Source organism: Lutibacter agarilyticus (assembly GCF_900188235.1).
GTDB classification, from domain to species: Bacteria; Bacteroidota; Bacteroidia; order Flavobacteriales; family Flavobacteriaceae; genus Lutibacter; species Lutibacter agarilyticus.
Genome location: NZ_FZNT01000006.1, coordinates 230,687 through 277,930 on the forward strand (window position 1 = coordinate 230,687; position 47,244 = coordinate 277,930).

A 47,244-nucleotide genomic window follows, 5' to 3' on the forward strand; every position below is an offset into this window, starting at 1 on the left:
TGCATCACTCCAAGTTCTAAATCTCGCTTGCCATCTCGTTAAATGAGGTCTTAAACCTTCATTTAGAGTTTGTGTTGATATTCTAACTATTTCTTGAGTACTTTTATTATTCCTTATTAAATCCGCTGGAATGTCACTTATAAATTCTCTTACTTTTTGAAACATTTTATACCAAGAATTATAAATTTCTTCAATTACATCGTGTTCTCTATCAATTGGGATTGCGGCTTTTCGAGTAACCAATTCTGTCCAAATTTTGTGAGCAATTTGTAAATCACTTTTATTCGGTCTAAATTCTGCAACTCCAACATTTCCGAGTTTTATATCTACTTTCACTAAATCGTATCTTAATTTGTTCTTTAACCAAAAAAAGTAAATTATAAAAAGTGAAATTAATATTCCAATTAACCATAGTGAAATATGAATAACTAGATTATAATTATCGTCAAAATATATTTTAAAAATATCCATATTTTAATGTGTGGTATTATGTGTTTTACAAGATGAATTGTATTTCATCATTTCTTGGGGATTATCAATTAAATGTTTTCTTGAAGTTCTTGAGTTAAAAGCGTCATCTATCCATTCGCCAAGTTGATTTCCAGACGTTGGATACGACCAATATCTCGCGTAACATTCATTATGCCCACTTTTCCAATTTCTCTCAAACCTTGAAGGTAAATACGCGGAATTATTCTGACTAGGTAAGACAATACCAATCAAACCATTTGGAATATACTCTCCTTGTCTAAGAGATGATTTAATTTCCCAGTCAACATAGCGCCTGCTATGCGTACAACTTCCCATCAGAACTATTGTAACAGTTGAATCTGAAAGGTACTTTTCACGTATGCGTTTCATAACATAATCAGTATCTGTACTATCAATAAATTCATCGTTGTCATTTGCACCTAAAACATAAGGAGTAAATATTCCTAGGTTATTTGCAAAATGATTTATAAAATCATCTACTTCTTTTCTATCTCCTCTGAAATGAGATATAAATACTCTTCTTTTAATTCCTGTCCAAGCCATTTTTATTTATTTTAAATTTTGAAACCGAAAAAATTCATATAATTATTTTCTTGTCGATTTCTTTTGTTACAAATTTTATGAGACAAATTATCTCTTTTCCAATAAGCAAAATTCACTTTACTTTCAAAATCTTTCTCTAAATTTTTCCATCTCATAGATACAGCATAACCAGATTCTATATTGTCTTTTAAACGTTTTGGAACAGAATGATTTTCTACAGGAAGGTAAATTGCTAATAATCCATTAGGCTTAAAAGATTTTTTTCTAATTGATAGATATGAATATGAGCGAAGTGATGCCCAAATTTCCCAATCAATCCATTTTCTATAACCTGTTTTTTCTCCAATTAATACAACTGTTACAGAGCAAGATCTCATCTTATTTCTAATTTTAGAATATATAGTGTCATCAGTTAAATGTCCAATATCATCTTTTAAAGAATAATCTGAAACTTTCATACTTTTTACTACTTTTCTTAATTTTGAAAGATATTTTTGGTCATTATTATGATGATAGCTTATAAAGCAATTTCTTGTCTTTTTCTCAATTTTCATTTTAATAGTTGCCAACGGTCTTGTGTATGGTTAGTTGCGTGTTTAAGCAACTAATTTAGTAAACAAAAACGAACGCGAGAAAATTCCGAAGGAATTTTCCAAATAAGCACTTGCCAAAGCAATTAATTATACACGTTGTTGGGCGCAGTTTTTTATTCGATAAGCTCTGTCAAAGGTTGTAATAGAGTCCTGTAAAAATATTTTATTTCTGTTGAATCAAGAATTAATTTCCTGACTGTATTTTCATATTGTTCTTTAGTAAGTCCCAAGCTAGATGTTATTCTATTTAGAACTTGTGTTTCTCTAATCGGATAGCGTGTTAGTAATTCTAACTGGTTGCTATTTGCAACAAGGCTATCAAAATGACTTTCTTCATCTTGTAGAACTTGGTCTAAATCAAATGTTACATTAAATTGACCTCTTTGTTGTATTTCTCTATGTTTTGGCATTGATAACATTATTTCATTTCGAAGCTTCTTTTCGCAAAGTTTTGAGCAAAGTCTTTCTTTATGTTGAGAGATATCAGAAATTATATTTTCTGTGGCTTTCTGATTTAATGCTGTTGCATTTTGACCTGTTAATTCTGATATTTTTTGAGCAACTTTTTCAATAATGTGCAAATGATAATATAAAGCTTCAACCGAGTAGAAAGGAATTGCGGCTACTCCCTTTTCTAATAGTGCTTGAACCTGTTCTGGTGTTCTATCATCTGTATCAATTAATCCGAAAGCATTAATCCAATGAATATTATCTGTTTTTTTTATTCCGTTAACTGCTTTTTCTACTTCTCTACAATTTCCTTGTGGAATAACGGATACGTTCGGATAAATAAGTTGGTAGATTTGTCTATCCAAACTTGTAGATTGACCTTCTACAAATAGTAATTCTCTTTTTGAACCAAGAATATCAGTTTTTATTGAGATAGGAATAGGCAAATCGGCTGTTATTAAATCGGCATCCCAATCTTTAATATTCTTTCCTTGCCATTGACAACTACGAATTAAAAGGGTACTCGATTCTTGACAATCAATTGGCAAATGAATGTCGTGAGTTGAAATTACAAAAACGCAATCTTCTCTTTTTCTAAACAAGGATGTTAATAATGGTGAAATTATTGACCTATGTAAATGCCTTTCCGGTTCATCAAGTATAATCAAAGAATTTGGTTCAGTTGTCAAAACATCTGCTCCAATTAAAAGTGCATTTCTTTCGCCATCGGATAATTCCGCAATACTATATGGTTCACTGCCATTCTTTGATGCAAATAGTTGCTCGTCTTTTCCAAGAATAATTGTAATAGGAATATTTGATATAGCTAATAATTCATTTATTGCTTGAATTGGTGCTTGGTCTCTTGAATGTTCTTGAGCAAGTTCTATATTATCGCCATCAACAGCGTCAGCAATATTCCTTGCCCTTATATTATGTGAATTTATCAAATCAAAAATTGATAGAGAAGTTCTGGCTTGTGAATAATTATCTTTCCACCGTGAATAAGTTTGAGAATCACTTGATTTTATATTAGTTTCCGTATTCTTCTTTTGAGAAGCGGTCATATTCATAGCATTATCTGTAAACCAAGTTTGTCTATGAGCAAGTATGCGTTTAGCGTGATTCCTATTTTGATTAAATAAATTATGCATTAAAGTTGATTTTCCAACTCCATTTGCTCCTAAAACGAAAACTGTATTTCCTTCGGTCAATGGAATATTAAGCGTTCCATTATTTGACGTAGGTATATTGAACTTATATTTATTTTCAGTCATTTAGTTAATTTGATTACGGTCGTTTTTAAATTGCGCCCAACGGTTTAGTATTAAGATTTGTGCGACTGGAAAATCGGAGATTTTTCGGACGTAGCAAATCGATTGTTGAATGTTTGTCGGTTTGTATTTAGTTTAAATTTTAGCATAAATTTTATACATTGTTATAGGTAGGTTTTAATCATAAATCATTTGGTAATCCTATATCATTAATAATATTCAATTCTCCTTTTTTCCCGTATATTAATAACATTGTATCATTTTTAACTTTTCCATTGTACAATCCGTTAAAAATAAACCTCACAACTTTCAAATCTTTTGGTAGTTTATCAAGTTTCTCAACTTTTAACAAAACAATCTTTTGACTATTGATTGTAATTTCATTATCGATATTTTTTAATTGAATTTCATTTTTTATTATTTCTCTCTTATGATCCTCAATTTTTTCTTTATACTCTTTTTCTTTTTCTTTATCAATTTTCAGTAATTTTTCAAGTCTACTTAAATTATTCTTTTTCAAAGAATCGGATTTGGTCAAATTATAAATTGAATTTTTCCTTATATCTATAAGTTTTTTATATTGAGAAATTTTATATTCATTGAAATAATTATAACTAACATAAAAACTTTCAATAACCTGAATTTTATTTAACACGATTGAATCATCTTGCGTCTCAGACAAGTTTTCATATGCAGAATAAATATCCTTTTTCAACAATTCTTTTTCTCTATTTATCGAACAACTGATAAAAGTTAAAATCGTAATTAAAAATATTGTTAGTTTTTTCATTTTATGACTTACCTATAACGGGTTAGAATATGAAAAGTAGCGGGTTTGAAAACGCACTTTTCAGATGTTTAAAATTAATGTATTTTTGTGTTATAAATATCATATTTACAATAATTTAGCTATTTTTTATATGCATTGTTAGCTGTAGGCATTAAATTGTCATTGAATCAAATAAATCAATTTTATCCATCAAATAGTCTAAACCTAAATCTCCACCACTTCTATAACTAATACCCTCTAAAACTCCCAAAAAGTCTTGGTCATTACCTACTACAGATTTAACAAGTAATTTGTTTTCTCCATTTGTATCTTTTTCAAAAAGTTTTTCTCTGTAGTAGTGATTTTCAATTAGGTAATTTTTATAATGATTTAATAAATACCCTTCTAGCCACATTAGTTCTCTCTGAATATTTTCATCTTTTTCAATTTTAACTATTTTCTTGAATTCATCTTGGACTTGAGAAAGTGTAAGTTTTTTTAGTTTTAAATTTTCATAAAACTCTGGATATAAAATTTTTATAAAATTTAAGAATATGAATAAAACTGGAAATACAAAGTTGTTAGGATTAAATGATTTTATTGATAATTTTGCTAAATTGAATATTTTCTCTTGTTGTCTTAGTGTAATTGGTTTATTTGAAAATAATAGTTTACATATCTTTAAAAACTCTGTTTTATCATATCTAAACTCGCTATATTTTAAACGTTCAGTTGAGTTGAAAAAATTATCGAACTTGTTATAATCGTACAAAAAAGTATAAAACAATTCGGGTTTTGGTTCTGGAATTGAGTACTCAACATCAATAAATCGTCTCAAATATTCATTTGTATCAATTCTATCACTTCCATAAACTCCTTTTATTGCGTTTCCTAATTCTTTTTTGTCAATTGATAAAACGAAAACAATATTAGGAACAGAGAAAAAATGTTTTATTTGCTCTAAAATTGAAACTGCATAATTAGGTCTACATCTATCAAGCTCATCAATTATAAAAATTAATGGTTTTTTCTCAATCGAATCGTTAATGAAGTCCGACAGTTCTTCTTTAAAATCTACAATACTCTTTTTTTTATTTGAGTATTCATTAACCTCATTTTCAAAGATGTCATTTAAACTATCTGTGACACCAGAAATTGCATCTTTTAAGCTCTTTGTATTGATATATTTATCCGCTATTGCTTGAATAATAATAGGAGTTAAGTGTTTCGAAATAGTTGCTGCTTTTTTTAGTGTCTTTTTGAATTTAACTTCTGTAGATGATTTTGTCACGGATTTTAATTCTCCCATCAAAGCAATTAATGGGTTATTCTCAAAATCATTTTCCCAAGCATTAAAATAAACGGTTTGATACTCTAAATTTTTTAATTCTTGTTTCCACATTCTTACGAAGGTAGATTTTCCAGTTCCCCATTTATTATTTATTCCTAAAACGAAACCATCAGAATAATTTTCAACTATTTTTGTTAAAATGGTCGAGTATTTTTTTCTATCTAATTTGCAATTTTCGAAAGGGTTTTCTGGGTTAATTTCAATGTTTAAACTTTTTAGGCTCATTTTTCAATTTTTCATTTTAATTTTTTTACGCGCTTACAGCTAACGGGCTTTTATAAGATTTGTGCGTTTGGAAAATCGGAGATTTTTCTTACGAAGCAAATCGATTGTTGAATGTTTGTCGTTTTAAATTAGTTTAAATATAAGCATAAATTTTATGAGTTGTTGTAATTAGTTGCTTTTGCGTTCTATTTATATTCACTCAATTAGAGAATTAACCCGAACTGTTTCTCGATTTAGTAAGAATTTATCATTTTAGGATTTCGTTCAGTTTATTTCTCCGTTTTTTTGCTAAAAATCAATCCGTTTCATTGAGTAATTCAGTTCTGATTGAAGATTTTTTCCGTATCAACTTTCATTCCGTAATTAATCTTAAATCATATTGTTTAATTCAAAATCTGATGAGTAGAAGTAAATTAGAAATTTATCAAATTACTTCTATTTTTCTAACGTTAATCTTTATTTTTAAATCTACCTGCTATTGTTAAGATTAATCCTAAGGCGGATAAAAATCCAAAAGCAAAATCAATTCCATCATTATCATATAATAGAAATAACGATATTCCTGATATTAATAATAGTATTCCTAAAATTCTTGTTTTATTCATAATTTTCTTTTTTCGGCAATTAATTACAACGGGCTTTTATAAGATTTGTGCGACTGGAAAATCGGAGATTTTTCGGACGTAGCAAATCGTTAGTTGAATGTTTGTCAGTTCGTTATTTAGTTTAAAAGTAAGCATAAATTTTATGAGTTGTTGCTAGTTTTTGCTTTTCATTCCACTTATTTATCCGTTTTATTTCTCAAAATCCTACGAATTTAATTTTTTAATCAGTTTTTTTCTGAAATATTACTCAATTAGGGCTTATTTTATTCATATATTCTATAGTAATTGAATTCGAAACTCAGTCCTTCCACAAACACAATATTATTTAATCTATGAATACCATTTTCTCGAAAAAAATTATCTTCCATTCTTTGTGGTAATTTATGTAGTAGTTTCAAATTAGTTAATTTCACATAGCAACTTTCCTTAAAAAACTTCCAAGTTCCTTTATTTGTTTTTACTAAATCTCCTTTAGTGAAAACTTGTTCAAATGTTCCATCTTTTTTTATGATTAAAATATTTTCAGCTTCTTTATCATAAATATTTTCATACTTTCCAACTATTGGTAATGTATTATTACAATTATCTCCACGAAAGTATTTACAGCTCGTAATAAATATAAAACAAAATAATATTGTAATTTTTTTTCTCATAATTGAATTTTGTCCGCAATTACTAGCAACGGGCTTTTATAAGATTTGTGCGTTTGGAAAATCGGAGATTTTTCGGACGAAGCAAATCGTTAGTTGAATGTTTGTCGTTTGTTCTAGTTCAAATTTAAGCATAAATTTTATGAGTTGTTGTACACTGTTTTTTTAATCATAGTAGTGTATTATTCTTGTTTCTACATCGTTCAACTCTTTTTCGAAATCTTCATAGTTAATTAAAATTGATTTAGCATTTGAAAAACTCAATTTAGCTTCCTCAATTTCTCCGTAATCTAAATGTTTTCTGGTTAATTCGTAATAACAAATCCCTCTTAAAAATTCAATATCACTTTTAATGATAATCTGGTTAAAAATTAATTCACTTTTTTCTTTTTCTCCAATTAATGAATATGCTTTTCCTAAATTAATTCCTGCCGAAATATATAGAGAATCAGATATAATCAAAGATTTTTCATAACATTCTATTGCTTTATTAAATTTATAATCGTGATACTCAACATTACCTAAATTATTATATAAAATAGGGTTATTAGGTTCCTCAATTATGGCTTGAGTTAATTTTTCACGAGCTTTATCAAACTTATTCTTACGAGCAAATTTCATTGCTTCGAGAGCAAGTTCATTTCCTTTTCCAAGGCTAAAATCAGAAATGTAAATTGAGACATTATGTCCTTCTTTTGTATATTCTATGAAAGGATTATCACTAATCTTAACGAATTTTCTCTGCTTACTACAAGAAATAAGTAAAATTGATATTATTAGTATTCTAAAAATCTTCATCTGAAATAGTGTACAACGGTTTTTGGTATGGAAAGTGGCGTTTTTGAAAACGTAATTTTCCGATGTTTAAATTTAAGTTATTTATGTTTTAGAAACATTATATTTTATTGAATTTAGCAATTTTTTATACCAGTTGTTGGGCGTGAGTGCTTTATTTTATGAACTTGTATTTTTCTCTTCGTTTCTCAAATGCTAAATGACCACCTTCTAAGATTTCACATATTTTATTATTTATCTTTTCATTTTCTAAGCTTCCAGAAATATATTTTAGCTTTCCTTTATTATTCTGTGCTATTATAATTTGTTCTGCATCTGCATTAATCACTAAATTAGCGTTGTGAGTAACAATAATTACTTGTCTATATTTTTTTAAATTTTTGAATAAATCTATCAGATTCGACATAATAAATTCATTATCTAAATCATCTTCTGGCTGATCAAAAATTATAGGTTTTGAAAATGCTTCAGTCGCAAGCATCATTTTTAAATAAACAGTCCCTTTTTGTCCTACAGATATTTTATTAAGGTCTTTCTTTTGATACTTTAAAATAGGAAAAACTTTTATATATTGTTTCCTTTTATTTTCATCAAATAATACATTTGTAAAAGTTTCTTTATAAAAACCTGTACTATAAAAATCTTGTAAATATTTGTTCTTAATATATTCGAAGAATGTTGATAAATTCTCAATTCCAAAATGTTTTACTTGTGCAGCTTTATTGTTTTTTACTCTCCATTCTGAACCATTTATACAATGATATATCTCATTGTAAAATTTTTGCTCATCGAAATCAACTATAACCTCAATATCCAAATCATTTAAAAGATTTTTCATAATTTCTTTTTGCTGAATGTTCAAGTCTTTTCTTTCATCAACTTTTGTGAAAGTTTCCCAATCAGACAAAATTTTATTCTTTTGAATTGTGTATTCTTCCTCTATTTTTGAAATAAGTGATTTTGATTCTTTATTGTCAGTGAATAACTCAATTGTTAGTTTTGTTAATCGTTCTTGTTTTGCTTTTGTCTCTTTTATTTTTTTTCTAATATCAAATAATGAATTTTGAAATTTATCAACATCTTTTAATAGAGTTGTTAAGTCTCCTTTATAATATTTTTCAAATTCATCTTTTACTTTAGTGATTTCAATTTCAATTTTAGCAATTTCTTTGTTAACATTTTTTAACCATAAGTCTATAGCAACTACTTGGTTTTTAAATGTCTTAGAAGAAGGTTCTATCTCTGGGATATTTTTTGTTTCTTCATTAAGTGAGACTATTTTCTCATTTAAGGAAGTAATATTTTCATTTAATTGTTTTGTGAAATTTTCAAGTTGAACTTTCTTTAATTTTAAAGTATTTAATTCTATTAAATTTTTCGAATATTTCTCGAGTTTATCTTTATTTTCCTTTGTTGTAATATTATTTATAAATTCATTGGTAGACTTTTCTTGACTTTCTAAATGTTCTATTTTATTCTCATTTTCATTTAAAAATTCTTTTAACTTATGTAATTCATCAATATTATCTAAAACTTTTTGATTTAACTCCTCGTTAAATATTGATTTTTTGAGTTTTGCTAAATTACTAATGGAATTTGCTAATTTTGACTTTTTCTCACGGTCTTCAACTTGATTTTTCAAGTTACCTTGATTTATGTATATAAAATCTACAGAATGTTTATCCTCATTAATTGGAAATGTCAGGCTTTCTGATTGATTTCTAATGGTTTTGCAGTAATCAACTTCAATATTTCCATTTTTAGAGAAAACACCTTCTTTATTTGTTTCTTTATCAAAAAAACTAGTCGCAATATATTCGGTTAACATACTTTTTCCTTCTCCTCGACCACCAATGATTGTTATTAAATTGGGATTTAAAGGGATAATGGCAGAGGATTTGTCAAAAATTAAATCATCATCATCTGTGAAAATTTGTTCGTCATTATTAAATCTAAATGATGAAAAATAAGGTTTATCAAAGTCAAATGATGGATTAGTATTTTGAATTTTTACTCTTTCATTTGGTTCATATTTTATCTGTTTTAAACCTTCAAATGTTGGGTCAGCTTTAATCCAAGTATTACATTGATAGTTTTTACTTGGCTTTTGTGTGCCATCTGGCTCAAATTCAAAAGTATCCAAATATTTGAATTCGTGTATATCTAGAGAATGAAGTAGTTTTTTATTGCCAAATTCGTCCAGCCAACTTTGGTTAGAAGGGTTAGTTGTGAAGTTATTACTGAAAAATGCCCCAACTTGAGAATACAAATTATCTTTAATCAGTTTCAATTGTTGATTTTTTTCTAAATTACTCCACTCTTTATAACCTAAGAATAAAAATGTTCTTTCCTTCCAAGTAATGGAATTTAGAAATTCAAACACTTGTCTTGTGGATGGAATTAATGAATTAAAACCTTCTTTTAAACTACCAGCAATTGAAATGAAATTTTCTTTGGATAAACTTTTGGTTTTGTGTTCATCTAAAGATGAAATATTTATTTTACTAATAAATTCTTCATTTACAAGTTTAATTTCTTGACTCAAATTTGATTCATCTAAGTCAAATAGTATGTGCAGGTTTATCTTTTGTAATTTATTTTCATTACCGCTTCCAAATGTGTCAATTCTAAACTCTAAAATTGGAAATATCTTTTCAATATTTTTTAGTCTGTTATGCTTTAATTTGTATTCCATAACTTTCTCATAACCATCAATGAAATAATAATCGGTGATTCCAATCACTTTTACATCATTTGGTAAGTTTTCTAAAGCTGAAATAAATTTCTCCCAATTTTCAGGAGTATTTCCATAATTTTGGCAGATAGAATTAGGTGTATGGATATGTAAATCCCAGATTCTCCACTCAGAACCCTTAGTAAATTTATTCTTTATCATATTTTGTTGTCTTCTTGCAATTTTTTTTCGGCATTACGCCCAACGGGCTTTTATAAGATTTGTGCGACTGGAAAATCGGAGATTTTTCGGACGTAGCAAATCGTTAGTTGAATGTTTGTCGTTTGTACTAAATCAAATTTAAGCATAAATTTTATGAGTTGTTGCCCACAGTTATTTTAATCCAATTATTTTATTCCTCTTATTTTTGTCAAAAACGTACTCATTAATCTTGTTATATTCATTTTCGGTTTTTCATTATTTGGGTCTTTTAGCCAAAATCCGCAAACATTACAAATGACCTCATTTTTGTAGGTGACTTTTTCATTATTAGAATTGTAAGCTTTAATTAAAATACCAAAACTCCCTCCACTTGATTCATTAGTATATTTTACTTTATCCCTTCTAATTTTATCAGAATAACATCTTGGACATCTTTCTTTTTCATCAATCAATTTTGATTTAGGATTTTCCTCAATCAATTTTTCAATTCTGTACTCGGTTAATCCTCTTTTAAATAGAATCTTTTTAATCTTTTCTTGAGAATTTTTCAAGTATGTATCAAGCTTATATTTAGCAAAAAAAGCTAGTTCATAATCATCAAAATCAGAAAGGTATTTATCTATTTTACTCATTTATCGTAATTGTGGGCAACGGGATTTTATATGATTTGTGCGACTGGAAAATCGGAGATTTTTCTGCCGTAGCAAATCGTTAGTTGAATGTTTGTCGTTTGTGTTAGTTCGAATGTAAGCATAAATTATATGAGGTGTTAACTAATTTGCGACACGTTCTGCTGATTATTTAATTTTAGTGATTACTAAGTTTTATCATTCTAGTTTTATTTTAGTTAGAATTTTACAAATTCATTGTAATTTTTGGTTTAATTTATCGTTAGTGTTCGTCCAACTTTAAAAGATTTATATTGATAGTAATCAACTTTTATTAAAAAATATAAATTTTTAAATACAATATTGTCATTGTTTTCTTTCCAGCTATTCGCATACAACCAATTATAATCAACAAACCATTTATTCTTGAACTTATCAATTGAAATCAATTCTTTTGATTTAGAGATTACGTTAAATTCTAACTTATTTAATTTAGGTCCTCCGCCTAATCCCCATAAAGATTCAATTCCAGGATTTTCCTTTTTTTCTATTTCAATTTGTTTCAAATACTCATTATAATCTTTTCTTAAACTAATTGAGAAATAATCAATTGAGTTAATGTTTGTCTCTTTAGTTATTTTTCTACTATTAGTTAAGATGATGTAATCATCGCTGCTATTATCAAGAATGAAGTATGCATCTCTTTTTTGAGAAAAACATAAAACTGAAAAAAGTAATAAGGTAAATGAAATCTTTTTCATATTTCTTTTGATTGAATTATTATTTCTGAAATCAAAAATCATTCCGTTAATATTATTCAGTTTTTTAATTCCGTTTTCAATCGAGCAATTTTAGTTAACGACTTAGAGTATGAAAAGTAGCGCAAAAACAACAGTAAATTTCAGATTAGTAAATTGGTTTAAAAACACAAAATTAGGTAAATGGCTTGGCAAAATAAAGCTATTTTTTATACGCAGTGTTGCCCACAGTAAACTTTTATCATTTCTAATCAAACCGTTTCAATTTTTATTCAACGTTGTTGATTTGCTATTTTTCATAATCGTATCGTTTTTTTCAGGCAATGCAATTTCAAAATCTGAAGATTCAGATGATGATTTTTCATACATTGTTTGGGTTTCCGTTTTATTATCAATATTTTCGTTTTGGGTGTTTTCTTGATAAATATATATAATACTTAAAAATTTCATTTCCTAAATCATTCATAGTTCACAATTTCAAATAATCACTAAATTTAAAAACCAACATTATGTCAAAAAATAAAAAAAACACTCCGTTAAGTTCTGAATCTGTCATAAATAATAATCCTATTCAAATTTTCGTTGAAGGTAATTGGATTCGATATGTTAATCTAACCGATAATCTTTCTTTTATGATTTCTCACGATAATTTCATTAAAATGTATAATGATTTTATGGAAAATCACTCAACATCACTTGATGGTAGCGAGTTCCAAAGGTTTGTTATTTCTAAACGTAAATAATCTGATAATAAAATTAATAATTAAAAACCACCATTATGTCAAAAAACAAAAAAAACACTCCGTTAAGTTCTGAATCAAATAAAGTTGAATATCACGAATTTAATCCTCAATTTAAAGAAATTTCCGATAATATAATGGCAGATTATAAGGAATTACTCATATTAGATAAAATATTAACTCAAATCAAAGAAAATAAAGAACTTTTCAAAAAGCATAATTTTACATTGGAGTTTTCAGATGGTGAAGAAACTCAACAACTTATTTAGGTATTTTTTTCATATCCTCCATAAATTCAAAACAACAAAAATCATCAAATAATAATCCAACTGAACCATTATCGGTATTTAACTCTGCGGTAATGGTTCCTTTTGTCTTGTCTTCACATTTACTACATTCCATCTCCTTAAACATTTCTTTAATCTGTAATAAAGTATTCTTAACTAACTTTTTCTTAGTTAAATCATTTTCAATATTATCAGTCGGTATTACAATTATATTTATTCTTTCTTCACTTTCCATAGTATTCGTATTGTGGGCAACGTGATTGTGTATGAATAGTTTTGGTTAAAAAGTTAAATTATTCGGAATAAAAACCTACACAATGTAATGGGAAACAGTAAATAGATTGAAGCACAAAGCCAAAATTATTTATACACGTTGTTGCAAAACGTTGTGTAGTTATGTCTTATCTCAATATTTTTAAAATAATTATTCTTTCTATTTTAGTTATATCCAATTCTGTGTATATTTTTTACTGCCTTAAACTACTAATATTCAACTTCCGCAATAGAGGTTCAAAATTCCAAGAATCCCAAGCAATAGAGTCGACACTGCTGCCACAAATGAAAACATCACTAAAAGATTATCTTTAATCTCCATATTTCTTATTCTTGCTTTATCGTTTTTAATTTTTTGAGTATATCCACCATCTTGTAATAAAACTTCTCCATCCATATTTATTGTGTAATGTTTAGTCGGGTTTCCATTACCATCTCCTTGAATCTCAATTCGCACCATATTATCTCTTTCTAACTTATCTAATACATTTAAAACATCTTGATTAGATATAATTATACTTTTTGGTTTTGAATATTCTATTGGTATTTTAAAGCTACAATGATATGCGAGTTTTCGATTATCATTCAGATAATTCAGAACAGAATCTAATTTTTCTGTTGCAGTAGGTTTTGTTTTTAAATTTCTCTCAATCATATTCTAATTTTTCCTTCCTTACTCATAGCTTAAATGTTTTGCAACGGGTTTTTATATGATTTGTGCGACTGGAAAATCGGAGATTTTTCGGTGGTAGCAAATCGTTAGTTGAATGTTTGTCGTTTGTACTAGTTCAAATTTAAGCATAAATTATATGAGGTGTTGCCACATCGTTATTTTTTCAATCTGAAAGTTTCAATCGTTTTTTTATCATTCAATTCTAAAATTATCAAACTATCTTGTAATTCAAGAATCTTGTGGTAAATCGTATCTCCGACATTTATTGTTTTCAAGTATTCATTCAATTTTCTCTCATTATTATTTATAATCTCAATAGAATCAATAATCGTATAATAGCAAATATCCTCTGCAGGTAAAGTCATTTTTTTATAAAATCCTAACTGATTTTTTCGTACACTTATTCCATTCAGAGTATCATTATCATTTTTCCATTCTCCTCGATTTAGTATTATCTTTTTATCTCTTTCTGTTTTGATGATTTCATCTGATTTACATCCAATTAGTAGGGTGAAAACTAGAATCATTAATATTATTTTTTTCATTTTCGGCAATGTGTGGCAACGGGCTTTTATAAGATTTGTGCGACTGGAAAATCGGAGATTTTTCGGACGTAGCAAATCGTTTGTTGAATGTTTGTCGTTTGTTCTAGTTCAAATTTAAGCATAAATTTTATGAGTTGTTGCCAAACGTTTTAATCTATTCTTGTATAATTATGAAAGTTGCCTCTTGGTAAATAAATCAAAGTCATATTTTTATCTGTAAGATAATCTAACTCATATTCTAACGTGTCAGATTTATTCGTTAACGTTAGACTTTTAATTTTATTTTCAATCGTTTTATCAATTATCTGATAATCATAAATATCAGTTGAATCTGTTATTTCATTTTTGTATTGAAAAATCCATTGAAATCCATCAATTTTAACTGTCGCTAAAGAATCCTCTGAATGAATCCATAATCCATTTGTAATTTTCAGTAGAATTATTGAATCCTTTAATTTCAACTCATATCGCTTATTTATCGAATCATTTTTTACTCCACTAGCAAAACTATATAAATATCCGATTCCTAAAATAAACAATCCAATAATCATAAATATTAAGTTTTTTATTTTCATCGTAATGTTTGGCAACGGGCTTTTATAAGATTTGTGCGGTTTAAAAATACGATATTTTTCAGCCGTAGCAAATAGTTTGTTTAATATTTTAAATTTTCTATTAGTTCGAATTATAGCATAAATTTTATGAGTTGTTGTAAAGCGTTAATCTATTCCTTTAATATTATTCAATGTTTCAGTTTTCATTATGTCTAATTCCATTTCATAATTATATTTAGGTAAAAAGACCCAATATTTTTCTGCGTTATTAAAATCTCTTTCTAATTGGATATTTAATGTGTCATTTTTTGAAATTATACTTACTAAATATTTTGTCTCTGGATGAGAATGATTATTGAAATAAAAACTATTCACATTTGATAAATCTGTTAAAAGTTCTTTATTATTCAAGTTTTTTTCTTCTTTTCCATTTATTAATATTTTTGAATCGTTTTTAAGAGCAAATTCTGATTTTTCAATTATTTCATTTCTCAATGAAGTACTTATTATCATATTCAATCCAATTATCATAAAGACCATAAAAACTATAAAAGCTATTCCAAACAATGTATTGTTCTTTGGTTTTGAATCAGAGAAGAAAGCTATTCCAAGTAATCCAATGAAAAATATTGCTAAATATATAAACAATAAATTTTCTCTTACCTCTATCAAAAACTCAATCATATTAAGATTTTTTTCGTAATGCTTTACAACGGGTTTGAATATGCTTTGTGCGTTTGGAAAATCGGAGATTTTTCGGACGTAGCAAATTGTTTATTGGATGTTTGTCGTTTGTACTAGTTCAAATTTAAGCATAAAATATATGCGGTGTTGCCTGCTGTGTTTTTCGAATCATTACTCGTATTTATCAGGTGTAATTGAAATTAATAAAAGAAACTCTCCGTTTTTATCTTTGTAATGATAATTTATAGTCATTTTATTTTCTCGTTGAATCTCCATTTGTGGAGTCGTTTTAACGGAGTTAGTTAATGTTGGTTCAAGAAAATTTCTCATATCCTCTGTGTTAACATCTGCTTTTTCAAGATTTATAAGAGTGTAGTTATATTGAAAAATATTCTCAGGAAGTGAAATCGAATTATCTAAACGAGTTTCGGAATCTACCATAATTGGACAAGATTCATTTATCAGACTTGCAACTTCCATCATTTGTTTATCAAAAGTTGGTTTGAATAGAAAATTTTGAACAGCGAAATATGAAACTGCAAAAGCAATAATTCCAATAACGACACTTGTAATTTTTTTCTTATTATTTTTTAATTCTGTTTCTTGAATAGGAGGGGTTTCTATTTTAATATTCGGTAATTCGAATCCACATTGTTTACAATATTTACTATTTATCGAATTTTCAGTTTCACAGTTTGTGCAAATTTTGTTTGTCATTAGATGTTTAATTTTCAGATTTAATTTTTTTCCGACATTGCAGGCAACGGGCTTTTATAAGATTTGTGCGACTGGAAAATCGGAGATTTTTCGGACGTAGCAAATTTTTGTTGAATGTTTGTCGGTTTGTACTAGTTCAAATTTGAGCATAAATTTTATGAGGTGTTGGCAACTGGCTTTTTTATTAGTTCGGTTAAATTTGAATTAATTGCTTATAAGTTTTGTTTTATGACAATAATCGTTCTCATTTAGACTGAATTCACCTTTCCAAATCTTTGTGTCACCAAATGCAAAATATTCATATTCTCCAGGAGGTAAATTAACCTTTATTACACCTTTTTCTATATCGCAATTTAATATTGTTTCATCTTTCCAATATTCACTAATTTTGCCTAAATAAGAATAACCATTCTTGTGCTTTATAATTATATCTATTTTACTTCCTTCTTGAACTGTAGTGTAAAATATTTTTGATATTCCGCTATAAAATTCAGGAACTCTTTTTAATGGTTTGTCAGAAACAGCATAAATCAAAACATTTTCTTGTTTTCCTAATTTTGTTTCTATTGTCAAGGTTAGAAATGAAGATGAAGATTTTGTATTTATTACGGGATAGATTATGTTGTAATTTCCAATATAATTTATAACTTTTCCATTTAAGACTTGAAGGCATCTCTCATAATTAACTGCTTTGGGAGTTTCTTCAACGCTGGATTGAGCTTCGGAAATAAAAAAGCAATTGTACCAACCGTCAGAAAAAGTTAAAATATTCTTTAAATCTTTATTCTTATTCTCTTTGAAGTTTTTAATACCACTTTTCACAATCGCAGAATATGTTTTTTTTGATTTATCGTGGAATTTAAAGAATTCATCTGTCACTTGATTTTGGCGATTTGTATAATTTCTGTAAGCTTTTTGTTGACTCAACCTTCTTTTTTGTTCGTAACTTAAGTTGTCATATCTAGCTTGCTTTTGAGCCATAACTCTCGCTAATAACTCTAAATTTACTGGAGCTACATATTTTCCATAGTCTGTTTTTCGGTTATTGTCTTCAGTGGAATATATTTCCCATTGATTTAATAGTGAATTATAGGTTTTGTATGCTATCATTTCGCCGGATTCATTAAAAAACTCATATCGATTATATAATGAATTATATTTTTGAACAACGCTTTGAGAAAAGCAAAATGAAAGGTTTAAAAATATCAAAAGATAAAGAGTGAATTTCATAAGAAGTTTTTTATTAATTGTCGTTAGTGTTTTTATTTTCAATTTTTTGTATGATATCCTCTACATCTTGAATAAAAAATTTTGTTATGTGAGATTCCTCTTTGATTCCTAAATGGTATTTGAGAAGCTGATAATTATCAATTATTCTTTGTGTTTGATATTGAATAATCGATTCAATTGTTTCGCGATTCTTTATGGTTTTAGCCTTATTCTTTTCTATGGTTTTAACTTTAAGTAAGTAAATGTCTTTTTTCAGCTCTTCTAATTGTTTATATGTCATCGGTGTATTTTAAGATAGATTAAACTTGGTTCTTCAGTTTTCAGCTTGTTGCCAACGGGCTTTTATAAGATTTGTGCGACTGGAAAATCGGAGATTTTTCGGTTGTAGCAAATCGATTAGTTAGAATGTTTGTCGTTTTAAATTAGTTTAAATTTAAGCATAAATTTTATGAGTTGTTGGCTGCTGGCACTTATTCATATTTATAATATTTTGTCGTTTCACTCTATTTAAAAAACTTTATGCCGCTTTTGACTATTTTCATATACTTGTTTTTTTTAACCATAGTTGACTGTGATTATTTCTCATACTAATATAAATCGAATAAATATGAAATAAAAAAAAGAAATCCCATCATTATTAATAAAAATAAAAATTGTCTCATTTGTTGTTTGGAGCTCCATTCATAGTTTCCTCCTCTATCTAAAGGTATTCCTTCTTTTATGTAAGCTCTTCTCATAAACTGGTCATCTGTAGGCTCAGTAATCTTAGATTTTTTATTATTAGGATAAACAATCTGTTTTATATCTAAATTCGAATATGCTAAGCAAACAGATTCTTTATAGTTATCCAAATTCTTTTTGCCTAACTTAGGTTGCCAACCTTTGTAATAATCAGAGAATCGTTTTGTACAATTAGGACACCAAGTTTGATTTTTATTCAGAATCTCAGTTAGATATTCACATTCTCCACATTTTATAAAATATCGTTTTTTGTCAGTCATTAATCTAAAATGTTATGTGTTTAGTTCGTTTCTCTGCTTGCTGCCAACGGGCTTTTATAAGATTTGTGCGACTGGAAAATCGGAGATTTTTCGGACGTAGCAAATTGTTTATTGAATGTTTGTCGTTTGTACTAAATCAAATTTAAGCATAAATTTTATGAGTTGTTGTACAACGTATTTTTATTCTAATTTGAATTTAACAGTAATTTCACTTTCAACTTTAATTTTCTCAAACTCTATATCAATCGGCTTGAATTTGGTTTCTTTTAAACTACTCATTCCTCTGATTCGTATTCCTGCAACTCTACCTTGTAATTGATTAGAAATATTGCCTAAATCTGAAATGAAAATTGCATTTCCAACTTTCTGATTTAATGGATTTGTCATTGAAATTGCGTTTAATTTTGCTTTTTTAATTGCTTTAGATTTTAATTCAAGTTTCAAATTTTCAATTTTAGAATACTCGGTTTTCTCAAGAAGAACATTTGAAATATTGATATTTTCTAATTCCATTATCACTTTTCCCGCAGTCAAAGCATCAAAGACTAATAATGAATAAGCTTTACTTTTTAAAACATCTTGCTGTTTAAGGAAGTATTTTTTGAAATTACTCGATAAATCAGATAATGAAAGTTGATTATCTAAATTAATCCCCAAAGATTTGAGTTTGTCAGCCATCTTATTTTCAAGTTCTTCAACCGATATTTTTCCTTTAGTGTCTTTTTCAGTTATCAATATTGTTAAAAATATTCTATCTGGAGTTACTAAAGTGTCAACTTTTGCACTCGTTTCAATATAAGGTTGGTCGATGAAGTTTTTAGTTTGTGAAAATCCAATATTAGAAATAAATAAAATTGTCAAAACTGTGATAATTATCTTTTTCATATGTTCGTTTTTATATGTTGTACAACGGTTTTTGGTATGGAAAGTTGCGTTTTTGGAAACGTAATTTTCCGATGTTTAAATTTAAGCTTTTTAAGTTTTAGAAATATTTTATTTTATTGATTTTAGCAATTTTTTATACCAATTGTTAGCAGCTTTTATTTTTTAAATATTGGTGAAAACATATTTTTTAATTTACCTTTATTTTCAGTATAATCATAAGTGTCATCAACATAAGCTGAATATAATCTTTGCTTAACTCTTGCTATTGAGTCATTTGTAAGTTCACAAATCTCTTTAAATATCCAATTTGTATATTTTTTTGCACCAGCTCTTGGATTTTTTGCTTTGTTTGGGTGGAATGATTTACAATTTTTGATTAGTTTTCTGATATCTATTGATGAGTCAGGAAATTGAATGTTAATTTCCGAATTTACTTTATTCTTGTTGTTGTTCATCCAATCCCAAAGACCCAATTCGGGTGTTATATCAAGATATTTAATTTTTTCATTTTGAGAAGTAAATAACTTGTAAATTTCATTTTCTTCGTCACTTCGTTTATTTCCTTTTTTTGAAAGTTCATTTTTGCTCTCAATTACATCATAATCTAAAAATGAAAATTGTCCAATACTTTTATTTAATAAATATTGGTGAGAATTTTTCATAAACCTTAAAACTTCAGTGTAACCTCCAATAGGAAGAACTTTCCATAAAGGTTGAACTTCTTTATTCTTTATTTGAAAATATTTTCTAATTAATTCTTTTAGTAAAACTTGTGCTGATGAATCTTCAACAAAAAAGACGAAATCAGGTTGGAAATCTTCCTCAACTGCGACTTCTTGTAGAGCTAAAGCTGGATAACAATTATAATTGATATCTACCTTGCCAAATTCATCTTGATTAAGGTATATTAAATTATCAGCAGTTTTTATCAAACTACTCGAATGAGTTGAGATAATAACTGTTAATTGTTTTTCTTTGGCTTTATCTTGTAAATACTTTAAGAGGTTCACTTGAACTCTAGGATGTAAAGCAACTTCTAATTCATCAATAACAATTAGTGAGTTTTTTTTAATAGTTTTTAATTGGTATAATAAATTCAAAGTATAAATCTCTCCAAGACTAAAACTAGACTCTGAATAAAAAAATAATTTTTGTTTACCTTCAATTATTTTCTGATAACTAATTAAAAAAGCTGTAGTATTTCTTCGCTCTGCACCTCTTCTTCCTCTCGTTTCTCCAGTATTAATTTTTTTTAAATTTTTAAATTTAGGGCTCTCTAAAATTTCAGACATTTGTGTCTGTAATTCTTTAGAAGCTGACCTAGCAGAACGACCTTTTCCTCCCTTAATTTTCTCACCTTGAACATATACTCTTTCACCAAGAGGTAGCATAGTTATTATTTCATTGTAATTAAAATCGGAAAGAGTTGAGACTGTTTTAGTAGTTGGTCTCCAAGAATCGGAACTTTCCCTATATGTATATGTTACAGAATTATTTTTGTTAGATTTAAAAGTAATCTCGCTAAAACCATAAGAGTCAACATTATTAGATATATTTTGATGAAAATTATTTTTAAAAGAATTTTTATCTTTCAATCTACTTAAACAAATTAATAATGTTGTTTTACCACAACCATTTCTGGCAGTCATTACGTGGACACCTGGACTCGGTAATTCGAATTCCATTTTCGATATACCTTTTACATTTTTAATTATTATAGTGTTACCTGTCATTTTTTAATTGCTGCTAACGGTATTGTATATGAAAAGCAGCAGTTTAAAGAGTTTAAATTTTCGTTTAAACTATAAAATAACAGAAAAGTACAAGTTTTGGAAGCTTGTACTTCTTCTGCTATTTTTTATATACGTAGTTGTGGTTTGTATTTTTAACTAAATACTCTTGTTTTTCCTACAGGAATGATTTCAATTAAGCTATTCGAATCATCTTTAATTATAATATAAAAGTTAATCTTTTTTGGTTCATTTATTTTTAAATAATTCTTATTAGCAAACTTAATGCTATCTTCAAATTGATCGAATAATTCTTTTTTTGAAAGTATATTCAATCTTTTTAAGACACTACTATTTTGAGTATTCGACGGAATGTTTTCTAATTTTGAAAAGAGGATTGTCTTATCACCATCACAAACAACAAAAAACATTTTTTTATAAAACTCTTTAACATTAGTGCAATTTGAAAAATTATCATCATAAATAATGTAAACATCTGTCTTTTTTTGAGAATAATAAATAATACTAATAAGCCCAAAAATTAAAATAATTGAGCCAATAATATATTTATACTTTATTTTTTTATTTACAGTTTGAATCATTATTTCTTGCTATTGTTTTTACTTGTTTTAATAGTTCTAGGTCTACCTCAGATAAATTATAAACACCTTCTGAAACTAAGATTTTATAGTCATCAAAATATGGGAAAATTGAACTATCATAATTATATAATACATTCGCCATTCGATTTATTAATTTATCTGCCATTATATCATGGCTATAATTCCCTATTCCTGTATCATTTATATATTGATTATACAACTCTTGAAATGTTGCATTTGAATTATCAAAATGTTTAGCTAAAGAGGCGTGTGCAATTTCATGAACGATGTTAGATGCAATTTCAATTGAAGACCTATGGTTTAATAAATTACTATTAACCTTAATTATGTAATGACCTTCTTCAATAGGATGATCAAATGTATGAGCTCCTTCATTAATTGGTAAATCATCTGACATTAAAAAAGTAAGATCATTATCTCCAATATTTCCATCACCAAATTCAATAAAAAGTTCTGTAATTAAATTATGGGTATTTCCTATTCCTGATGAGATAAGTTTTTCATAAGCACACAAAGCTTTACCTGTGAGGTCGTTAATTATTTCAACAGGCTCAGGTATGCAATCTCCATTTGGATCAGGTATATAATTTGGAGGACAACCATTATTCTCAGAGTAGTCTGATCCACTAGGGCCACCGCTACCCGGGTTTTCACCTTCTGGATTAGAATATCCTGGTCCACCAACCGTTCCTCCTCCTGAAAGAAAACAAGATAGGATACCTAATGCTTCAAATGTCCCATCTGGATTCCAATAACCAAAAAGAATGCAAGTATATTCAAGGTTTTTTTCTTCATCTTTTCTTAAAACTTTACTCGCATAGTTAGGTTTAATTATATTACTTTCTTTAAATTCATTTTTCTCAATTATTTCATTTTCATTATTAATTACAGTAATTAAACCATCAAAGTTTTTTGGGAGTTTAAAATAATTTAATTCAGAAGATTTGTTGTTAAAATTACTTTTACTATTAAATTGTAAAATATTAACAATAAAACTTATATAATTATGAGAGTTGTCTTTTGAGGGTAAGAGTAATAATCTGTTAAAAGTTTTTAATCCATTATAATTCTTATGATTTATATTTACGTCTTCATTTAATATTAACGGAACTTCAACAGCAACTCTTCCATTAAGTTTTGTAACAAAAGCATAATCCCAATCAATTATTCTAGTAATATCTAAAATAGAAAATTGATTGAGTTCACTATTTTGTTCGAACCATTGCTGAGCTTTTTCAATATCATCTTGCTCTTTGCTCGTTTTTTTATTGGATAATTCAGTTTCAGTAATTTTGTTATTTGAACTTTCTAAAAGAAGTTCGTTTTCTTTTTGGCAATTAGTAAATGTTAAGAGTAGTCCAAATAGCAAAATTCCCTTTTTTAACAAATTTGTATTTTTTTTCTTTTTCATAAATTATTGTATTTAAAGTTAATAAATATTTCTTTGAAGGTGCAATTTTTTATTTTAATAATTTTACGGTTTTCCCGTAATCATTTTTATGGGATTTTGTCAGTCATAATATAAACCACAACGGTCTTGTGTATGATTAGTTGCGGGAAAATCCGCAAGATTTTTCCGCCGTAGCACTAAGGTAATTAATTCGAGTGAATTTCCGCCAAGGAAATTCCGTAGCAATTAATTATACACGTTGTTGGCAATAGTACTTTATTTTATTAATTTATTCAATCTTGGTTGTAAAACCCAATACCCAATAAATGAAAACCACATTAGAAAAAATTCACCAGCATAATCTCCGAATTTAGCATTCCTTCCTAATTCCACTGATTTCATAGTTTTCGCAGCGAATCTCAATCCATAAAAGATGCAAAACATTGAAAATAGATGTAAAATAATAATTACTCCAAACAGTCCTCCATTCCCATCTCCTTCATTTAAAATATAATCCAATCCTAGAGTCAGAAGTAAAATGTAGATTATTGGAATTAAAAATAAAATTCTAAATACTTTAATATTCAGTTTTGAATCCAGTGGTAATTTATCATTCAATGATGTTGATATTGCCCAAACCCATCCCAAAGTTCCAATTGTGAAAAAAATCATTGAAATCGTATTCAGTGTTGAATTATAGGATGAAAAAAAGTTTATAAATACAGGTGTAAAAACAATAAGGAACAATTGCCAATGTTCAAGTTTAAGTAAAAATTTCATTTGTTTATTGAGGTTTATGTTTGGTATTATTGCCAACGGGCTTTTATAAGATTTGTGCGACTGGAAAATCGGAGATTTTTCGGACGTAGCAAATTGTTTGTTGAATGTTTGTCGTTTGTGTTAGTTCAAATTTAAGCATAAATTTTATGAGTTGTTGGCACTAGTAATTTTTAATCAATTATTATCTATTCAATAATTTCTGTTATAAAATCGTGTAAAAAAAGCATTTTTAATCTTTTCTCAGAACCTTGATTATAAACAGATATTTCATATTCCATTTTTGGTGAAATTGATTTTTCAAAATAAGAGTTTTCATTTTTTGCAAGAGCTAATAATTTATCAAATTCTTTATTACTCAAATATGAAAATATTATACTCCTTGCGTTAGATTTGTCAATTGTTGAATAATTTTCTAAAAACTCATTTGTAATATTATAATTGTCTTTCTCAAATAAAAAAGAGTAATGTTTTTTTCCGACAATAATTATTCCAGCGTGAGAATAATTTGATGGGTCTTGTGACTTTTCATCAATAATCATAAATGATTCTAGTTTATCGATATTTAAATCATTCTTTTCTAAAATGGTTTTATAGATTTCAATTTTTGCTAGATTTTCATTCTTAATCACATCTTTAATATATGATGGAATTTCATCACTCAGGTTTGTGCTTTTCTTTAAATATTCTTCTGTAAAGTTTTGTGAATATGAAATTAAATTTATCAATAAAAATAAAGTCGTTAATATCGTTTTCATAGTTTTTTTCATTATTTGTGCCAACGGGCTTTTATAAGATTTGTGCGACTGGAAAATCGGAGATTTTTCGGACGTAGCAAATCGTTAGTTGAATGTTTGTCGGTTCGTTATTTAGTTTAAATGTAAGCATAAATTTTATGAGTTGTTGGCAACTGGCATTATTCATTTAATGTAATATTCATAGACTCATTAATTCGTTTTAAATAATTTTCCTTTTTCTCTTTTTCAATTTCAAGCTCAGTATTTATCTTTTTTGTTGAGTTTTCAATTAAGTTGAGTAAAATAATTGCCCAAAGATTCAAATAAACAAAACTGTTATTGTCAGAACTGAAAATGTCAATTTGAAATTCACTAGCTAATATTGAAAAATTAAATTCCAATGTGTTTTTTGTCAAGTTATATCCAACAAATAGGTTTCCCCCAGAACTCAATAAATAAGTTATTCCACCAAATGAAATTGCAAATATTTGAAAATATTGTAAAACTCTTGAATAATTAATTGATTTTTCTTTTTTCTTAAATAACTCAATTCCTGCAAATATTGAAAATCCATAAAATGCTAATAGAAACAGAAAAACCAAAATTAATTTTGAATTTGTCTGAAACCCTTGAAGTAATAACCAAAAAATCAATCCAATTCCAGATAATCCACCGATTATTTCTATAATTCCAACAGCTTTTAATATGTTTCTTTTGGATTTTAAAGTTTCATTTAAATTGTTCATAGTATTTTTTTTCCGCTTGTTGCCAACGGGCTTTTATAAGATTTGTGCGTTTGGAAAATCGGAGATTTTTCGGACGTAGCAAATCGGTTTGTTAGAATGTTTGTCGTTTTGTACTAGATCAAATTTAAGCATAAATTTTATGAGTTGTTGGCTAATTTAGCGACACGTTATGCTGATAATTGAATTTTAGTACTTTCCGAGATTTGTCATTCTTGTTTTTTATAAAAATCCTTATCTTTTTTGTTATTAATTTATCTTTTTACTTGTTTTACGTTCTGCAATTTTTTTCCGTTTCAATGCTAAAAAAATCCGATTCGATGCTCAAATCCGCTCTGATTTTAAATTTCTCCGTTTCATTGAGTTTTTTACGTTTCAGCTCTCAAAATCGGTAGAGTAGAAGTGAACTCAAATTTATCATTTTTATTTAATTTGTCATTGAAAGTAATTTTAAATCAAATCAATTCTCCGACTGTTTTTATCTTAAAAATCTATTTTATTAAACTCAATTTTATCTGTTTTATTTCTGACCGGAAAAGTTCATCCGAGCTATTTTAGCCAACGGGCTTTTATAAGATTTGTGCGACTGGAAAATCGGAGATTTTTCGGACGTAGCAAATCGTTTGTTGAATGTTTGTCGTTTGTACTAGTTCAAATTTAAGCATAAATTTTATGAGTTGTTGTAAAAAGTAACTTTTTCATTCCATTGCTAAAAATCGAACCGATTCAATTCTCAAAATCCGTAATAATTAGCAAAATCATAAATGTTTCTCGTTTAAGTTAGATTTAATCATTTTACTTTTTGTTTTTTTATTTCTCCGTTTTGTTAGAATTTATCTTTTTAGGATTTCGCTCCGCCTATTTTTCTCCGCAATTATGCTAAAATCAATACGTTTCATTGCTTAATTCGGTTCTGATTGAGATTTTATACGTTTCAACTTTTCACTCCGTAATTGTGCTTAAAATCGTACCGATTCAATTTGCTTTTTTTGCGTTTCAATTCTCAAACTCCGACAACAAAATAGTTAGTCAATAATCTAACTCATTATACTAAAATTGTGGATTTCCGAGGGAAATCCGTTATTTTTTACAACGGTTGGTGTAAGGATAGTTGCGCGATTAAGCAACTAACTTAGCAAAAATGGAACGAACCAGAGGGAAATCCGCAGGATTTTCCGAGTAGGCAAGAACCAAGCAATTATTTTTACACATTGTTGCCATTTCGTTGTTTTAATTATGGTTTATCAATTTGTGTAATTTTTCCTTTAGAGCTTTGTTTTCTCCAATATCAAGTCCTTTTTTGAATGTTTTAATTGCATTCAAAGTGTCAGATAGTTGTATATAACAATTACCCATAGTTTCAAAGGCATCTGTACTTTTTGGATAGTTATTAATGTTTAGAAGAAATAACGCTTTTGCCTTATTGGGTCTCTTGCTAGACATAAATGCATTTCCAATTAGTTTAATTAATCTTTCAGGAGGTTTCATTTCTTGACCAAGTTTGTCTGAAGCGACAGCATAGTGATTATTTATTATGTTCAATATCTCTTGAGTATTTAATTTTGATTTCTCCAAAATTAAACCTTTTACATTTTTTAATTCATACCAAGAAAAAAGGAAGCGAAGCCCATCATACTCTGTTATTAATGGAATACTACCGTGGTTATCTTTAGGATAGTATTTCCAATCAAATTGTAACTTATTATCTTTTTTAGTGTCAAGAGAATTTACGAATTGCAATATTGATTTTATATGAAAATGAGAAGGAGTGTCGGGAATATCATCATTTAGGATTTTGTCAATATTCAACTTAGGCTCTATTCCGGTTTCCAATGTATTGGCTACACCGACATAAAGTGCTTTATTATCAAATTTTTCCACTGATATTATGGAATCAGCTAAATTTAAAAAAGCACGATTATCCCACCATAAACTTGGGTCTATAGCTATATAATTATTAAATAGTTCTTGTCTATTTACTAGGGCGTTAACAACGCTCAAACCACCTAAAGAGTGACCAACGAAAGTTCTGTATTTAGATGCAGAATAATTTTTCTCTATATAGGGAATAAGTTCTTTTTCCATAAAACCAAAAAAACTATTTCCGCCACCTGAAGGATTTTGAATACCATTTTTAGAAATGGTTACGTGACCTGCTTTTGGAGGAGTAAAATCCAAAGTCCTATTTGTATTTGTTATTCCAACAATTATCATTTCTGGAACAATAAAATTTCTACTTAAATGTTCAACTATTCCAGTTACAGAATTAAATTTTGAAGGTCCATCTAATAAGTATAAAACAGGGTATTTATTTTTATCAGATTTTACATCTTTAACACGCTCAGGTATGTGTATCCATAATTCGCGAGATTCGCCCAAGATTTCGGAGTAGATACTATCTATTTGTCCGATTACAATTTGATTTTTTTGAATTTCATTCTCAATAAATTTTGTTTTCTTTTTACAATTAATCAAACTGAAAATAATGAATGCAAATAATAAAAGGTTTTTCATATTGTAATTAATTGCTAGATTTTTCCACAATGAATGGCAACGGGCTTTTATAAGATTTGTGCGACTGGAAAATCGGAGATTTTTCGGACGTAGCAAATCGTTTGTTGGATGTTAATCAGTTCGTTATTTAGTTTAAAAGTAAGCATAAATTTTATGAGTTGTTGTAAAAAGTAACTTTTTCATTCCATTGCTAAAAATCGAATCGATTCAATTCTCAAAATCCGTAATAATTAGCAAAATCATAAATGTTTCTCGTTTTAGTTAGATTTAATCATTTTACTTTTTGTTTTTTTATTTCTCCGTTTTGTTAGAATTTATCTTTTTAGGATTTCGCTCCGCCTATTTTTCTCCGCAATTATGCTAAAATCAATACGTTTCATTGCTTAATTCGGTTCTGATTGAGATTTTATACGTTTCAACTTTTCACTCCGTAATTGTGCTTAAAATCGTACCGATTCAATTTGCTTTTTTTGCGTTTCAATTCTCAAACTCCGACAACAAAATAGTTAGTCAATAATCTAACTCATTATACTAAAATTGTGGATTTCCGAGGGAAATCCGTTATTTTTTACAACTGAATGTATATGAAAAGTTACGGTTTAATTAACCACATTTTTCAGCCATTCAAAAAGTAAATTTAAGTAAAAAGAATATAATATTAACAATAGAGAAGTAATTTTTTATATGCCGATAGTTGCTTAACGTTTTAGTGGGATAAAAATTAGCTTAGTTGAAAAAGCGAAATGATTTTTATTTTTTTTGAGCGTAGGCGATGGCAGTAATGCCAAATTCATTACAAGTAGCACGTATGTAGTTGGCGGTTTAGAAAACATTACTCTCGTTTTAGAATAAAGATTTAGAAACGATGGAAAATATAAAACAGTTAACGAATATAATTATTGAACTTTTAAAGAATCATACTCTTGATTTATTAGGTTGGATTTATGATAATGGATATCTGACGAATCCTTTAAAACTTTTGTTTGTTTTTTTTCCGATTGTTGGGGTGATGATTTATCGTCCTCTATTTTTTCTGATTGACTTATGTATTTATTTAATCCAAAAATAACTAATTTAATAAAACTAATAATTGCAATCAATTGAACTAATCTTTTTAAATATAATTCCCATATGTTTTTCCAAAATATTTTTTTAAAACCTCCTGAATTTAAAAACTCATTTATAGTATATTCGTTAGCTAAAAATATACTTATATCTCCACTTAACATAGGTTTTGGTAATTTTAATTGTTCCTTTTTTATTATGAATAGAAGTTTATCTATTTCTAAGTTAGAAAGCTTATTTAAATGTTTGTTACCTTTTTTTACTTTTTCAACGGTCGTATATCCGTTTCCTTTATATTTAATAATTGTAAAATCTTTTAATAGAATATCTAACAATTTAGCTTGTTTCCAATTCATAGTATATCAATTTTTTAACACGTGTAGATTGCAAAGAAAAAAAATAAAATAGGCGGTTAAGCATTAGGTTTGATGAAAAAGCCACCAGCTAATATGTTATGCAACGGGCTTTTATAAGATTTGTGCGACTGGAAAATCGGAGATTTTTCGGACGTAGCAAATTGTTTATTGAATGTTTGTCGTTTGTACTAAATCAAATTTAAGCATAAATTTTATGAGTTGTTGCAAGTTTTAGCGACACGCTATGCTGATAATTGAATTTTAGTACTTTCCGAGATTTGTCATTCTTGTTCTTTATAAAAATCCTTTTGTTTTTTGTTATTAATTTATCTTTTTACTTGTTTTAGCGTTTTGCAATTTTTCTCCGTTTCAATGCTCAAATCCACTCTGATTTTAAATTTCTCCGTTTCATTGAGCTTTTTGCGTTTCAATTCTCAAAAATCAGTAGAGTAGAAGTGAACTCAAATTTATCATTTTTATTTAATTTGTCATTGAACTAATTAAAAAAAAAATCAATTTTCTCATTTTACTAAATTTGTTATTAAGCTAATTTTAATCAGCTTAATTTTGTCATTTTAGTGAATTTATCATTGAACGAATTTTTAATGAACTTAAATTTATCTTTTTAGTTTAATTTGTCATTTAATAAATTTTAAATCAAATCAATTCTCCGATTGGTTTTATCTTAAAATCTATTTTATTAAACTCAATTTTATCTGTTTTGTTTCTGACCGGAAAAATTTATCCGAGCTATTACTTGCAACTGGCTTTTATAAGATTTGTGCGACTGGAAAATCGGAGATTTTTCTGCCGTAGCAAATCGTTTGTTGAATGTTTGTCGGTTGTACTAGTTCAAATTTAAGCATAAATTTTATGAGTTGTTGTGCCTAGTTTTTTTAATCTTAAAATATATATGTTGTCAAATACCAAACTAAAAATCCACAGAAAACACTAATAATTATCGATATGAATATTTTCTTAATAGTATTTTTCTCATCTTTTGCCGTTTGTTTAGTCGTTTTTTTCTTTGATGATGATTGAAATTGATCTCCAGTTACTTTATTCTCATTATAAATAATATTACCACTAAACACTTTAGAATCTATGGACTTTGAATCAATCGTTTTTTCATCTTCATCATCAATCATAAGAATAATTTCATTTCTCATTGATTTTATTAAACTTTTTAAATCAAATATTCCATTTCTCCATTCTCTTTTGATATGTTCTCTGTCAGTTGTAATGATTTTAAAATCTCCAATCTTTGTATCAAAATTAATTTCATTCCAATGTTGTATAAAACCTTGTCTACCGGGAAATTTCACGTTTATAAAAGCTGCAACTTCTTTTAATATATCGTCAAGTTTTTGGTATGTATCCTTTAATAATTCTTTATCTTCTTCTGTTAATTTGTATCCTATTTCAGAAGCTCTTAAATGGAGTATTTTCGGTAAATTATTTAACCTATCTAAAAGGTTATCAATTATATTTAAATCTTTTTTAGTCATTTCTCAAATTAGGCACAACGGGCTTTTATAAGATTTGTGCGACTGGAAAATCGGAGATTTTTCTGCCGTAGCAAATTGTTTGTTGAATGTTTGTCGTTTTGTACTAGTTCAAATTTAAGCATAAATTTTATGAGTTGTTGTACGTAGTTTTTTAGTCATTTTTTAAAAAACCTCAAATTCAGGTTTTACATCTTTAAGTTTTCGGTTGTAGATTGCGTAATGAAAATTATATTTTTTCACTAATCCAAAATCAAAATTTTGTAAAATATCAAACTCTTTTATTAAAAATAAAAAATTTGGATAACCTGTTTTTGGTTGTAATGCGTTATACAAAATTAAAAACAATTCATCTGATGATAATTGAGCTCTTGCAATTGACGCATAAAATTGTTTTTTCTCATTTTCAATTAGTTTGGAGAAATAAATGAATTTAAATATGTGATATATGTTTCTAAAATAGTGACTCCACAATTGTTTATAGTCTTTATAATAGAATTCTTTATATGCATTATCGATTCTAGTTTCCGCAATATCAATATTTTCCGGCTCATTATTTATATAAATAGTTTCGCCTATAGAGTTTTTTGATTTAATTGAATTAACGGATTTAAAGCGAAAACTAAGATCTTCGAAAGCTTTGGAGATTATCTCTCTTTTTTCAATTTTCTCATCTGAAAACCCTAAATTTCTATTAAAGTTAAATTTATCAATTATTTCGTGATGTAAATTTAATAATTGGAAAAATGTATTTTCAAATCTTTGAATTTTTAATGTTTCACTTTGTTCTTTAAAAACTTCTCTTGTTTGTTCGAGTTCAACTTTTTGTAATTTAAATTCCTCAATTTGTTGATTTAAAGCTTTTACTTGGGCATTTAAAGTTTCTCGATTTATTTGTATATCGGTTCTTTGTTCAGTTAAAGCAACATAAAATAATATTACTCCCGCCAAGGACCAAATGGAACCTATAACACCTCCAATGAAATCTCCAAATTGAGCTATCTTTGCTGAATTAATAATTTCTGTTGTTGAAAGGTTTTCTTTCCATATGAAAAGAGAAAATCCTATTACGAATAATAATAATCCTATCCATAATAATCTAATACTGTTTTTTTCGTTTAGCATTTTTTTTTAAATTACGTACAACGGGCTTTTATAAGATTTGTGCGACTGGAAAATCGGAGATTTTTCGGACGTAGCAAATTGTTTATTGAATGTTTGTCGTTTGTACTAAATCAAATTTAAGCATAAATTTTATGAGTTGTTGTAATTTTTAACGACACGTTATGCTGATAATTGAATTTTAGTACTTTCCGAGTTTTATCATTCTTGTTTTTTATAAAAATCCTTATCTTTTTTGTTATTAATTTATCTTTTTACTTGTTTTAGCGTTCTGCAATTTTTCTCCGTTTCAATGCTCAAATCCATTCTAATTTTAAATTTCTCCGTTTCATTGAGCTTTTTGCGTTTCAACTCTCAAAAATCAGTAGAGTAGAAGTGAACTCAAATTTATCATTCTAATTTAATTTGTCATTGAATTAATTAAAAAAAATCAATTTTCTCATTTTACTAAATTTGTCATTGAACGAATTTTTAATCAACTAAAATTTATCTTTTTAGATGAATTTGTCTTTTTACAAATTTTAAATAAAATCAATTCTCCGCCTGTTTTTTATCTTAAAAATCGATTTTATTAAACTCAATCTTATCTGTTTTATTTCTGACCGAAACAGTTCATCGGAGTTATTAATTACAACGGGTTTGTGTATGAGTAGTAGCGATTTTATAGACACTACTTTTCGGAAAGTAAAATACAAAATAAAAAGTAATAACGATTTAAGTTATAAACCAAATCGCTATTACTTATACACGTTGTTGTACAACGTTTTTATTCTTAAAACTGATAGCCAATACGTAAGTGTAGATTTACCGCAGTTTCTCCTTTATTTTTTGAGAACCCAGCATTTTTAGAAAAATATTGAATATAACCAACTCCAATACCAGTTTCATAATTAAAATGTTTTCCTAAGTTTCTTCTAATTCCCCAAGTTGGAATTATTGATAAGTTATCTACTATTTGTGCATTGTTATCATCTCCAAAATCGAGTAGTAAATCGTCTGAACGAAAACTTGTTTTAAGTGAAAAGAAATTTCCACTATTATTATCTATTCGTTTTGATTTACTTGATCTTTTATCTAGATTATAATACCATCGTGGTTCTAATGTAATAACGGTAGTCAGAAGAAAACCAGCATTAGGATAGAAATCATCATTATCATAAGCATCAAAACCTAATTCAGTTCGTAGAGCAATTTGATTTGATAGTTTTAGTTCATTGTTAATCCATAATCCAGCAAATCCTGTTTGAATTCCGAAAATTGATTTTTCTACACTCTGTTTTTGTGATTTTTCAGGAGTGTTTTGTGACGTTGCAATTAAAGCAAGTCCGCAAATTAATAATGTCAATACCTTTTTTTTCATTTTATTATAGTTTATAAATTTAACTGCAAATCAATAAATTTATAATGATTTAGGTTGACCAATAGAAGCATTGGTGCGTTATTATATGTTAAAAAAAACATTGAATAACTTTAAGAAATACTTTTTTTGAAGTCAGAAGGAGAGAGACCAGTTTCTTTTTTAAAAATTCTATTGAAACTGGTTCTTGATTTAAAACCGCATTCGGACGCAATTCCAAATAGATTATAATTTTTATAGCTATCTAAGTTTATTTTGTCTTTTACAGCCTCTACACGATACTTATTTATTAAATCATAAAATGTAGTGTTCAAGTATTGATTTAACATTGTGGAAAGTTTTTTGTCTGTTGTAGAAAGCTGTTCAGCTAATTTTCCTAATGTCAAATCTTCGTTCAAATAGGGCTGTTCAGTTTTTATAATAAGTTCAAGTTTGTTTTTCATTTTTTCAAATTCTTCTTTTTTCTCAGAAGATAATGTATTCTTTTTTTTCTTATTAATTTCAGGCTCATCAACTTCATTAACTAATAAAAAAGATGGTAATAATACTTTAGATTGGTTTACACCATAATAAGCCAAATATGAAACTAGGATAATCATAGCTAATACAGAAATATTATCAACATTCCATTGGAAATCACCAAAAAAGAATTCATATATTTTAAGTCCTATATCAATGATTATAATACCTAATGCAGATAAAAGCATAATCTTTATCCAATTAAAATCGTATTTTTTTAGGTTCGAATATTTATATTTAGTCAATTTTCGATATTTTGATAACAATCGTAGTGAAATAATTAAGTATAGAATAAAGTATAAATTTTCAATTCTTATTATGCTACGTATAAAATTTGTATGTGTGTAAGCCAGTTCATCTATCTTAAAATTATTGAACAATATTGTTGGAATTGTAATGCCAAAAGCAAAAAAGAAAGTAGGAATAAAATGTACTAAAGTGTTTTTCACTAAACTATCTTCTTTTAAGAATAGTGATTTTACATAGAGAAACAATAAAGGACCTAAAGTAATTATAGTAATATCATTTGGTAGAAATGTGAGTCTTATTAGCCAAATAATATTATGTAATGAAGCATAAAAATAGATAGAAACAAAAAATAGAAGTAAAAAAAATACAATTAATATTTTTTGAGGCAATTCTTTCTGTTTTATTCTTAGTAGTCTTAATAAAACTATTGCAATAATTACGATGCCACTCACTAAAAAGAAGTCTAAAATTAAATTCATTAATTAAAATTTAGTTTTCTGAATGTTTGTAATGTCCATTTGCATAGTTTTCTAATCTATAAAGTTTGTGTTGAGCACTGTATTCTAATGTTGTACAACGGGATTTTATAAGATTTGTGCGACTGGAAAATTGGAGATTTTTCTGCCGTAGCAAATCGTTAGTTGAATGTTTGTCGTTTGTATTAGTTCAAATGTGAGCATAAATTTTATGAGGTGTTGCCTTTTAGTTGCTTTTTTGTCATTTTGTTCAAATCATTATTCATATTAAAAATAATCCGTTTCAATTTTCAAATCTGCGTTTCAATCGTAAAAATCTGAAATTTGTCTTTTTAATTTAAATCTTTCAATTTATAGTTCTCCGTTATGCTAAGTTTATTTATTCAATCTTCAATTCCGTAATATTACTCAGTTTTGTTGTTACCGCTTAAAATCTAATTGTTTTTCTTTATCGAAATCAATGTAAATATCATTCCAATTATTATTAATATATTACCAACTATCCCGACAATAGTTCTCTTTTTTAAATCATTAAAATCAAGCTCATAGTAATTTAAAATCAGTAAAATAATACTCAAAATTATAGCCGCATAGCTTATTATTATTAATATCCGTGTATTTTTTTTCATATATGTATTTTTTTCGCAATTAAAGGCAACGGGTTAGAGCATGAAAAGTTGCGGGTTTGAAAACGCAATTTTCCGATGTTTAAAATTAATGTTTTTTTGTTTGATGATTATCATATTTACAATGAATTAGCTATTTTTTATGCGCATTGTTAGCCACTGGGCTTTTATTCTTTCAACTCAAAATATTTTCCCAAAGTATTAAACGTAAACACTGACTTTACAAATATTTCATCTAAAACTTCAATGTAATTACTATCGGTAATTCCGAAATATTCAATAGCTTTCTTACAGTCTTTATTAGATTCGCTAAATGTGTGAGCAATTAGTCCAGACCTTAAATTTTGAAGATTTCTTAAAAACACAAACATATCGGGAATGTTCATTCCTTTTGATTCCAAAAACTTTTCAAACTTTCCAATTCCTCGAATTTTAGAATCTAAATTTAATCCTTTTGTTAACTCCTTTTCATTTAGTCTATCAATAGTCAGTTTTACTATTGTTAAGGTTTGTTCACAGAAAGATTTTACATTGTTTGTAGTTATCTTATGTAATGCTGTAAATAGATGCTCATCTGTTTTGGATAATGGTTTGTACAATTGCCAACCAAACTTTTCTTGCCATTTTTTGTTGAAGCTTTGATATTTTGATTTAAAAAACAAGTCAACTGTTTCGGGTTCTTCTGCCCATTGACCTTCTATCATAGTTCTGTAATAAGTTCGGCTTATATTCATTCCTTCTTTTGGTGGAATGTTATATTGTTTCCAATGAAGTTGTTCCTTTTCTGGAAGCATTCTTAAATTGGTAAGAAATACTGGAATATAATCGTCAACATTATTGTCTATTTTTAATCTAAAAAATTTTGAACCAACGCTGAATCCATCAACTTGGTATTTGTTTGGTTCATTGTAATATTTATTTAAAACCTCTTTTTTGAAATAGGTTACTTTGAATTGATTTCCATCTGTTTTTCCGCAATCTTCATAAATTAATTCTCCTTCGTCATCAATTCCGATTATGAAGCTTTCATTTTTAGATTCTCCGAAGTCAAAATGTGATTTTTTTATGCCATTTGGTTTAATGAATACTTTTCCCATTACCCAACTTTGAGTTTTGTCGGATACATTTCGAATTAAATGACTGTAAATAAACTCGTTTTCTTTGATTAATTCATCCTTGTGTTTTATGTTCCAATCTGAAGGGATTTTTTTTAGCAATCTCATAAAATCATAGCAAACTACGAAGTTCATATCTCTCATTGTGATATATTCTCTCAAATACTTGATTTTAACTTTAATCAGTTTTGGCTCAATAATTAGTACTTCGTCCAATTCTCCATAATCGCTTACATAATAAAATGTGCGGTTTTGTTTGTCATTTCCTTTTTCGTAAAGTCTAAAGTAGAGAACAAATTCTTCTGCAACATCTATGTATTTTATTGAAGTTTCTTGTAATGAAAAACTTTTGTAAAATAAAAAAGGTTCTAAACCTTCTTCGTCATTGGATTTATATGTGTTGTCTCCAAAAACAGATGGTTTTCCTTCACTTCCCATAGAAAGTGGCCAACTATAGTCTTCACTGTATTTATCAACTTTGTCATTTGATATTAGACAGCAATATATTCCAGCAGAATCGTCAAAATCTTTAGAATCGTCTTCGTATATTTTCAACCAACCGTTTTTGATTAAGAACTTGGATTCAATATCTTTTTTTTTGTCCTCTAAAAGAAAATAATCTTTCTCCATTTTTTATTTGTTCAGATTGGTTTTCGCCTTGTGGCTAACTTGTTATATCAAAACTATATTAACTGTTTATCGGGTTAAATTTCCGGATAAACGTATGTTTTTACTTTTTTATCAGTTAAATAAAATGCTCGAAATAACAATTTTTAAATTTTTAACTAAATTAAACATTTTTTTAAATAAACAAAATATATAAAGTACCAATTACTCTTAATCTTTTATTTCATTACCAAAATAAATAACTTAAAAACAACAGCTCTTTAGTTTATAATAATTTTGGCCAATAATTTAAGTAATTGATCTTGGTCTATAGGTTTCGAAATATACGAATCGCATCCAACAGCAATTGCTTCTTGTTTAAAATTTTCTTGGGCATAAGCCGTTTGTGCAATTATATAAACCGTTTTATTAAATTTTCGAATCGCTTTGGTTGCTTCATAGCCATTTAATAAAGGCATTTTAACATCCATTAATATCACATCTATATCAGTATTATTTTTAACCAACTCAACCACCTCTTTACCATTAGTAGCTCTAATAATATTTTTGGCCACACCTTCCAAAGAGGTTTTTAAATATAAAAAAGACATGTTGTCATCTTCAGCAATTAACATATTTAGTTTATAAAACGGTGTAGATTTTATGAATTCTTTTTTTTGTGGTGTTTTTTGTAATTCAATACCATTATTTAAATTAGGAATACGAACATAAAAAATCGAACCTTTGCCAGTTTCTGACTCAAGTTTTAGCGCTCCATTTAATAATTCAACATAGCCTTTTGAAATTGATAAGCCCAAACCAGAACCTTCATAACCACTAGAATGTGAGTAGTCAGCTTGTACAAAATCATCAAAAATGGTTTTTTGCTTATCAAGCGGAATTCCAATCCCTGTATCTTTTATCCAAAATTCAACAGCCTCATTACTTAAATGGTATTTTAATTCAACATAGCCCTCATGGGTAAATTTCAATCCATTTTTAATAAGGTTTGTAAGTATAGAGTTTAGTTTGTATTCATCTGTATAAAATGGTTTAGACAATGTAGATGATCCTTCTTTAAAAATTAAATGTAGTCCTTTCTCAGATGCTTCGTGCATAAAAAACTCACATAGTTCGGTGATGTTTTTCTGAATATTAACTTCTTTAATGCTTGGTTTTTCAAGTCCCGATTCAAGCTTAGAAACATCAATAATATTATTAATAGTATCTAACATTCTATGCCCGCTTTTCTGAATAATATCAATAAATTGAGCCTGCTTTTCCGAAGAATAATCAACTGTTTTTAAAAGATTGGTAAACCCTAAAATACCGTTCATAGGTGTTCTAATTTCATGACTCATATTAGCCAAAAAGGCCGACTTCATTCTGTCGCTTTCTTGTGCCTTATTTTTCTCTTGTTCTAGCTCGGTCATTATTTCAGAATTCAATTCTAATTGTGCTCTAAGGTCTTTAGTTTTATTTCTAACTTTTGTTTGTAAAATCCAGTTAGCAATAAGTAATAATATAAATAATGTTATAACAATTAAACTTATTATTAATATTGTTTCAATATGCTCTTTCCAATTAGTTGGGCTTTTATCATACTTAGCAATCCATTCATCATAAATTTGTTGATAGGTGCCATTGGCTAAAATAACTTCTAAACCATTATTTAAAATAGAAGCCAATTCTGGAACATTTTTTGAAACCTTAAAGCCCATAGACCGCTCTAAAATTCTATGATCAAAAGGTATTACATAATCTTTGTTAAGTTGCTTTGCATAATACATAGCACCTGTTCTTTGCCCAAAAACACAAGTTACATCTTCTCTATCTATTGCATTTACTAAATCTTCGTAAGATGTAACAAATAAAAATTGCGCAGACGGATTAATAGATGTTATATAATGAATAAGAACATCGTTTTTCCACATAGCTATTAGTGGTTTTTTTGATGTTCTTAAATATTCAAGCGAAAATTTAGTTAAATAATTACTATTGAATAAAAAGCAATGCGACGTATTTATGGCCGATCGTGTGTAAATATATTCAGAATCAAGACTCCCAGGGAAATGAAATCCACCTATGGCATCAATTTTATCAGATGCAAGCGCATTATTAATTTTTTTCCAGTTACCGCTACTAATTTGTATATCGGTTTTATATAAATCTATAATAGCATTTAATAAATCAACATTAAAACCTACAAGTTCTTTATTTTCATTTAAATAATTATAAGGTGGATAATTATCGCTAAACTGAATAGTATATTGAGCATTTAGTTTACAAATAGAGAATGTAATAACCAATGCTAGGCTAATTATTTTATGAAACATTTTAATGTTTAATTGTAAGGTTAAATTGTAGTATAAATATAACTGATTTAATTAATATTCCCAGATATTTTTTTAGTAAAGTGAGTTGAATTTCCGTTATCTTGTGATAAACTTTTTAAAGCAATATCTAACGGGCTTTTAATATTCAATAAATCTTTTTTACTTACATGTGTGTAAATCATAGTTGTTTCAGGTTTTGCGTGGCCTAGCAACTCTTGTATATAGCGTAAATCAATTCCATTTTCTAATAAATGCGTAGCATAACTATGACGTAACGTATGCGGAGTTACCTTTTTTGAAATTTTAGCCATTTTGGTTGAACGGTGTAAAAATGCTCGCACACTTTCTGAACTGTATTTAACACCAGGTTTTCCTTCAGCAAAATAAGTAACCGGATCAAAACTATTTACGTAATTTAATAACAACGGAATAAAACTATCTGCCAAAATAATATGTCTGTCACGTCTTCCTTTACTATTTTTAACAATAATCTGTCGGCGATCAATATCAATATCTTTAAGCGTTAAATTTAACAGTTCACTAATACGCAATCCAGCACTATAAATCATAGCCAATATAGCACGATGTTTTAAATTTTTGGTACAACGCAATAAATCTATAATTTCTTCTTTACTTAAAACCGTAGGCAATAATTTACTTTTTTTAGGGCGTTTTAATTGTATTTCGTCTATTTTAGATTCAGGATAAAAAGCCTTAAATACCTTCATAGCACTAATAAATTGCCTATGTGTACTAATGCTATATTTCCTCGGAATAAAAACATCTTCAATAAACAACTCAATAGTACGATTGTTTACGCTCTCTAGTTCAGTATCCTGTATATAATCAAAAAAATCAGCCACAAAAGTAAAATACGTTTTTACAGTGCTTTCACTAAATCGTTTACCTTTTAAATATTTTACAAATAAGCGCAAAACGTTTTTATTTTCTTCGGAAATATTACGCTGTTTACGAAGCGGTATCACCGAAATACTTTCATAAACTGAAGCATCTAACTTAAAAGAAGCACTATCTTTTAAAGCCTCTTTTAAAATAGTAACATTTTCTGAAGAAAAAGGAGTGTACCAACCTTTCAAAGACTGACTCCAATAATAACCCCCTAAAGCCTTAATTTGTTCCTTCATTTTGAAGTTAAAATCGAACAACACCAATAGCTGCACCTTATTTCGGTGTTCAACTTTTTTTAACAATAGGGTAGGTAAAGAATCCTTTTTTTGTGTCATATTATTTTTCATAGCTAACCAAAAATACACTTTTGAAATCAAAATAAAAAATAGAAACCAAAAAAATATCAGTTCATTATAAGTAAGTTACGTAGTAATTAATAGGTTCGTTTCTAAACCCTCTGTCATTGCAAGGAGAGTGGAATGTTCACTATACCATAAAGGCTATGTCATTGCGAGGAGAGATAACGACGTGGCAATCTCATCATTATTGTTCCCGATTTCAATGAAAAAGATTCCCAATCAAGTTGGGAATGACGTTTTTTTTTTGAAATATCCACGACACTATAAACCCTCTGTCATTGCGAGGAGAGATAACGACGTGGCAATCTCATCATTTTAATTCCCGATTTCAATGAGAAAGATTCCCAATCAAGTTGGGAATGACGTTTTTTTTTGAAATATCCACGACACTATAAACCCTCTGTCATTGCGAGGAGAGATAACGACGTGGCAATCTCATCATTATTGTTCCTAATTTCAATGAGAAAGATTCCCAATCAAGTTGGGAATGACGGCTGTTAGCTGTTGACTTTCGACTTGTGGTTATTTACAACAAACCGTCCTATGAATATTTCTGTAGAAAATACATCTGAAGAAAAAGAAACAGGCGGTGCTGTTTGAGCTGTGCGAGTTCAGCGCATGTCTTTTTTGAGGATTGAATTTTAAAGAAATCTTCATCAGACTAGACTTTTTTGGTTAGCTCACTCATTTATTATTTTATGAAGTATTCGTGAATCTCCTATGTCGATTTCATTTTTGGGCAATGCAAAAAAGAATAAGATTGTTTAGACTTTCAAAGCAAAAGGTTTCTGCCTTCACAGGAATGACGTTGCTTTTGATATTTCAGCTATTAACACTTATTCTAAGGTTGTAGCATCAGGTTTGTCCTTCGATTTAAAATTTGAAGGATACAAATCGATCCCTTTTTTTTCAGCTACTTTTAAAATAAAAGGAATAATAATACTTGCACCAGGAATTAACATAAAAGGCACACCAACACCTAAAATTTTAAAAACATCATACACCTGAACTTTTAAGTGTTTTTCTTCGTCTTTAGTAATTTTTTGTTGGTAAAGATATTTTACAATTATGCGTGAAGTTTCCTTGGTGTCATATGCTTCATTTTTAACACCAATTAAAAAGTCTACCAATGCTTTAGAAACCTTCTTTTTATTTTTAATTAAAATTAGTGTAAATTCAGATTTACGCTTAATCTCAATTAAAGAATCTTCAAAATTAGATTTTTTTTTATCTTCAGCCATTTTTAAATTTCAAAAAAAATAGTTATTCAGCTTCTACAATTGGTAAAGCTTGTACCGTATCGGCTCCGTGTGTTAATTTCTTTAACTTCTTAACAAATATAATTAACAACAGTCCAAATGCAACACAAAATGCAAATACGCTCATAAATATAGTGTATTCACCGGCATCTTGCGCAGCTTCACCAATCCATCCAGCTACTTTATTCCCTAAACCGCTAACCATAAAATAGGCGCCCATCATAAAACTTGCATATTTAACCGGAGCTAATTTTGTAATAAAAGAAAGTGCAACAGGAGAAATGCTTAATTCGCCTACTACATGTAAAAAGTAAGCACCAAGCATCCAATATATAGAAGCTTTTCCATCTAAAGAAGTAGAAGTTTCAATAGCTGCAGCTGCTAATAATAAAAATCCAAACCCTGTAATTACAGTACCTACACCCATTTTAAATAACGAAGAATCTTCTTTTCCTTTGTTACGCCATTGTGTCCAAAAATAAGCGATTGGAACACCAATAATAATCACGTAAAAAGCATGTAACGCTTGTAAAAAACTGGTAGGGACAGTAAAGCCAAACATGACTCTATCAATTTTATCACGTGCATATAAATTCATCAATCCGCCAGCCTGTTCATAAGCGCCCCAAAAAACAATCACAATGATAAATGATAAAATTAAAACCACCATTCTATCTTTCTCAATAGCAGTTAGTTTTACTTTTTCAGAACTTCCTTTTATACGCTCAACAGGTACAAAATTACCAACATCTTTCAAGTATTTTTGCCCCCATATATAAACAAGTTGTCCTAAAAGCATTCCAATTCCTGCCAATCCAAAGCCATAATGCCAATTGATAACTTCACCTACATAACCAACCAATAAAGGAGCAATAAATGCGCCAATATTAATTCCTATATAAAAAATTGTAAAAGCGCTATCTCTTTTAATATCTCCTTGTTTATACAAGCCACCTACCATTGTTGATATGTTAGGTTTTAATGCGCCAACACCCAAAACAATTAAAACAATTCCGGTATAAAAAGCCCAAACAGCATCAAAAGCTAACACAATATGACCAATACAGAGTAAAAACCCACCCAACATCACTGTTTTTTTCTGACCTAAGAGTCTATCAGCTAATAAACCACCAGGAACAGACATTACATACACCATCATTGTATACCAACCGTACAATTCTAAGGCAGATACTTTATCCCAACCTAGTCCTGGGTTTATTTCGCTTGTTTTCGCAGTTAAGTATAGAATTAAAATGGCACGCATACCATAATAGGAAAAACGTTCCCACATTTCAGTGAAAAATAACACGTACAATCCTTTAGGGTGTCCCCACAATGTTTTTTCGGCCATAGTAAAAAAGTTACATTTAAAAAGCTAAATATAGTATAATATTTAAAAACAGGGTTGTTTGTGATACATAAGAAGTAATAAATTATAAGCACAAAAAAAAGCCTATCAACATAGTTGATAGGCTTGTACATTAAAAATAATATATATAGTGTATATTAGATTACTTTTACGTTTACTGCGTTCATTCCTTTTCTACCTTCTTGTAATTCGAATTCAACCTCATCACCTTCACGAATTTCATCGATTAAACCTGAAATGTGTACAAAATGTTCGCTACCTGAACCATCTTCTTTAATAAATCCAAAACCTTTAGTTTCGTTGAAGAATTTTACTGTTCCTTTACTCATGATATTTATTATTATATTATATAAGTTGCAAATATACAATTAATTAATAATAAATAGCAATAATTAATTAAAATTTTAAAAATTCGTAATTCATTATAAAAAAGTGGCAATCTTTTATGGTTAAAATAAATCTCATGATTGATTTCAACGTAGTATAAAGAAATTATAATGTCCAAAATTAGACTTATAGTTTTTATTTATTGAATAGCATCAAAAGCTTGCTTAGTGTCGGTATATTGTTGAAATTCAATAGCTTTTCCATTTTTTAAAGTCCATAAATGCACAGCCTGTGCAAATATTTTTTTGGAAGTAGTTTTATGCTTGGCATCATACCTTCCAATTACTAATACCTTAGAGTCATTTATTGTATAAAAGTTTTTATCTACCACTTTAAAATATTCCCAATCGGCACCAATTCTTTGGAAAACACCTGCAATAACAGCATCAGGACCTATATATGGGTTTCCGTTGGCATAAATAAAATTTTCAGCTTCATTCCAAACTATAGCAGGATCCATACCAGCTACAAGCGAAGGAATATCACCTTTGTCAATAGCACTGTACATTTGTTTAACAGCATCTAAATGTTTGCTGTTTGCAGCTACTTCTTGTAAAGCAAGTACAAGAGGGGAGGCATCCCAATAGCCATATTCAGTTACAATGTTACCATTTATAAATTGAAATGTTAAATGAATTGGAAGTGTTATGTTTTTCTCATTAGCGGCTAGTGTTCCTTCCCAAGTTCCCCAAAAGTTTACCCAAATTTCACCCTAATCAGTTTCAACCATTTCATATTCTAATCCTTCATCAATAAAACCTCTTGAAGAAAATTCGGCATCTGTAGGTGCATGGTATTCTGGTAATTTACTAGCTTTAAACGATTGTGAAGAATTAAAATACACATTTGCAGTATCAGCAAAATGTGAAACAACAGATGCATATTCTTTGGCATTGTAATTCGAAATTAATTTTTTTACGGTTTCAATTTCTTCAGATTGTTGTGTGTAACGTTGTTTTTGACAAGATGTAAGAAATAACAATACCATCCCTGTTAAAAGTAGATTTTTCATGTGTGAAAAAAGATTAGTTAGTAGTTAGATAACATAAATTTAACGTTATGTTATTTGTAAATATATAAATAAAAAGCTGAGAAATTAGCGATTAAATCTGAATAATGTTAAATAATTGAAGATAGTTTAATCTTTAATTGTAGTATCTAAGGTGGTAATATTTAGTTGAATAATGATAACATATTTAATAAATAAATGTCTAAAACTTTTTTATGATTTATAAATATAGGGGTATTTTAAAAAAAATAAAGAATTGATGAAAACCAATTAAATTATTGATTAGATGTTAAAATAGGTAAATATAAATCGTTATATTTGAGAGTAAAACCATTCAAACAATATGTTATTCGTCTTTAAATAATTCATAATTATGACTCTTTTTATGATGTTCATTTTTAAGTAAATGAAAAGATCAACATAATAACATGCACAGTTTAAAACTTAATTAATCATAAATATAAAAATCATGGCGAAAAAAAATAGAGGTACTATTGCAATTTTAACAGGAGGAGGAGATGTTCCTGGTTTAAACCCAGCAATTAGAGCAATTACAATTAGAGCAATGCGTGAAGGGTATAGGGTTATTGGTTTAAGAAGGGGATGGGCCGGTATTGTTGAGTTAAATCAAGATAAAAAGGCAGATAATAGTAATAATTTTATTGAACTTACTCAAATTATTGTAAATAGAGCAGGTAGAACAGGAGGAACATTTTTACATAGCTCTAGAACACGACCTAGTCATTTACCAAAAGATAATGTACCCGAACAACATAGAGATACTTATAATGAAGAGTTTAACGATATGACTAAAGTTGTATTGGATAATTTGGCTTTTTTAGGCGTAGATTTTTTAATTCCTATTGGAGGAGACGACACCTTAAGCTATGCCGTGAGGTTGTATAAAGAAGGATTTAAAGTAGTTGCCATTCCAAAAACAATGGATAATGATGTACCGGGGACAGATTATTGTATTGGATTTAGTACGTGTATTACACGAACCATAAATATGACCAATACTTTACGAACTTCTGCAGGTTCTCACGAGCGTTTCTTAGTGTTAGAAGTATTTGGAAGGTATGCAGGTTTTACAGCAATGTTACCAACTATGGCTGGTGCAGCTAACCGTTGTGTAATTCCTGAATTTAAATTTAATATTGAAAATTTAACCGAACATTTAGTAAAAGATCGTTATGAAAATCCTAGTAATTATTCTGTGGTATTGGTTTCTGAAGGTGCTATGTTTGAAGGTGGAGCTATGGTATTTAAAGATGCTGTAAAAGATCAATTTGGACATGCAAAATTAGGAGGTATTGGAGATGCTGTTTCTGAAAATATTAAAGAATTATCTCCAAAATATAATAATGGTAAAAAAATAAATGTCATCAATCAAAAATTAGGGTATTTAGTACGTGGTGGAGATCCTGATGCTGTAGATTCAATTGTACCTATGGCGTATGGAAATTTAGCCTTAGACCTTATTTTGAAAGGAGTTCACGGACGTTTAGTGGTATTAAAAAATGGTCGATATGATAATGTACCTATTGATGTGGTAGTAGGAAAATCAAAATTAGTAAATATTGAAAAGTTTTATAACACAGATCGTTTACGTCCATATTATAATAGTTTTGAAATGAATCCGCTTTTTATTATGACGAGTGAAGGTTAAAATAATAGTCACCCTCAGCTTGGCTGAGGGTCTTTTACATTAAAACTCTATACAAAAAGATTCCCGTTTTCAAGGAATGACGTTTCAAGTTTCCCCATCATGCTGAACTTGATTCAGCATCTAGCCACAATAATACTCTAACAACAAGAGTGGAATGTTCACTATACTATAAACCCTCTGTCATTGCGAGGAGAGGGGAATGTTTACTATACTATTAAGGCTATGTCATTGCGAGGAGAGAAAACGACGTGGCAATCTCATCATTATTGTTCCTGATTTCAATGAGAAAGATTTCCAATCAAGTTGGGAATGACGGCTGTTAGCTGTTGACTTTCGACTTGTGGTTATTTACAACAAACCGTCCTATGAATATTTCTGTAGAAAATACATCTGAAGAAAAAGAAACAGGCGGTGCTGTTTGAGCTGTGCGAGTTCAGCGCATGTCTTTTTTGAGGATTGAATTTTAAAGAAATCTTCATCAGACTAGACTTTTTTGGTTCTTTTTTGGGCAATGCAAAAAAGAATAAGATTGTTTATACTTTCAAAGCAAAAGGTTTCTGCCTTCACAGGAATGACGTTTCAAGTTTCCCCATCATTCTGAACTTGATTCAACATCTCATCACACTAATTCTCTAACAATAAGAGTGGAATGTTCACTGTACCATAAAGGCTATGTCATTGCGAGGAGAGATAACGACGTGGCAATCTCATCATTATTGTTCCTGATTTCAATGAGAAAGATTCCCAATCAAGTTGGGAATGACGGCTGTTAGCTGTTGACTTTCGACTTGTGGTTATTTACAACAAACCGTCCTATGAATATTTCTGTAGAAAATACA

At 28.2% G+C, this 47,244-nt stretch carries 46 protein-coding genes (1 of these 46 running past the window's edge); 3 read left to right on the forward strand and 43 right to left on the reverse strand.

Features of this window, described 5'->3' with window-relative positions; all coding sequences use genetic code 11:
- From CHB67_RS11650 to CHB67_RS11705, 13 genes are all read right to left on the reverse strand, one after another.
- A protein-coding gene (locus tag CHB67_RS11650) for a hypothetical protein (RefSeq protein ID WP_089381961.1) crosses the window boundary here: on the reverse strand, window positions 1-471 show its 5' portion. 147 nt of this gene lie to the left of the window's left edge; the window shows 471 of its 618 coding nt (coding positions 1-471); its start codon is at window positions 469-471; the stop codon falls past the left edge of the window.
- 3 nt (window positions 472-474) lie between these two features.
- Window positions 475-1,035 (reverse strand): TIR domain-containing protein, encoded by a 561-nt coding sequence (locus CHB67_RS11655; protein WP_089381962.1) that lies wholly within the window; start codon window positions 1,033-1,035, stop codon window positions 475-477.
- A gap of 11 nt (window positions 1,036-1,046) precedes the next feature.
- Window positions 1,047-1,589 carry a TIR domain-containing protein gene (locus tag CHB67_RS11660; RefSeq protein WP_245813526.1) on the reverse strand — a complete coding sequence of 181 codons (543 nt, stop codon included), beginning with the start codon at window positions 1,587-1,589 and terminating at the stop codon, window positions 1,047-1,049.
- Window positions 1,590-1,741: 152 nt separating this feature from the next.
- Window positions 1,742-3,355 (reverse strand): AAA family ATPase, encoded by a 1,614-nt coding sequence (locus tag CHB67_RS11665; RefSeq protein ID WP_089381964.1) that lies wholly within the window; start codon window positions 3,353-3,355, stop codon window positions 1,742-1,744.
- A gap of 178 nt (window positions 3,356-3,533) precedes the next feature.
- The gene (locus tag CHB67_RS11670; protein ID WP_089381965.1) at window positions 3,534-4,142 is read right to left on the reverse strand and encodes a hypothetical protein; all 609 of its coding nucleotides are present in this window, start codon (window positions 4,140-4,142) and stop codon (window positions 3,534-3,536) included.
- Between the two features lie 151 nt (window positions 4,143-4,293).
- Window positions 4,294-5,697, reverse strand: a complete 1,404-nt coding sequence (locus CHB67_RS11675) for a KAP family P-loop NTPase fold protein (RefSeq protein WP_089381966.1) — start codon at window positions 5,695-5,697, stop codon at window positions 4,294-4,296.
- A gap of 449 nt (window positions 5,698-6,146) precedes the next feature.
- Entirely contained in the window at window positions 6,147-6,302 is a 156-nt protein-coding gene (locus CHB67_RS17215) for a hypothetical protein (protein ID WP_176461264.1), read from the reverse strand.
- A 263-nt stretch (window positions 6,303-6,565) separates the two neighbouring features.
- The gene (locus tag CHB67_RS11680; protein ID WP_089381967.1) at window positions 6,566-6,955 is read right to left on the reverse strand and encodes a hypothetical protein; all 390 of its coding nucleotides are present in this window, start codon (window positions 6,953-6,955) and stop codon (window positions 6,566-6,568) included.
- 162 nt (window positions 6,956-7,117) lie between these two features.
- The gene (locus CHB67_RS11685; RefSeq protein WP_089381968.1) at window positions 7,118-7,750 is read right to left on the reverse strand and encodes a tetratricopeptide repeat protein; all 633 of its coding nucleotides are present in this window, start codon (window positions 7,748-7,750) and stop codon (window positions 7,118-7,120) included.
- A gap of 151 nt (window positions 7,751-7,901) precedes the next feature.
- Window positions 7,902-10,643 carry a TrlF family AAA-like ATPase gene (locus CHB67_RS11690; protein WP_089381969.1) on the reverse strand — a complete coding sequence of 914 codons (2,742 nt, stop codon included), beginning with the start codon at window positions 10,641-10,643 and terminating at the stop codon, window positions 7,902-7,904.
- Window positions 10,644-10,828: 185 nt separating this feature from the next.
- Window positions 10,829-11,275, reverse strand: coding sequence for a hypothetical protein (locus tag CHB67_RS11695; protein WP_089381970.1), 447 nt, complete (start codon window positions 11,273-11,275; stop codon window positions 10,829-10,831).
- A 248-nt stretch (window positions 11,276-11,523) separates the two neighbouring features.
- The gene (locus CHB67_RS11700) at window positions 11,524-12,012 is read right to left on the reverse strand and encodes a hypothetical protein (RefSeq protein WP_141119714.1); all 489 of its coding nucleotides are present in this window, start codon (window positions 12,010-12,012) and stop codon (window positions 11,524-11,526) included.
- Between the two features lie 258 nt (window positions 12,013-12,270).
- Window positions 12,271-12,459 carry a hypothetical protein gene (locus CHB67_RS11705; RefSeq protein ID WP_089381972.1) on the reverse strand — a complete coding sequence of 63 codons (189 nt, stop codon included), beginning with the start codon at window positions 12,457-12,459 and terminating at the stop codon, window positions 12,271-12,273.
- 59 nt (window positions 12,460-12,518) lie between these two features.
- On the opposite strand from CHB67_RS11705, the gene CHB67_RS11710 reads away from it, so the two are divergent.
- Together CHB67_RS11710 and CHB67_RS11715 are read left to right on the forward strand one after the other, a co-directional pair.
- Entirely contained in the window at window positions 12,519-12,752 is a 234-nt protein-coding gene (locus CHB67_RS11710) for a hypothetical protein (protein WP_089381973.1), read from the forward strand.
- A gap of 35 nt (window positions 12,753-12,787) precedes the next feature.
- Window positions 12,788-13,018, forward strand: coding sequence for a hypothetical protein (locus CHB67_RS11715; protein WP_089381974.1), 231 nt, complete (start codon window positions 12,788-12,790; stop codon window positions 13,016-13,018).
- On the opposite strand, the gene CHB67_RS11720 is transcribed toward CHB67_RS11715, so the two are convergent.
- The 30 genes from CHB67_RS11720 to CHB67_RS11865 form a co-directional block, all read right to left on the reverse strand.
- Window positions 13,011-13,271 carry a hypothetical protein gene (locus tag CHB67_RS11720; protein ID WP_089381975.1) on the reverse strand — a complete coding sequence of 87 codons (261 nt, stop codon included), beginning with the start codon at window positions 13,269-13,271 and terminating at the stop codon, window positions 13,011-13,013. The two genes, CHB67_RS11715 and CHB67_RS11720, sit on opposite strands and share 8 nt — an antisense overlap.
- Before the next feature lie 255 nt (window positions 13,272-13,526).
- Entirely contained in the window at window positions 13,527-13,964 is a 438-nt protein-coding gene (locus CHB67_RS11725; protein ID WP_089381976.1) for a helix-turn-helix domain-containing protein, read from the reverse strand.
- A gap of 173 nt (window positions 13,965-14,137) precedes the next feature.
- Complete coding sequence (locus tag CHB67_RS11730; protein WP_089381977.1) at window positions 14,138-14,527, reverse strand: hypothetical protein; 390 nt, start codon at window positions 14,525-14,527, stop codon at window positions 14,138-14,140.
- A gap of 149 nt (window positions 14,528-14,676) precedes the next feature.
- A complete protein-coding gene (locus CHB67_RS11735) occupies window positions 14,677-15,117 on the reverse strand; it encodes a hypothetical protein (RefSeq protein WP_141119715.1) in 441 nt (146 codons plus the stop codon).
- Between the two features lie 129 nt (window positions 15,118-15,246).
- Window positions 15,247-15,765 carry a hypothetical protein gene (locus tag CHB67_RS11740; protein ID WP_089381979.1) on the reverse strand — a complete coding sequence of 173 codons (519 nt, stop codon included), beginning with the start codon at window positions 15,763-15,765 and terminating at the stop codon, window positions 15,247-15,249.
- A gap of 171 nt (window positions 15,766-15,936) precedes the next feature.
- Window positions 15,937-16,482 carry a zinc ribbon domain-containing protein gene (locus CHB67_RS11745; protein WP_089381980.1) on the reverse strand — a complete coding sequence of 182 codons (546 nt, stop codon included), beginning with the start codon at window positions 16,480-16,482 and terminating at the stop codon, window positions 15,937-15,939.
- Window positions 16,483-16,686: 204 nt separating this feature from the next.
- The gene (locus CHB67_RS11750; RefSeq protein WP_141119716.1) at window positions 16,687-17,712 is read right to left on the reverse strand and encodes a hypothetical protein; all 1,026 of its coding nucleotides are present in this window, start codon (window positions 17,710-17,712) and stop codon (window positions 16,687-16,689) included.
- A gap of 13 nt (window positions 17,713-17,725) precedes the next feature.
- Window positions 17,726-17,992: a hypothetical protein gene (locus CHB67_RS11755; protein WP_089381982.1), complete on the reverse strand. Its 267-nt coding sequence runs from the start codon at window positions 17,990-17,992 to the stop codon at window positions 17,726-17,728.
- Window positions 17,993-18,299: 307 nt separating this feature from the next.
- Window positions 18,300-18,713, reverse strand: a complete 414-nt coding sequence (locus CHB67_RS11760; RefSeq protein WP_089381983.1) for a hypothetical protein — start codon at window positions 18,711-18,713, stop codon at window positions 18,300-18,302.
- 180 nt (window positions 18,714-18,893) lie between these two features.
- Window positions 18,894-19,598: an SIMPL domain-containing protein gene (locus CHB67_RS11765; RefSeq protein WP_089381984.1), complete on the reverse strand. Its 705-nt coding sequence runs from the start codon at window positions 19,596-19,598 to the stop codon at window positions 18,894-18,896.
- A gap of 155 nt (window positions 19,599-19,753) precedes the next feature.
- Window positions 19,754-21,331: an ATP-dependent nuclease gene (locus CHB67_RS11770; protein WP_089381985.1), complete on the reverse strand. Its 1,578-nt coding sequence runs from the start codon at window positions 21,329-21,331 to the stop codon at window positions 19,754-19,756.
- A gap of 152 nt (window positions 21,332-21,483) precedes the next feature.
- Window positions 21,484-21,930, reverse strand: coding sequence for a hypothetical protein (locus CHB67_RS11775; protein ID WP_089381986.1), 447 nt, complete (start codon window positions 21,928-21,930; stop codon window positions 21,484-21,486).
- The gene (locus tag CHB67_RS11780; RefSeq protein WP_089381987.1) at window positions 21,911-23,362 is read right to left on the reverse strand and encodes a hypothetical protein; all 1,452 of its coding nucleotides are present in this window, start codon (window positions 23,360-23,362) and stop codon (window positions 21,911-21,913) included. The genes CHB67_RS11775 and CHB67_RS11780 overlap by 20 nt, the downstream gene beginning before the upstream one ends.
- Before the next feature lie 255 nt (window positions 23,363-23,617).
- Window positions 23,618-24,013, reverse strand: coding sequence for a hypothetical protein (locus tag CHB67_RS11785; protein WP_089381988.1), 396 nt, complete (start codon window positions 24,011-24,013; stop codon window positions 23,618-23,620).
- A 293-nt stretch (window positions 24,014-24,306) separates the two neighbouring features.
- On the reverse strand, window positions 24,307-24,888 hold the full coding sequence (locus CHB67_RS11790) for a hypothetical protein (RefSeq protein WP_089381989.1): 582 nt from the start codon (window positions 24,886-24,888) through the stop codon (window positions 24,307-24,309).
- Window positions 24,889-25,034: 146 nt separating this feature from the next.
- Entirely contained in the window at window positions 25,035-25,601 is a 567-nt protein-coding gene (locus tag CHB67_RS11795) for a hypothetical protein (protein WP_089381990.1), read from the reverse strand.
- A 1,227-nt stretch (window positions 25,602-26,828) separates the two neighbouring features.
- A complete protein-coding gene (locus tag CHB67_RS11800) occupies window positions 26,829-28,112 on the reverse strand; it encodes an alpha/beta hydrolase-fold protein (RefSeq protein ID WP_089381991.1) in 1,284 nt (427 codons plus the stop codon).
- Between the two features lie 896 nt (window positions 28,113-29,008).
- Window positions 29,009-29,533 carry a hypothetical protein gene (locus CHB67_RS11805; RefSeq protein ID WP_089381992.1) on the reverse strand — a complete coding sequence of 175 codons (525 nt, stop codon included), beginning with the start codon at window positions 29,531-29,533 and terminating at the stop codon, window positions 29,009-29,011.
- A 902-nt stretch (window positions 29,534-30,435) separates the two neighbouring features.
- On the reverse strand, window positions 30,436-31,041 hold the full coding sequence (locus CHB67_RS11810) for a hypothetical protein (protein ID WP_089381993.1): 606 nt from the start codon (window positions 31,039-31,041) through the stop codon (window positions 30,436-30,438).
- A gap of 162 nt (window positions 31,042-31,203) precedes the next feature.
- Window positions 31,204-32,163 (reverse strand): putative phage abortive infection protein, encoded by a 960-nt coding sequence (locus CHB67_RS11815; RefSeq protein WP_089381994.1) that lies wholly within the window; start codon window positions 32,161-32,163, stop codon window positions 31,204-31,206.
- A 769-nt stretch (window positions 32,164-32,932) separates the two neighbouring features.
- Window positions 32,933-33,520 (reverse strand): hypothetical protein, encoded by a 588-nt coding sequence (locus CHB67_RS11820; protein WP_089381995.1) that lies wholly within the window; start codon window positions 33,518-33,520, stop codon window positions 32,933-32,935.
- Between the two features lie 110 nt (window positions 33,521-33,630).
- A complete protein-coding gene (locus CHB67_RS11825) occupies window positions 33,631-34,764 on the reverse strand; it encodes a helix-turn-helix domain-containing protein (RefSeq protein ID WP_089381996.1) in 1,134 nt (377 codons plus the stop codon).
- Window positions 34,765-35,554: 790 nt separating this feature from the next.
- The gene (locus CHB67_RS11830) at window positions 35,555-37,132 is read right to left on the reverse strand and encodes a hypothetical protein (protein ID WP_089381997.1); all 1,578 of its coding nucleotides are present in this window, start codon (window positions 37,130-37,132) and stop codon (window positions 35,555-35,557) included.
- 257 nt (window positions 37,133-37,389) lie between these two features.
- Window positions 37,390-39,444 (reverse strand): response regulator, encoded by a 2,055-nt coding sequence (locus tag CHB67_RS11835; RefSeq protein ID WP_089381998.1) that lies wholly within the window; start codon window positions 39,442-39,444, stop codon window positions 37,390-37,392.
- A 47-nt stretch (window positions 39,445-39,491) separates the two neighbouring features.
- The gene (locus CHB67_RS11840; RefSeq protein ID WP_245813522.1) at window positions 39,492-40,688 is read right to left on the reverse strand and encodes a tyrosine-type recombinase/integrase; all 1,197 of its coding nucleotides are present in this window, start codon (window positions 40,686-40,688) and stop codon (window positions 39,492-39,494) included.
- Window positions 40,689-41,548: 860 nt separating this feature from the next.
- Complete coding sequence (locus CHB67_RS11845) at window positions 41,549-41,953, reverse strand: LETM1 domain-containing protein (RefSeq protein WP_089381999.1); 405 nt, start codon at window positions 41,951-41,953, stop codon at window positions 41,549-41,551.
- 22 nt (window positions 41,954-41,975) lie between these two features.
- A complete protein-coding gene (locus CHB67_RS11850; protein ID WP_089382000.1) occupies window positions 41,976-43,322 on the reverse strand; it encodes a peptide MFS transporter in 1,347 nt (448 codons plus the stop codon).
- Window positions 43,323-43,477: 155 nt separating this feature from the next.
- On the reverse strand, window positions 43,478-43,669 hold the full coding sequence (locus CHB67_RS11855) for a cold-shock protein (protein WP_089382001.1): 192 nt from the start codon (window positions 43,667-43,669) through the stop codon (window positions 43,478-43,480).
- A 197-nt stretch (window positions 43,670-43,866) separates the two neighbouring features.
- Complete coding sequence (locus CHB67_RS11860; RefSeq protein ID WP_089382002.1) at window positions 43,867-44,235, reverse strand: nuclear transport factor 2 family protein; 369 nt, start codon at window positions 44,233-44,235, stop codon at window positions 43,867-43,869.
- A gap of 204 nt (window positions 44,236-44,439) precedes the next feature.
- Window positions 44,440-44,739 (reverse strand): hypothetical protein, encoded by a 300-nt coding sequence (locus tag CHB67_RS11865; protein ID WP_089382003.1) that lies wholly within the window; start codon window positions 44,737-44,739, stop codon window positions 44,440-44,442.
- 466 nt (window positions 44,740-45,205) lie between these two features.
- Here CHB67_RS11865 and CHB67_RS11870 point away from each other — a divergent pair, with 466 nt between their 5' ends.
- On the forward strand, window positions 45,206-46,405 hold the full coding sequence (locus CHB67_RS11870) for a 6-phosphofructokinase (protein WP_089382004.1): 1,200 nt from the start codon (window positions 45,206-45,208) through the stop codon (window positions 46,403-46,405).
- The last annotated feature ends 839 nt before the right edge of the window (window positions 46,406-47,244 follow it).

Coding starts and splice junctions, on each gene's coding strand:
- CHB67_RS11855 (WP_089382001.1), bottom strand. CDS start 43,669: ATGAGTAAAGGAACAGTAAAATTCTTCAACGAAACTAAAGGTTTTGGA.
- CHB67_RS11760 (WP_089381983.1), bottom strand. CDS start 18,713: ATGACTGACAAAAAACGATATTTTATAAAATGTGGAGAATGTGAATAT.
- CHB67_RS11680 (WP_089381967.1), bottom strand. CDS start 6,955: ATGAGAAAAAAAATTACAATATTATTTTGTTTTATATTTATTACGAGC.
- CHB67_RS11690 (WP_089381969.1), bottom strand. CDS start 10,643: ATGATAAAGAATAAATTTACTAAGGGTTCTGAGTGGAGAATCTGGGAT.
- CHB67_RS11830 (WP_089381997.1), bottom strand. CDS start 37,132: ATGGAGAAAGATTATTTTCTTTTAGAGGACAAAAAAAAAGATATTGAA.
- CHB67_RS11790 (WP_089381989.1), bottom strand. CDS start 24,888: ATGAAAAAAACTATGAAAACGATATTAACGACTTTATTTTTATTGATA.
- CHB67_RS11725 (WP_089381976.1), bottom strand. CDS start 13,964: ATGATTGAGAGAAATTTAAAAACAAAACCTACTGCAACAGAAAAATTA.
- CHB67_RS11800 (WP_089381991.1), bottom strand. CDS start 28,112: ATGAAAAACCTTTTATTATTTGCATTCATTATTTTCAGTTTGATTAAT.
- CHB67_RS11710 (WP_089381973.1), top strand. CDS start 12,519: ATGTCAAAAAATAAAAAAAACACTCCGTTAAGTTCTGAATCTGTCATA.
- CHB67_RS11795 (WP_089381990.1), bottom strand. CDS start 25,601: ATGAACAATTTAAATGAAACTTTAAAATCCAAAAGAAACATATTAAAA.
- CHB67_RS11765 (WP_089381984.1), bottom strand. CDS start 19,598: ATGAAAAAGATAATTATCACAGTTTTGACAATTTTATTTATTTCTAAT.
- CHB67_RS11860 (WP_089382002.1), bottom strand. CDS start 44,235: ATGTACAGTGCTATTGACAAAGGTGATATTCCTTCGCTTGTAGCTGGT.
- CHB67_RS11655 (WP_089381962.1), bottom strand. CDS start 1,035: ATGGCTTGGACAGGAATTAAAAGAAGAGTATTTATATCTCATTTCAGA.
- CHB67_RS11865 (WP_089382003.1), bottom strand. CDS start 44,739: ATGAAAAATCTACTTTTAACAGGGATGGTATTGTTATTTCTTACATCT.
- CHB67_RS11665 (WP_089381964.1), bottom strand. CDS start 3,355: ATGACTGAAAATAAATATAAGTTCAATATACCTACGTCAAATAATGGA.
- CHB67_RS11835 (WP_089381998.1), bottom strand. CDS start 39,444: ATGTTTCATAAAATAATTAGCCTAGCATTGGTTATTACATTCTCTATT.
- CHB67_RS11685 (WP_089381968.1), bottom strand. CDS start 7,750: ATGAAGATTTTTAGAATACTAATAATATCAATTTTACTTATTTCTTGT.
- CHB67_RS11815 (WP_089381994.1), bottom strand. CDS start 32,163: ATGCTAAACGAAAAAAACAGTATTAGATTATTATGGATAGGATTATTA.
- CHB67_RS11820 (WP_089381995.1), bottom strand. CDS start 33,520: ATGAAAAAAAAGGTATTGACATTATTAATTTGCGGACTTGCTTTAATT.
- CHB67_RS11730 (WP_089381977.1), bottom strand. CDS start 14,527: ATGAAAAAAATAATATTAATGATTCTAGTTTTCACCCTACTAATTGGA.
- CHB67_RS11785 (WP_089381988.1), bottom strand. CDS start 24,013: ATGATTTTTTTCACAATTGGAACTTTGGGATGGGTTTGGGCAATATCA.
- CHB67_RS11850 (WP_089382000.1), bottom strand. CDS start 43,322: ATGGCCGAAAAAACATTGTGGGGACACCCTAAAGGATTGTACGTGTTA.
- CHB67_RS11780 (WP_089381987.1), bottom strand. CDS start 23,362: ATGAAAAAGAAAAAAAATACAAATTTGTTAAAAAAGGGAATTTTGCTA.
- CHB67_RS11770 (WP_089381985.1), bottom strand. CDS start 21,331: ATGACAGGTAACACTATAATAATTAAAAATGTAAAAGGTATATCGAAA.
- CHB67_RS11840 (WP_245813522.1), bottom strand. CDS start 40,688: ATGACACAAAAAAAGGATTCTTTACCTACCCTATTGTTAAAAAAAGTT.
- CHB67_RS17215 (WP_176461264.1), bottom strand. CDS start 6,302: ATGAATAAAACAAGAATTTTAGGAATACTATTATTAATATCAGGAATA.
- CHB67_RS11715 (WP_089381974.1), top strand. CDS start 12,788: ATGTCAAAAAACAAAAAAAACACTCCGTTAAGTTCTGAATCAAATAAA.
- CHB67_RS11660 (WP_245813526.1), bottom strand. CDS start 1,589: ATGAAAATTGAGAAAAAGACAAGAAATTGCTTTATAAGCTATCATCAT.
- CHB67_RS11805 (WP_089381992.1), bottom strand. CDS start 29,533: ATGAATTGGAAACAAGCTAAATTGTTAGATATTCTATTAAAAGATTTT.
- CHB67_RS11870 (WP_089382004.1), top strand. CDS start 45,206: ATGGCGAAAAAAAATAGAGGTACTATTGCAATTTTAACAGGAGGAGGA.
- CHB67_RS11825 (WP_089381996.1), bottom strand. CDS start 34,764: ATGAATTTAATTTTAGACTTCTTTTTAGTGAGTGGCATCGTAATTATT.
- CHB67_RS11705 (WP_089381972.1), bottom strand. CDS start 12,459: ATGAAATTTTTAAGTATTATATATATTTATCAAGAAAACACCCAAAAC.
- CHB67_RS11740 (WP_089381979.1), bottom strand. CDS start 15,765: ATGATTGAGTTTTTGATAGAGGTAAGAGAAAATTTATTGTTTATATAT.
- CHB67_RS11670 (WP_089381965.1), bottom strand. CDS start 4,142: ATGAAAAAACTAACAATATTTTTAATTACGATTTTAACTTTTATCAGT.
- CHB67_RS11695 (WP_089381970.1), bottom strand. CDS start 11,275: ATGAGTAAAATAGATAAATACCTTTCTGATTTTGATGATTATGAACTA.
- CHB67_RS11700 (WP_141119714.1), bottom strand. CDS start 12,012: ATGAAAAAGATTTCATTTACCTTATTACTTTTTTCAGTTTTATGTTTT.
- CHB67_RS11810 (WP_089381993.1), bottom strand. CDS start 31,041: ATGACTAAAAAAGATTTAAATATAATTGATAACCTTTTAGATAGGTTA.
- CHB67_RS11775 (WP_089381986.1), bottom strand. CDS start 21,930: ATGATTCAAACTGTAAATAAAAAAATAAAGTATAAATATATTATTGGC.
- CHB67_RS11750 (WP_141119716.1), bottom strand. CDS start 17,712: ATGAAATTCACTCTTTATCTTTTGATATTTTTAAACCTTTCATTTTGC.
- CHB67_RS11720 (WP_089381975.1), bottom strand. CDS start 13,271: ATGGAAAGTGAAGAAAGAATAAATATAATTGTAATACCGACTGATAAT.
- CHB67_RS11845 (WP_089381999.1), bottom strand. CDS start 41,953: ATGGCTGAAGATAAAAAAAAATCTAATTTTGAAGATTCTTTAATTGAG.
- CHB67_RS11745 (WP_089381980.1), bottom strand. CDS start 16,482: ATGACAAACAAAATTTGCACAAACTGTGAAACTGAAAATTCGATAAAT.
- CHB67_RS11755 (WP_089381982.1), bottom strand. CDS start 17,992: ATGACATATAAACAATTAGAAGAGCTGAAAAAAGACATTTACTTACTT.
- CHB67_RS11675 (WP_089381966.1), bottom strand. CDS start 5,697: ATGAGCCTAAAAAGTTTAAACATTGAAATTAACCCAGAAAACCCTTTC.